Here is a 57,671-nt window from a genome sequence, read left to right on the forward strand (position 1 = left end):
GGAAGCCGTGCTCGACACGCTGGAACAGACCGGCGCAGAGATCACCCGCACCAACAGCGGCATCCGCGTGCGCCGCAATGGCGCCGGCATCAATCCGGTCGACATCACCACACAGCCCTTCCCCGGCTTCCCCACCGATCTGCAGGCGCAGTTCATGGGCCTGATGACCATGGCCAAGGGGCGCTCGCACATCACCGAGACGATTTTCGAGAACCGCTTCATGCACGTGCAGGAGCTGGCGCGCCTGGGCGCGAATATCTCGCTTTCGGGCCAGACCGCGGTAGTGGACGGCGTTTCGGAGCTGCGCGGCGCGCCGGTGATGGCCACCGATCTGCGCGCTTCGGTATCGCTGGTCATCGCTGCCCTTGCGGCACAGGGCCAGACAGAGGTAAACCGCGTCTATCATCTGGATCGCGGCTTTGAGCGGCTGGAAGAAAAACTCTCCGCCTGTGGCGCAGTGATCGAGCGTATTTCAAGCTGAACCTGAGTGGCGCGTTAACATGGATTTTCTCAAGCTCGTAGCGCTCGACGATGTCGATCTCGGCATACTTTCGGCGCACCTGCAGGACGCGGTCGTCAAGGTTGGCGATCTTGCATTCGAGCCGTCGAACCGGCGCTTTGCAGCGGCCTTCAACCGCTTTGTCTGGGAAAACGAGACCAAGCGCAGCTTCCTGAGACAGTCCCCGCATGAGCGCCGCCGCAGCGTTCTTCACTTCGACCGGGTCCAGTCCGTGCGCACGGCAGGGATCGACCGCAACAGGCCGAACGACGTTCTCTCGCTTCTGGCGATCAACTTCGTCCCCACGCAGGAACCGTCGGGGGTGGTCGAACTGATCTTCTCCGGCGATGCCGCGCTGCGCCTTGATGTCGAGTGTATCGAGGCGCGGCTCACCGATCTCGGCGCGGCGTGGGAAACGCCAAGCCGACCAAGCCACGACGTCTGACATGGCTTGTCCGGACTCCGATACGGCACGTCTGATCGATGTCGAACTCGATGAGTCCGTTGGCCGCGGGACTCCCGATGTCGAGCATGAACGGGCGGTCGCGATCTTCGACCTGGTCGAGGAAAACTGCTTCCGGCCCGTCGGCGACAAGAAGGACGGCCCCTACAAGCTGAAACTCTCTCTTGTCGATTCCCGCCTGGTCTTCGCGATCTCCCGTGAAAATGACGAGGCCGTGGTGACCCATATTCTGTCGCTCACCCCCTTCCGGCGCATCGTGAAAGACTATTTCATGATCTGCGAAAGCTATTACGATGCCATTCGCAGCGCCACGCCCAGCCAGATCGAGGCTATCGACATGGGCCGGCGCGGTCTGCACAATGAGGGATCGCAAACCCTGATGGATCGCCTGAAAGACAAGATCGAGGTCGACTTCGACACCGCCCGGCGGCTCTTCACCCTGGTTTGCGTGCTGCATTGGCGGGGCTGAGGCGCGTCATGTGCACCTGCCACGGCAGGGTGCAGTCATGAGCCCCGGCGTCGCGGAGAAACAGCGTGCGCCGCAATCGGTGTTGTTTCTGTGCGGCATGAACGCCATTCGCTCTCCCATGGCCGAGGCGCTGGCGCGGCAAAGCCTGCCAGCCGGCGTGTTTCTGGCGTCTGCCGGCCTTCGCGCCGGCGAGCGCGACCCCTTTGTCGATGCTGTGCTGGACGAGAAGGGCCTTTCGCTGGGCACGCGCCAGCCGCAGTCCATCGAAGAGCTGGCGGACACCAATTTCGATCTGATCATCACCCTGTCGCCCGAGGCGCATCACCGCGCTCTCGACATGACGCGAACCATCGCGGCTGACGTGGAATACTGGCCGACGATGGACCCCACCGTGGTCAGCGGCACACGCGACCAGATCGTCGCCGCCTACCGCGATGTGCGCGACCGTCTGGCCGCATCCATCGCCCAGCGCTTCGAAACGTGAAACAATTCCGACACAAATTCACGTTTGCCGGGGTTTGGCTTGTTCACAAAGGGTGATGAATGGGCTAGGTTCCGCGCCAAATTCCGGTCGTCGGCCGGAAATATCCTAAAAGAGCCGAAGGTAACGGATGCCAAAGGAAGAAGTCCTGGAGTTTCCAGGCGTGGTCACAGAACTGCTGCCCAACGCAATGTTTCGCGTGAAGCTGGAAAATGAACACGAGATCATCGCCCACACTGCTGGACGCATGCGCAAGAACCGCATCCGCGTTCTGACAGGTGACAAGGTGCTCGTCGAGATGACGCCCTACGACCTGACCAAGGGCCGCATCACCTACCGCTTCAAGTAAGCCGTCTGACGCGGTCGGTGACATTGCAATGAGCGCACTGCAGAAACTCGTGCTGGCCTCTGGCTCGCCCCGCCGCGTCGAACTCCTGCAGCAGGCGGGCATCGAGCCGGACCGCCTTGCGCCTGCCGATATCGACGAAACGCCGCTGAAGAGCGAACATCCCCGCTCGCTTGCCCGCCGTCTGGCGCTTGGCAAGGCGGAGAAGGCGCATGAGCGCCTGACGCAGGATGGCGAGGCGGAAGGTCATTACCTGCTGGCCGCAGACACGGTCGTGTCGGTTGGCCGCCGGATCCTGCCCAAGGCCGAAATGGTGGACGAGGCATCCAACTGCCTGCAGCTGCTCTCGGGCCGCGCCCACCGGGTCTACACCGGGCTTTGCCTCATCACGCCGTCGGGAAAGGTGCGCCAGCGCATCGTCGAGACGCGCGTGCGCTTCAAGCGCCTGTCGCATGAGGAGCTGGAAAGCTATCTCGCTTCGGGCGAGTGGCGCGGCAAGGCCGGTGGCTACGCCATTCAGGGGCTCGCAGGCACGTTTGTCGTCAAACTGGTCGGCTCCTACACCAATGTGGTCGGCCTGCCCCTCTATGAAACGGTCAACCTTCTGGTCGCCGAAGGCTACAAGGTACACTTCAACTGGCTGTCCGGACTGGGAGCGCGCTGAGATGGATCAGGACCAGAAAGAAAAGGTCACGCCGCTGCGCCCCAAGCGTCCCTGCCCGGAATGCGGCAAGGAATCGCTGCGCGCGCACTATCCCTTCTGCTCCAAGCGTTGCAAGAACGTCGACCTCAATCGCTGGCTGTCGGGCAGCTATGTCCTTCCGGGTCGCCCGCTCGATCAGGACGACGACGACACCGCCTGAAGTCTCCACGCATAAAAAAGCCCGGTCCAGAGGACCGGGCAAGTGGCAGGCTGCCGGGGGGAACCGGCATGCGGGAGTCAGGCCTGCTTGGGATCAGAAAAACGCTCGAAACTCACGATTTGTGTCCGGCTGCGCCATGAATGGCCGCCATACGCGCCCGCTCGTGAGCGACGGTCTGTAGCCGTTGCGTCACCTGGGCGCGCGGCACACTGAGCGCGGCGGTATCAACGTCACAACGCGTCAGCCCGATATCGGCAAGCTGCCAGTCGGACATTTCCGAGAGCTGACGCGCGGCGCGGCGCGCGCTCAAGAGGCCCGTGAGTTTGGCGCATAGCGATACCGTGAGCGCACGCACCACGCCAGCCGGCTGCGGGACAGCGGTTACGGCGAGAGCATCGGTGTGTGCGCGTGGCATCGAGCAAATCCTTCATATCGGCGGTGACACTGGGAAACGGCTTGCCCTGACAGGGTTTGGCCAGGGGGTTGGCCAAGGGGTTTAGAAGGGATAGGCGGGCCATTTCCGAAGACAGCGCGATAGTGTCAAAGGCTTATTGATTAGTCGAACGAATGTTTCTAATTTTTATCATCAGCTTCAATGATGGATTGATCCATGGCCGCCCCACTCGACCTCGACCAGCTCGCAACCTTCATCGCGATTGCCGATACGGGAAGTTTTACGCGGGCCGCCGAAGAGGTGCACCGCACCCAGTCTGCCGTGTCCATGCAGATGCGCCGGCTGGAAGAGCGGATCGGCAAGACGCTGTTTCAGAAGGATGGCAGAACCAATCGTCTGACGGAGGATGGCGAGCGCCTCCTGGCCTATGCGCGCCGCATGCTGCGGCTGAACCGCGAGACGCTGGCCGCTTTTGACGATGCCAGCCTGGAAGGCCATATCCGCATCGGCACACCCGATGATTACGCCGACCGCTTCCTGCCGGAGATCATGGCGCGCTTTTCGCGTTCCAACCCGCGTGTCGAGCTCTCGGTCGCCTGCGAACCGACATCCAATCTGGTCGAGCACATCCGCAAGGGAACGCTCGACCTGGCGCTTGTCACGCATGATGATTCCAGAGGCGGATCGGAGCCGGTGCGCCGCGAACCGATCCTGTGGGTCAGCTCGGCCAATCACACGGTCCATGAACGCGAGGTTCTGCCCATGGCGTTTGGGCGGCCGAACTGCCTGTGGCGGCGCACGGCCTGCGCAGCCCTCGAAGAGGAGGGCCGCGACTATCGCGTCCTTTTCACCAGCTTCTCGGCAACCGTCATCGCCACGGCGGTTCTGTCGGGGCTCGCCATCTCGGTTCTGCCCGAATGCGCCCTGCGCCCCGGCATGCGCGTTCTGGGAGAGGCCGATGGCTTCAAGGCGCTGCCCGACTGCCATATCGGCCTCATGCGCGGCCACACCGGGCAGGCCGAGATCATCGACGCGCTGGCGCGCCACATCTCCGAGAGCCTGGACAATCTCTCTGTCCCCGCCTTTCTGGAAGAAAACGGCAGCTATGATTTCAACGCTGCGTTCCTGAATTCGCGCAACAAACGCCTGCGCCCCGGCCATTTGCTGAATGGCTGGTGAGGCGGGCGACGGAGCACGGCAGATGGCGCGGGCTTGACCCCGTGGACCCGGAACGTCTCAATCGGAAATTATGGAAAAGATACGCCCAGCCGATTCGCAGAGCAATGTTGCGGAATTCTCCGTCAGTGAGATTTCGGGTGCGCTGAAGCGCACCGTGGAAGACAGGTTCGGGCATGTGCGCGTGCGCGGCGAGGTGTCCGGCTATCGCGGGCCCCATTCATCCGGCCACGCCTATTTCGCACTCAAGGACGACCGCTCCCGGCTTGAAGCCGTGATCTGGCGCGGCGTCTTCTCCAAGCTCAAATTCCTGCCGCAGGAAGGGCTTGAGATCATCGTCACCGGCAAGCTCACCACATATCCGGGCTCGTCGAAATACCAGATCGTCATCGAAAGCGTGGAGCCGGCCGGCGCCGGCGCGCTGATGGCGCTTCTGGAAGAACGCAAGAAGAAGCTCGCCGCAGAAGGGCTCTTCGAGGACAGCCGCAAGAAGCCCATCCCCTTCATGCCGCGTGTCATCGGCGTCGTCACGTCCCCCACGGGCGCGGTGATCCGCGACATCATCCACCGCATCTCCGACCGGTTTCCGGTTCATGTGCTCGTCTGGCCCGTCCGTGTGCAGGGCGAGACCACGGGCGATGAAGTGTCCAACGCGGTGGCCGGCTTCAACGCCCTGCCCGAAGGCGGACCACTGCCGCGCCCCGACCTCGTGATCGTTGCGCGCGGCGGCGGCAGTCTGGAAGACCTGTGGGGCTTCAACGACGAAGCCGTGGTGCGTGCTGTCGCGGCCTCGGACATTCCGGTCATCTCCGCCGTCGGCCATGAAACCGACTGGACGCTGATCGATCTCGTGGCGGACCGCCGCGCGCCCACACCGACGGGCGCCGCCGAGATGGCCGTGCCGGTGAAGGCCGATCTGGAAGCCTCCGTTGCCCGGCTTTCCGCGAGGCTGAAAGGCGCGGTCTCGCGAGAAGGCGACCGCAAGCGGCAGGCGCTGCAGGCGCTGTCACGCGCCCTGCCCTCGCCCGACCAGCTTCTGGCCCTGCCGCGCCGCCGCTTCGATGAGGCCGCTGGCCGGCTCGGCCGCGCGCTCACCGCTGCGACGCAGCGCAAGCGACTGACCTTCAATGGCGTGCGGCTGTCACCAGCCACGCTGGAGCGCCGTCTGAGCGAGGTGCGACGACGCACCGCAGCCTCCGGCGAACGCCTGCCAGGCGTCTTCCTCGCCCTTGTGCGCGCCCAGCGCACGCGCTTCGACCGCGATGCCGCGCGCGTCTCCCCGACGGCGCTCCGGCAGCGCATCGTGCATTGGCGCGACCGCCTTGCACAGGCCGAACGCCGGGCCGACACACAGGTCGCCATGCAGCTCAAACAGGGTCACGCAAGCGCCGATCAGACCATGCGTCTGGCGAAATCCCTGTCGCACGAAGGCGTTCTGGAGCGCGGGTTTGCGCTGGTTCGCGGGCCTGACGACCTTCCCATCAAGCGGGCGCGCAACATCCAGCCCGGCCTTGAGCTCCAGATACAGTTTGCCGACGGGACCACCCGCGCGGTTGCCGCCAGCGACGGCCGCAAGGTCGCAGCCAGCCCGAAGAAACCCAAACCCTCGGACAAAGGTCCGAAGGATCAGGGGAGCCTCTTCTAGTTCGCCCTGCGTTCATTCGGACGCACGGGGAATGCTCTGGTGCGCGGTTGAAAAATCGGTGACGGGTGCTTCTGGCACACCACCTCTTTTACCGCATTGAAACCTTGTCTACCTAGCGTCCCGAGAGAGCAAGGATAATGCAATGAGTACAGCGCTTCTGATTTCCGGCGTCTTGCAGAATTTGGGTATCGCCGCAATTGCCGCGCTGTTTTACGACATCGTTCTGCGTCGCAGCCCCAATGACGCAACGCGCCACGCATTGATCGCCGTGGTGTTTGCCGCCGGTGCGGTGGGCTCCATGTCGCTGCCCGTGCAGGTGGCGCCCGGCCTCATCTTCGATCTGCGCAACTCCTTCGTAATTCTCGCCATGAGCTTCGGCGGCTGGCTCACGCTCGGTCTCACCACCGTTGCAGCCATCGCTTTCCGCCTGTGGATCGGCGGGGCGGGTGCGATCGCCGGCGCGATCGGCATTCTGGTTTGCGCAGGCGCAGGCCTTGCCTTCGCCATGCTCTTCAAGCGCGAGCGCATCAGCCTTCCGACATTCGGCCTTCTCGGCGCGGTCTCCGGCCTGTCGCTGCTCTCCATGTTCGTTCTGCCATACGAGACGGCAATCGCGCTTCTCTCCAATGTCGGCCCGGTCATGCTGCTCATGAACGTGCTCGGCACCATGCTCGTCGGCGGCATTGTCGAGCGCCAACGCCAGCAATATGAGCGCGAGAACACGCTGACGCGCGAAGCATCCACCGACGCACTGACCCGCCTCGCCAACCGGCGCGTGTTCGACATGCGCGGCCCCAACATCATGGATTCCGCCATGCGACGGGGCGAGGCCTGCACATTGATGCTGATCGACATCGATCACTTCAAACAGATCAACGATGTCCACGGCCATGATGTGGGCGACAAAGTGCTCAAGCATCTGGCTGCACTGGTGCGCGCCAATGTGCGCCAGAGCGACCTTGTGGCGCGTTTCGGCGGCGAAGAGATTGCGCTCGTCCTGCCGATGCATGACGCCAATCGCGGTTTCAACCTCGGTGAGCGCCTGCGCAAGGCCGTCGAAGCCACGCCCTATCTGCACGAGGACGGCGCGGAAATCCGGATCAGCGTGAGCATTGGCGTCTACGCCAACAATGGCGAAGATGCTGCCGAGCCCTTTTCAGCCGCATTCAAGCGCGCCGACATGGCGCTCTACCGGGCAAAATCTGCCGGCCGCAACCGCGTTGAAATCGCCATCGCGGCATAGGACCGGAGCCGCTTCACTTCTGACGCGGATTGCGCCAGCGTTGCAGGAGTTCGGCCTCAATGCCCTTGAAGCCGAAATAGAAGAGCACGATCAAAAACCCTTTCGCGAGAATGGAAAGGAACTGCAGGAGACCGCCATCGGCGATCCCCATCAGGCCGTGCCTGAGCAGAAAATCCAGATTGGCCATGGCCACATTGATGAGCTGAAACGAGAGAAACGCCGTCAGGAAGGCGCACAGCGCCATGACCATGAACAGAAACAGCCAGTGATAGCGTGACAGTCGAAACAGATCTCTCATTCGACTTCCCCGAGCGCCCGTAAACTGCCCGGAGCACCGCAACGCGCGGGCCCGAAACCATGCTCCAAGGATAGGCCGCCGGGCCCGATGCGCAAGCCTGCCCGGTTAACGGCGCTCATGCAAAAGGGCGGCGAACAGAAGCTCACCGCCCTTTGCCATTTCATTGGTGTGTCCGCTCAGGCCGTTTTCACGTCCGAGGGATAGCCGGCCGCGTCGAGCGCCTGAATGACGGCGGCATCGGCGCTCTGGCTGTCGATCTGAACCGTCTTCGTTTCCAGGTCGACATTGACCGCTGCATTCGAATCCACGCTCTTGACCGCTTCGGTCACCGCTTTTGCGCAATGCCCGCACGTCATGTCAGGCACATTCAACGTCACCATTTGCTGCTCCTTCAGGTGAAGATCGTCTCGATTCGATGAAGCTAATCCTTCCAGCAACCGGAAGGTCAATCGCCTTTCGCCCTCACGCTTGACCTTCCACCAGATGGAACCTCTACCCTGCAAAGGCCGAAACAGGAGAAGACATCATGATGAACGACTTCATGGGCACGGGAATGATGGGGTTCGGCGGTCTCTGGATGCTGCTGATTGGTGTTCTGGTCATTCTGGCGATCGCCGCGCTGGTCAAGTATCTGATGAAATAGCCAGCGCGGCCATATTAACGGGTCCTGCCCCGGGGCCGCTCAGCTCACGGTAAACTGCCCCATCATGCCGGCGTCCTCGTGTTCGAGAATGTGGCAATGATACATGAAGGGCGTGTCTCTGCTCGCCGGGTGATCGAACCGCACCAGCAGCTCCGTTTCGCCATCGACAAGAACCGTGTCTTTCCAGCCCTGGTCTTCCGGCCCCGGTTCGCGTCCGTTGACGCTGACCACCTGAAACGACACGCCATGGATGTGAAACGGGTGCGTGAGCATGTTCGTGGTCACGATCCAGCGTTCCGTCGCACCGCGTTCCACTTCTTCGTTGATCGCGCCCATCTCGAAGGGGCGGCCATTGATGGAGAAGCCCCCCATCATGCCTCCGCCCATGCCCCCCATGCCCCCCATGCCCCTGCCGCCGCCCATACCCATATCGAGCGAGAAGCGGCGCGTTGCGGCAATTTCTGCCGGGTCATGATCCGGGCGGATGCCGCCGAGATTGTCTGGCAGACGCTTGATCGAGCCTTCAAGACGCTCATCGACAGTGAACGGAAGAACCGGGAACTGCCGCAGCCCCGTGACCCTGTCCACCATGCCAAGCGCGCGTCCCATCATGCCGCCCATGCCTGAATTGGGATCGCCATCGCTCGCAAGCGTCATCGCCCGACCGTCGGAGAAATCGACAAGAATCTCGGCCCGTTCGCCCGGTGACAGGCGCAGGGTCTCCAAAGCCACGGGTACCGGCAGATAGCCGCCATCCGTCGCAACCAGATGCATGGGCCGCCCGTCATCACAGAAGAGCGAATAGATCCGCGCATTCGACGCATTGATCAGCCGCAGGCGGACGATGGATTTCGGCACCACGGCCACCGGATCGAGCTGCCCGTTGATGAGCATCGTGTCGCCTGTCATGCCATGCATGATGTCCATCATGGAGCTTGCATAGGCGAGTTCGCCATCCTGCGTGAAGCGCCGGTCCTGCAAAAGGAGCGTCAGATCATCGACTCCATAGGTGGACGGCAGGCCGCGCTCGTCATCCAGACCATCGGTGACGTGGATTGCGCCGGCAAGCCCGGCATAGACATCACGCGCCGTGCGGCCATGGATATGGGTGTGGAAGAACGCGGTGCAGGGCGACTGGTCGATCTCCATGTCGGGAACCCACTCGCCACCGGGCTCCACGGGCAAATGCGGGCCGCCATCATGCTCTCCGGGTACAAGAAGGCCATGCCAATGCGCACTGACGGGAATGGGCAGCGTGTTGCCCACCCTGGCCTCCAGCGGCCCCTTCTTCATGCGCACGACGGGTCCGAGATAGGACTGGTTGAAGCCGATGGTCGGGGCGCTCAGCCCGCCGCCAAAATCCGTCTGCCCGGTCTGCGCCACCACCTCGAAACGACCGGTCTCAGTCGTGTCGATCAGCGTCGGCATGCGCAAAGGCGCGCGGTCTGCGGCAAGGGCTGCGGCGGGTGGCAATGAGGGTCGCAGCACGATGCCGGCAGCGCCTATCGCAGCCAGCGCGGTTGCACCTGTGAGAAAGTGACGTCGTTTCATCGTGTTCGCTCCTGCGCGGAACGCGCGTTCAGTTCGTCGTGGCCCTCGCGTATCTCATCGGGCCAGGTGCTCTTGATGTAGGACAGCACCGCAACGATCTCCTCATCCGACAGAATGCCATCATAGACCGGCATTGCCGAAACGTAATCGTCGAGATTGGCTGCCGCAGCCACACCGTGTTTCGTTATCGCGAAAAGCAGCGTGTCATTGTGGTGCCAGGTGTGCCCGGTTTCGTCATGCGGCGGCGCGGGCATGGAGCCATCCTGCCCGGGCGTGCGCCAGTCCGCGGTCTCGCCTTCAAGGTCTGCGCCATGGCACGAGGCGCAATTGGCCGCGTAGACGTCCCTGCCGCGCGCAACGAGCTGCCGGTCATCGGGCTTCAGGAGAGCAGCATCCTCCGCCGCCCCCTCCACCAGCACCAGCCAGAGCGCCGCCGATAGAGCGACCGCGAAAGCGACGCCCAGAACGACTAAGACCGAGCCTGCACGCATGCCTGCCTCGCCTGAACGGGAAAACCGGAGCCGCCGCCATCATACGGTGCCTGCGAAGACAGGACCGTCACGGCGACGGTCATGCCTGCTGCCGGAGCGCAATGCGCCCCGGCCCGAATGCCCGGCAAGGTCATTTCTTGCCGGTTTCGAGGAAGACGCCCGGCTGGGTGTCGGCATATCCGTCGAATGTGTAGACCGTGTATTCGGCCTCAGGGTCGTATCCCATGCCAAGCGAGCCCATCGGCATGCCCGGAACGGCGATGCCCTTCACATCCGGCTTCTCGGACATGAGCTTTTCCACCGCCTCGATCGGCACGTGACCTTCGAGCACATATTTGCGCTCGTCGCCGATCACCGCCGTGTGACAGGCCCCCATGGCGTCAGGCACACCAGCCTGTTTCTTGACGTTGGAGAGGTCTTCAAGGTCGGTCACCTTCATCGTGTAGCCGGCCTCTTCCATGGCCTCGACCCACACTTCACAGCAGCCGCACCACGGCGTCTTGTAGACGGTGATGGTCTTGTCGCTCTCTGCCGGGGCGGCATGGGCCGCACCAAGAAGCGTTGAAAGGACAAGTGCGGCGGCAGGCATCTGCTTCAGGATGGCGTTCTTCATTGTGGTTCTCTTTCGAATGATCTCGGGGAGAGCCGCGACAGGAACTGAAATCGTCCAGAGGGCCAGAATGCGCGCCACCGGGGCCGCTCTTGCGCGACCGGGTTCAGGTGGCGGGCTCATGCCCGAAGGCAGCGCAAAGGCGCACACCTTTCTGGAGACCGATATCCTCTCTCGACTGATTGAAATGCGCCGGATGCCGGCGCTGAAAGCGATCAGGCGAGGATGGGCGGTCGAAAGAGACGTAAGGGGACGGGCTGGTGAAGCGTGACGGTCGGCATGCTGGCAAGCGGAGAGACCGTGGCGTGGAACTGCTGCACCTGGAAGGGCGCGATGTAATGGCAATCCATTGCGCAATTCATCTCGAAGGGCATCGCGCCATCGCTGGCCGGCCCGCAGCAATCCATCATCGAAGAATCAGCGGGATGCGCGGCCGTTTCCGTGGCGGCGACCGAATCAGCCGCAAACGCCGTCTGCATTGCGGGAAGCGCGCCCGCAAAGGCAAAAACGATCAGAAGCAGGACGGCCAGAAACCTTCTCATGAAGCGTTATCTATCGCGCCATGGCCGGGAAATCCATAGAAACCGGGCGCCTGCGACACCGAAACCGGGTCTCGAGGCGTTCAATGTTGCGCCACTTCGATACGCATATCCATTGGGCGAAACACGACTGCCGCGGAGGGTAGCGGGCCAACAAACCCCCAAGAGGCTATCCGAAAGCTCACCCCTCCCCGGCGCTGCAGCGACCCGGTAAAAGAGTAAAGGCATCCGACGCCACTCATTTTTAGAACATCGCGATTGACAATCTTCCACTACTGATATCACTTAAGCTAAGTAATTGGATTTATTAAGATATATCGAAAAACTATTCAAACTTGAATTAAGTTTCATTCGAGCGCAGCGAACTGCACGACTCCGGCCCAACAGCCCCATATACCCCGCACTAAAGGCAAGAGCGATGAACGCCAACAAAACCTCCCGATCAACGACCATTGCGAAGCCGAAGAAGCGGAAGTTTTTTCTGTTCGGTCCCGACATTACAGGTGGCGGCAAAGGCCATGGGCTGGAAATTGTCAATGAAGATGCCCTGATCGTTCCTGGCCTCGCTTTTTTTGCCGCGCCGATAGATCGGGTCGAAACCTACAGGAAGTGGTCAGGCTTCGGATATTTCAAGGAAGTACCGCACATTGTTGAGAAAAAGGGGCATCGGCCACCGCGCGATATGGAGGCATATGGCGATTTCTCGCTCATTTCGGAGCGAATGAAACGGATACTAGAGACCGTCGACGAGAAAGCCTTCGCCTTTGCGGAATGTGACCTCACATTAGCGGACGGATCCAAGGGACCGACATACTATCTCTGTGATGTTGTTCGTGAGCTTGATGCACTGGACCTATCTTCTTCCAAATTGAAAGTGGAAGTTAGTGATGATTTTATCCATGGAAAACACTACAGCATTGCCGGAGGCGCCAGCCTTTTCTTCGATGAAGAAAAAATAGGTTCTGCACATGTTTTTGTACAACCCTGTCTTGGAGCAGACCCTATATGTGACAATATTTTGCGCGACGCATGCAAAAATGAAGATCTAAAGGGAATTCGATTCCGCGACGTCTCGACGCTATAATTAACATTCATTTTTAATATTGCTTTTTAGAGATTTCACCGTGACAAAAACAAATTTGCACCAGGAACATCATATTATTGAGCGTCAGGCATTCGGGAAAAGCGGACTGCTTAAGGAGCTTTCAAAACGCAATTTGTTCAACCTCGATAGTCCGCGCAATCTGCTAAACCTGCCGCAATCCAGGGACCTGGCGGCAAAGCTCGGCGTCTCACCGCATCAGGGTGGACCGTTGAAGGCATATTCTGAAGGGCTGGCCGGTCAACTTCAGAGGCTTCAGGGCACCAAAGACTACCGCGCCATGCTCTCCGGCGACAAAGCCGCCGGACAGCGGCTTGCCGGGCGCGTCAACGGGCTGATGGACACGCTGAAAGCGGGGCTGGTCAATGGTGATCTTTACACCAACACGCCGAAGGGTCTGTCGGATGTAGCGACGAACGCGAAGATCAGCTCCTTCTTCGGCGACCTCGACGGCTATACAAGGAAGCACGCGGCGCAGATCGGCAAGCTGGGAAAGTTGCCAGCGCCGGAGGCCAAGTGGGCGGCGGCTCTGAAGTCGAAGAAAGCACTCGAAACGACGGTAGACGCCTTGCAGAAAGCTGGCGTCAAGCTTGGCAAGGGACAGGCGGCCGCTACGCTTGAGGAGCTGGCCGGAGCCGTCGTGGTTTCGGGCAAGCAGAGCCTGCTCTCAGCGACATCTCTGACAACGCTCAAGAATTACTATGCCAGCCTTCCTGTTTACGTCAAAAAGGGCGTCAGGGTCAGCGGGCCGGCTGCCACTGCTTTGGGCATATCCGTGAGTGTCGCCGAGGCGGCGCAGCAGGCAAAAGCCGGCGACACAGCAGGTGCAATCGGCACTTTGGCACGCCTTGCGGGAGCCCTCTATTTCGGCGCGAAAGGCATGGCGCTCGGCGCTGCCGGCGGAATGGCTGCTGGCGGACCACTGGTCTCGGTCATCGGCGGCGTGATCGGCGGTGTGGCAGGCGCTGTGGGCGGCGAGATAGCCGTCCAGGCCATCATGACCGGTGCAACCCAGCTCATAGATAAAGTGGCAGACATTAGCGCCAGCAGGCCTTCGAGAACCTTTGCCAACTTCAACTTGTTCAACATGATCGAAATCATGTCCAACCAGGCCGTTTTCAACGAAATCAGGACAGCCATCAAAAATGGGCCACATAGGCTAAACGCGCTGGCGCAACAGGTTTCCGAGGTCAATGCTCCAAGAGGAGGGCCGCACCGTGGCAGCCCCTCGATTGGCCCCCGGTTGGGCAGTGGGGATGATCGGTGGCATGGCGCCACCTATGACCGCCGTGGCGCTAGCTCTGGTCGGCGCAAGTCCAAGCAAAGAACTGGCAGCATTGGCATTTCTTTTCCAAAAAGCGGCCAGAGTTCTACGGGACGAGCCTCCTACACCGTAGACCACAGTTCAGGAGGCCGGGGCGTAGTTTCAAAACAGGCACGAGACGCGGTTTCGAGAGGAAGGGGCGGGCTTTATCCAGTCGCTCTCGACCTTGATGGCGATGGAGTGCTTGATATCCGACCACTTGAACCAGCCTTGTCGGGAGGCCCCCTGTTCGATGCGAATTGCGATGGAACACCGGATTCGGTTGCCTGGGTCGGACCTTCGGACGGCCTGCTGACGATCGACCTTGGCGCCGATGGCGAACAAGGGCCTGACGGGACCATTGATCAAACCAGAGAACTCGCCTTTGCCCTGTGGAAGACACAGGACGAGATCGCAACGGAGAGCGGAACCAAGAGCAACAGGCCAGTGACCGACCTTGAAGGCTTGCGCTGGGCCTTCGACACCAATGGCGACAATGTTCTGGACCCTCACGATGATCGCTGGAACGAGTTCCGCATCTGGCAGGATCACAATCAAAACGGCGCTAGCGACCCCGGAGAGCTGCGCACGATGGAAGAGGCCCGTGTCGCCTTCATCGAACTGCTGCCATCCAGCAAAGGCTCAAGACTGTTCGCCGACGGTTCGGCCATAACCGGCACGAGCTCTTTCGGGAAAACGGATGGCACAGCCGGCCTCGCTGCCGATGTCGTGCTGAGCTATCGATCGCACTGAATCCCGACTTCCCGACCACACGCCCACCTGAACACCGGAAACGGCGTTCGGGTGGATGTGGTGTGCGAATTTCATGACCTGCAGCAGCGTTGAAAACGTGCCGCAGCCTCTCTCATGCATCCCGTATTTTCAGACGACACCGAGCATGGACAATAACCAGCCCCACGATCCGGGCCTACAAGCACGCACTGTTGCAGCGGAAACCGGGCTGGCGGCACTCAGCCTGATCGCGGGTTTCTATCGAATATCGATTGAGCCTGAGAAACTCTCGCGTGAATTGGCCCTTTCCGGCGAGGCCAACAGCCAGGACATTCAGCGCGCAGCGCGCTTGATCGGCCTGAAAGCTCGCCACGTCGGGCGACTGAATGCGCAGCGCCTCTCCACACTTCCCGCCCCCGCAATAGCCTGTCTTGGCGACAGGGGCTTCGCTGTATTCGGCGGAGTTACAAGAGAAGGAACCTACCGACTCCTCGATCCGGCAAGCCTGGCCGTTCGGGACCTGCCAGCCAATGAATTCCTTGAAGCCGCCAGTGGCGGCATGATTCTTCTGCAAAGGCGCATGGGCGGTCCGGGCACGGATCAGGAAAGTTTCGGCTTTCGCTGGTTCCTGCCATCGATCTGGCGCTATCGACGGCCGATCGTACATGTGCTTCTGGCCAGCCTGTTCGTGCAGATATTCGCCCTGGTCACCCCCCTGTTCTTCCAGGTGGTGGTCGACAAGGTCCTTGCGCATCGCAGCTATTCAACGCTGATTATCCTGGTTACCGGCTTGGTTGTTATCGGTCTCTTCGACGTCGTTCTCCAATATCTGCGCACCTATGCGCTATCGCATACGGCGAATCGGATTGATGTAGAGCTGGGCCGCCGACTGTTTCGTCATCTTCTCAACCTGCCGCTCAGCTATTTCGAGACCCGCGCTGCCGGTCAAACGGTCGCACGGGTGCGCGAACTGGAAACTATTCGCGACTTCCTCACCGGCCAGGCGCTCTTCAGCGGCCTCGACCTCGCTTTTACATTCATCTTCATCGCGGTGCTGTTCGCATATTCGACAACACTTACATGGATCGTGATTGCGTCCATCCCATTTTACATTGGTATCGGGGTTCTCATCCGACCATTTTTGCGGACCCGCATTGACGCAAAATTCGACCGCGGTGCCTATAGCCAGCAATTGCTCGTCGAATCCATCGTTGGCGCACAGACCATCAAGGCGGCGGCGATTGAGCCAACTATCACGGCGCAATGGGAGGAGCGTCTGGCCGCTTACGTAAAGGCGTCCTTTGCGGCGACCATGCTTGCAGCCAAGGGGCAGAACGCCATCCAGTATGTGAGCAAGGTGACAACGGCGGCGCTGCTCCTGTTCGGCGCTCAGGCCGTCATCAACGGCGAAATGACGGTCGGCGCACTCATAGCCTTCAACATGATCTCCGGGCAGGTTGCACAACCCATTCTACGCCTGTCGCAATTGTGGCAAGACTTCCAGCAGGTGCAGATTTCGGTGGCTCGGCTGGCAGATATTCTGAACGCCCCAGCGGAACCACGCCCCTCAAGCACCACCGCGCTACCCAGGCCGAATGGAGCCATAGAACTCAGAAGCGTTCGCTTCCGCTACTCACCCAACGGGCCGGATGTCTTGAAAGATATTAGTCTTGATATCGGTTCAGGAGAGGTGGTCGGCATTGTCGGCCCATCCGGATCAGGAAAATCCACACTGACCAAGCTTATTCAGCGGTTCTACATTCCAACTTGCGGCCAAGTACTGGTTGATGGGCAGGATATCTCCCAGGTCGATCCTGCATGGCTCCGCGCCAACACGGGCGTCGTGCTTCAGGAGAACCTGCTGTTCAACCGCAGCATTCATGACAACATCACTCTGGCCACCCCTTCCATGCCACGCGCAGATGCGATGCGCCTCGCAACGCTGGCCGGGGCCGATGAGTTCATTGCAAAATTGCCAAGCGGTTACGATACAATGATCGAAGAGCGCGGCGCCAACCTTTCGGGCGGGCAGCGCCAGCGTCTGGCCATTGCTCGCGCCCTGGCAACCAATCCGCCAATACTGATACTCGATGAAGCGACAAGCGCACTCGACTATGAGAGCGAGCGCATCATTCTCGCCAATATGCGCGAGATCGTTCGCGGGCGCACCGTTATCATCATAGCCCACCGTCTGGCCACGGTGCGGGGCTGCAATCGCATCATCGCCATGGATAACGGCCGCATCGTTGAAACCGGCACGCACGAAGACCTGTCAGCGCGCAAAGACGGGCTCTACGCGCATCTGTGGCGGCTCCAATCAGGACCGAGCCAAGGGTGAGGATCGTTCAATTGAAAGCTGCGAAGACATCGAAATCAGTCCAGGCGGCCCGCCCAAGGTCTGACTGTGCATTCCTGCCCGCCGCTTTGGAAATTCTGGAAACGCCCGCATCTCCCGTTCGCATCGCATTTCTATGGACCATATGTCTATTGGCAAGCAGCGCACTCCTATGGGCCTATCTTGGAAAAATCGACATTGTGGCAACGGCTCAGGGAAAGGTTCAGCCCGCCGGTCGCGTGAAGACCATCCAATCGCTGGAAAGCGGGAGGGTTAGCAGCGCAATCGCCATCAATGGCGCGCCTGTCAAAAAAGGGGATATCCTGCTCAGGCTCGATGCTGGCGAGGCGCAGTCGGATGAAACTGCACTCATAGGAAATCTAACGTCGCTGGAAGGCGAAATCGCCCGCCGCAAGGCCGTATTACAGGCAATCCGCTCCTGGCGGCTTCATTCCGACCGTAGAGAGGAAGCGGGCACTGTTCCAGATCTGCAATTCCCTCCCTCAGTGCCCCCATCAATCCGGCAACGTGAACGACAGAGTTATCGCGCCGAACTTGATGAGCTTGAAGCCGGACTGAACGTCCTTCGCGCGCAGAGCGAACAAAAGCATGCGGAAATCAGACGCTTGAAGAGGTCTGCCTCCTCACAAAGCGCCTTGATTGAAACGCTTTCAGAGCGGGTCGCAATGCGCTCCAGCCTGTTTCAGGCAAAGGTCGAAACGAAAGCTCACCTGCTTGAAACGCTGCAGGCGCTTCAGGAAGCCGAAGTGGGCCTTGCGACCTTGAAAGGCCAGTGCGAGGAGGCGAAGGCAGCACTCAAGGCGATTGAAAACGAGGCGGACAAGCTCGTGAAGAGCTATGTCAACGACAATGACAAACGCCAGTCTGAAGCGCTCCAGCGGGCGGCGGAATTGAAACAGACATTGCTCAAGGCCGAACGGCGTCGCGCGCTCATGACAATCGTCAGCCCGATTGACGGCACCGTTGAAGCTTCGGCAATCACGACAGTCGGCCAGGTGGTCACCGCCGGCACGGAACTGATGAGAGTTGTACCAGAAGGGGCCCGGCTTGAAGTTGAGGCCTATCTTGCCAATCGGGATGTCGGCTTTGTGGAAGTCGGCCAGGAAGCCATTATCAAGATTGAAGCATTTCCCTTCACGCGCCATGGAACCCTGACGGGACGGGTCACGCACGTTGCCACCGATGCCATCCCTGAACCCGACGCACGGGAAATCGAGAACAGCCCAGCCGCGGAACTGAAGAGCCTGGTGCCACTTGGTAACGTGCAACGCATGCAGAACCTGGTTTTCCCGATCACCGTTGAACTCATGGAGACAACCTTCATGATTGAGGACAGGCTCGCCCCCCTCATGCCCGGCATGATCGCCACGGTGGAAATCAAGACAGGTCAACGGCGCATCCTCGAATATCTCTTCTCGCCGCTTGCCGAGATTGGCGATCAATCCTTCAAGGAACGTTGAAAGGTTCCGCCATGTGGGCGGCTGAACTGACTTGCCTGAAGCGCCCCGTTCGTGGGCCAGCTCCAGCGATATGCAGCATGATTCCGAACGTGGGAGGCGAATCACAACATCTTCTGAAGATGCCCTCCAGAAAAGGAATGCGAACCATCCGCCGAGAGCGTTCGCGCATCACCGCTGGTAGCGGAATGCGTGGTTTCGGGCAATGCTGTGAAATGAAGAGAAATGGTACGGTTGGGTGGATTCGAACCACCGACCTCAGGAGCCACAATCCTGCGCTCTAACCAACTGAGCTACAACCGCACACGTGACCGGTGACCGGCGTTCGCGTCAATACGGGCAATTGATCGCTTTTTCAAGCCAAAAGAACAAAAGAAAAAAAGACCGGGGGGAGGATCCCGGTCTTTTTTCACAAGAGACCGAAGGGAGGAGGTTTCGGTCCCACTCGGCAGCAAGCGGGAGGAGGTGCTTTCTGCCGGACTACTCAGAGCGCTAACGCCTCAGGCGACGCGCAGTTCCTTGACGGCCTTCTCGAACACGTCCTTCATGGGCTTCGCCATGGTTTCAGCAGATTTCTGCGACGTGGTCTGGAAGTCCTTCATCTGGTCGACGGCCACTTCCATGCGCTTGCGCATGAAGTTGCTCTGCATTTCGATCAGCTCGGCGAAGGAGCGTACGCCAGCCAGCGCCTCAAGATGGGCGAGATTGGCTTCCGTGCCCTCGCGCAGCGCGGCAATCGACTTGGAGGTCAGCTCGTTGCCGGCGGTCTTTGCGCTCTCGAAAGTGGCCTCGAAAGCCTTCTGGGTCTCTTCCGCGCTCGACTTCATGCGGGAATAGGCCTCTTTCGTCTGCTCGGCGCTCTTTTCGGCGAAAGCGCGGAACTGCTCGCTCGCCTGCGTCGCATCAAACGTCGGGAATTCAACGGTCCCAGTGTCCTTTTGCGTGGTCTTGGTCATATCCGCGATCCTTTGGTTTTCGTTCATGGTGGCCTCTCCTTGGATGGCGCTCACCGATAATTCATGACCGGTATATAGCATCGATCTTTGTGCGTTGCAACATATTTGCTGCACCGCAACATAACCATCACCATAACCGTCGCTGCAATTAACCAATCGCGGAGAATTCGCAGCATCGGGGCCTTAGAGTTTGTGGACCTCGCGGCCACATGCTTTTATTAATAAGGCGTTAACATCGTTATCGGGATGCCGCGTTCTGCGGTTGAGGATGGCAGCCCGATGCTGTTTGAAACGATGCGGTTCTCCCGGCCAGCGATTCCCGGCCGGGCGCATACAGGATAATTGTTGGCTCGTTTGAATGGCGTCTGTCTCATACTCCTTCGTTGACATTGCGGTGCTGGACCGGGTTCGTGAGCGCTTCGCAGCGGGCGATGCGCTGCTCGTCCTGTCGCGCGCGCTCGACACCGTGATCTGGGCGAACGGCCCCGGCGCGGCCCTGATCGGCTATCGCAACATCGAAGAGGCCATCGGGGCCGAGAGCAATCTTTCGGCGACGACCCGCCGGCAGATCTCCGCCACGCCCGGCTTCCCCCGCATTTCGGGAGAACGCACGGTTGGCACGCGGCTTGGCCGCAGCATGCGCGCGCCGGTCGTCAATCTGGAAGCATCCACGATTTCCCTGCCCGGCGGCGAGCAGGCCATTCTTCTGGCCCTCAAGGCCACATCCATGCGCATGCGCGACGATGCCTTCCGCGCCACGGCGGCGGTTGAGGGTTTCGATGCGGCAGACCAGTTTGCGGCGCTCGTCGATGAGAACGGCCTCGTCGCAGCCTCCTCCAGCGGCTTCCAGAAACTCGGCATCGAGCGCGAGACCCTGCGCGCGCTCGTTGACGAAGTGCGCGACGAGACGGATCGCCTGGTCAAGCGCATGGTCGAAGGCGGCGCGCGCCAGCGCCCCGCCGCCATTGCCAAGCTGACCGACGAGCCGGCATGGCACCTTCTGGTCGTGGTGGACGAACAGAACGCGCCGCTTCAGGAAGCGCCTGCTGCTCCGACCGTGACGACCACGCCCGACGACGCCCCCTCCCCGCTCTTGGAAGAGCCGGTTGCGGATGCTCCGGCGGCGCAGACCACAGCGCATGACGATGCGCCGACAGAGACACTGGCGACCAAAGCGGACGCCGCGTCTGCACCGATTGCGCCCTCTGCCGCGCAGGAAAACAACGTCGCCTCCACCATGGAGATGGTAGAGCCCGAAGCGCAGGAGCCCACAAAGACGCCGCAGCGCGAGCGCCCGAAGGGAACCGTGCGCTTTGCATGGCGCACCGATTCGGAAGGCCGCTTCACCGCCCTGTCCGATGCCTTTGCCGAGGCCATCGGGCCAGCGGCAGCCGACGTGATGGGACGACGCTTCCGCGATGTTTCGAATGCCTTTGGCCTCGATCCCGATGGCCGCATCGCGACCCTTCTGGAGCGCCGCGACACTTGGTCCGGCCGCACCGTCATGTGGCCGCTGGAAGGCACGGACCTGAAAATTCCCGTCGACCTTGCAGCCCTGCCGATCTATGGCCGCGGCCGCGTGTTCGAAGGCTTTCACGGCTTTGGCCTTGCCCGCATGGGCGATGCCGTAACCGATCCCGAGGGCATCGGGCTGGTGCTCATTCCCGGCGCGCCGCTTCCGACCCGTCCTGTGGAGAGTGCCGAAACGCCGCCTGCACCGGAAGCCGAGGAAGAGCCAGTCGTTGAAGCACCCTTTGACGCTGACTTGCACGACGCCCCTGCGGACGAGGCGCAAGAGCCCGCTGATGCGGAAACCGAAGGCGAGCCGGAAGCACCCGTCAAGATCATCAATCTCTCGGAGCACCGCACCGCGCCTGCGAAGGAAAACGGACTTTCGCCGAGCGAAGCAACGGCCTTCCGCGAGATCGGCGCACGTCTGCGCGAAAACAGCGAGCAGACTTCCGATGCCGGCAAGGTCGCGGCATCTGAGACGACAGACGAAGCACCTGTTGAAGACCAGCCCGCCGCCCCCGCCGTAAAAGGCACGGTAACGGAAGACAGCGCGCCGGAAGGAGAAGCGCCGTCACACGAAGCCGAAGAGCCAGCACCCGACGATATCTCTGCAGAAACAAACGAGCCGGTAGCGGAAAGCGCCGCTGAGGACGAAATGCCGGTTGAGGACGTTCACGCGCCTGAACCTGAACTGACGGCAGACGACGGGGCATCGTCTTCGGGCGAAGCCGCGCATCCCGAGACGACCGAAGCAGTGGAAGCAGTCGAAGGAGCCGAAGCCCGGGCGGCGGCAGAAGAAGCGGCGACGCCCGTTTCCACCGCCCCGGTTGTGCCCTCGGCCTTCTTCGAAAAAACCGCCGATGACCGGGAAGAGACCAGCCTTCTGGCCGGTCTCCCGTTGCCGATCCTCATCCATGCCGGCGACACGCTGCACTTTGCCAACCGCGCCTTCTTCGACCTGACCGGCTATGCCGATCTGACCACGCTTGAAGAAAACGGCGGCATTGGAGCCCTTTTCCCCGAGAGCTACGAGGTTTCACACACGCCGGCAGACGCGCAGGCACTCACGCTCAAGACGGCGCAGGGCGTCGAGCACGATGTGCATGCGCATCTGCAATCCGTGCCATGGCGCACGGGCAAGGCCCTTCTGCTCGCCCTGCAACCGGTGGAAGCTGAAACGGCAGAGCCTGCGCAGGAAGCCTTCGCCGCACCGCTTTTGAGTGAAGCTCCGGCGGAGACCGGACAGACTGCTGAATTGCAGATGCATCTGGCCGAAATGCGCGCCATCGTCGACACGGCGACCGACGGCGTTGTCATCATCGACAATGACGGCCATGTGCGCTCCACGAACCAACCGGCCGAAGCGCTGTTCGGCTTCGATGGTGAGGATGTGGCGGGCAAGCCCTTCACGGCCCTCTTTGCCATCGAGAGCCAGAACGCCGTGCGCGCGCATCTAGAAAGCCTTTCCGACAATGGCGTTGCGAGCGTTCTGAACGACGGGCTGGAAGTCATCGGCCGTGAAGCGCAGGGACGCTTCATCCCGCTGTTCATGACCATTGGCCGCCTGCCGCACGAAAGCGGTTTCTGCGCGGTTCTGCGCGACATCACCCAGTGGAAGCGCGCCGCTGAGGAACTGACCCAGGCGCGCGCCGAGGCCGAACGCGCCTCCTCGCAGAAGACCGAGTTTCTTGCCCGCGTCAGCCATGAGATCCGCACGCCGCTCAACGCCATTATCGGCTTTTCCGAGCTGATGATGGACGAGAAATTCGGCCCCATCGGCAATGACCGCTATCGCGACTATCTTCGGGACATCAACCGGTCCGGCAATCACGTGCTCGATCTGGTCAACGATCTGCTGGACATCTCCAAGATCGAGGCCGGCGAACAGGAAATGCACTATGAGGCCGTCTCGCTGAACGACATTCTGGGCGAGACCGTCGCCATGATGCAGCCGCAGGCCAACCGCGAGCGCGTCATCATCCGTTCGAGCTTCGCCTCCAACCTGCCCGATGTGGTGGCCGATCCGCGCAGCGTGCGTCAGATCGCCCTGAACCTGCTCTCCAACGCGGTTCGCTACACCGCTGCCGGCGGCCAGGTGATCGTTTCCACCGCCTACAGCGCGGATGGAGCCGTCGTCATGCGGGTGCGCGACACCGGCATCGGCATGAACCCGGCGGAAGTCGAGGAAGCGCTGAAACCCTTCAAGCAAATCAACAGCTTGAAGCGCAAGCGCGGTGACGGAACCGGGCTCGGCCTGCCGCTGACCCGTGCCATGGTGGAAGCCAACCGCGCCGCCTTTGCGATCCATTCGGTTCCCGGCGAAGGCACGCTTGTCGAGGTTTCGTTTCCGCCGACGCGCGTTCTCGCCGATTAGGCCTGCCCGCCAGGAAAACACGGAAAACATGATAACCGTAGTTTAGAATACTTCTAAACTTATGATATTGCTTGCATTTTCCTTGACGGTTGCGAAAATTTTTACGACAAGCCTCCTCGCTGGATGGTCAAACCCGGCACTTTCCATGGGACCTTGAACCCCACAGGCTAGGAGACAGAAATGCTGACCAAGAAATTACTCGCAGCCCGCGCAGGTCTCGCCGCGCTTGTTGCTACCGGATCGCTCGCCGCCACGCTTCCTGCCGCACAGGCCGAAGGCACGGTGAACATCTATTCCTACCGCCAGCCCTTCCTCATTCAGCCGCTGCTCGACGCCTTCACCGAGAAGACCGGCATCGACACCGAAGTCCTGTTCCTCAACAAGGGGCTTGAAGACCGCATCGCAGCCGAGGGTTCCAACTCCCCCGCCGACGTGATCCTCACCGTGGATATCGGCCGCCTGATGAACGCCAAGGAAAAGGGCATCACCCAGTCCGTGGAGGACGAGACGGTGAATTCCGAAATTCCCTCCGAGTTCCGCGATCCGGAAGGCAACTGGTTCGGCGTCACCACGCGCGGCCGCGTGATTTATGCTTCCAAGGACCGCGTCGAGCAGGACACGATCACCTATGAAGAGCTCGCCGATCCCAAGTGGAAGGGCAAGATCTGCATGCGCAGTGGCCAGCACAACTACAACATCGCGCTGTTCGCCTCGATGATCGCCCACCACGGCGAGGAGAAGGCCGAAGAGTGGATGAAGGGCCTGAAGGCCAATCTGGCCCGCAAGCCGAACGGCAATGATCGCGGACAGGCGCAGGCCATCTTTGCCGGCGAGTGCGATCTCGGCATCGGCAACACCTACTATGTCGGCATCATGATGAACAACGACAAGGAGCCGGAGCAGAAGGAATGGGCCGATTCGCTCAAGGTCCTGTTCCCCAATTCCGGTGACCGCGGCACGCATGTGAACATTTCCGGCATGGCCATGGCCAAGCACGCACCGAACCGCGAGCAGGCTCTTGAGCTGATGCGCTTCCTGGGCAGCGCCGAGGCACAGGCGATCTACGCCGAGACCAACTATGAATATCCGGTCCTGCCGGGCGCGGAAGTCTCTGAAACGGTCCAGTCTTTCGGCGAAATCAAGCCGGATAGCCTGCCGCTCGCAGAGATCGCCAAGCACCGCAAGGCAGCCTCCGAGATGGTCGACCGCGTCGGCCTCGACGATGGCCCGGCCAGCTGATCTTTTCATGAACCGCAAAGCCGGGCCTTGTTCGAGGCCCGGCTTTTTGCTTTCTGCCGGAACGAGTAGCATATTCGAGTTCCGGTACACGGCGTCATGACATCCTATCACACACCGACAGCCCCGCTTCGCGAACGCCGCTTTCCCCGCATCCGGGGCGAGCGACACGGCTTTGCGCTTGCCGGCAGCGTTGTCATCGCGCTTGCCGTTCTCCTGCCGATCGCCACGATCCTCTATGTGGCTCTGACCGGCTCCGGCGAGGCGTGGCCGCATCTTCTGCGCTATGTGCTTCCCCAGTCGCTCGGCACCACGCTTGCGCTGCTCGGTCTCGTGGCGCTTGGCACATCCGTCATCGGCGTCGGGTCCGCATGGCTGGTGGTCGGCTATGATTTTCCACTGCGCCGGCTTCTTGCCTGGGCGCTGGTCCTGCCGCTCGCCGTTCCCACCTATCTGGCGGCCTACGCCTTCGGCGAGTTCTTCCATTATGTCGGCCCGCTGCAGACGGCCGTGCGCAGCATTTTCGGCTTCACCAGCGCGCGCGATTACTGGTTTCCCGACATCCGCTCCACCTGGGGCGCGGCGCTGGTGGTGACCTCCGTCACCTTTCCCTACGTCTATCTGACAGCCCGCGTCGTGTTCCTCATGCAGGGGCGCAACATCGCCGATGTGGCGCGCACGCTCGGCGCGCGGCCCTCGCGCGTGTTCTTCCGCGTTCTCCTGCCAGTGGCGCGCCCCGCCATCATCGCCGGCCTGGCTCTGGTCATGATGGAAACGCTGAACGATATCGGCGCGGTGGAATATCTGGGTGTGCGCACGCTCACCCTCTCCGTCTATTCCACCTGGCTCAACCGGGGCAGCCTGGAGGGGGCAGCCCAGATTGCGGCTGTCATGCTGATCATCGTCTTTCTGCTTCTGACGGCAGAGCAGTGGGCGCGGCGCAAACAGCGCTTCCACAGCGCCCGCGCCACACAGATGCATGTGCGCCCGCCGCGTGTTCCGCTCGCCGGCGCACGGGGCTGGCTGGCAACCTTCGCGCTGTCGCTTCCCATCCTGTCCGGCTTCGGCGTGCCGCTCTTCATTTTCGGCGGTTATGTCTCCCGCCGCCTCTACCAGTTCGCCGAACCGCAGATCCTTCAGGCTTTCCTCACCAGCGTTGCGGTTGCAGGCGTGACGGCCCTCCTCACGGTCTTCATCGCGCTTCTTCTGCTCAATGCGATGCGCCTCTCCCGCTCGGGCTACACGATGGTTCTGGTGCGTCTTGCCTCCGTCGGCTACGCCCTGCCGGGCACGATCCTCGGTCTCGGCCTGCTCCTCTCTCTCGCCGCCATCGACAACACGGTCGACGGCGTTGTGCGCAGCTATACCGGTCTTTCGACCGGGCTCCTGCTCACCGGCACCGCCGCCTCCATCGTGATTGCCTGCACGATCCGCTTTCTGGCGCTCGCCGAAAGCGCGATCCGATCCGGCCTTGAAAAGCTGCCGCCCAATCTGGATCAGGCTGCCCGCAGCCTTGGCAAGACGGCAAACCAGAGCGCCTTCACCGTGCTCCTGCCGCTCCTGAAGCCGGCCATCCTGACCGCCGCCATTCTTGTCTTTGTCGACACGGTGAAGGAGCTTTCGGCGACCATCCTGCTGCGGCCCTTCGGCTTTCACACGCTGGCCACCCATGTTTATGAAAACGCCTCGCGCGGCGCGGTGGAAGATGGCGCGGTGGCCGCGCTGCTGATCATCGCAACGGCAATCGTTCCGGTCATTCTTCTGTCCGGCCCGCTCATGCGCGACCGCAACGCCTGACCGCAAAAAATCACGAAACACAGGCCAAAAAAAAGCGCCCGAAAGGGCGCTTGAAGGATCTTGTATGCTGTCAAAAACGGGGCTTGGCGAACATCTGTCTAACAGTCGGACCCTGTGTCCGGCTCGTCAAGTTAGCCGACACTATCGCGGCTATCTCTTAACAGAACCTTACCTGGTTACCGACAAGTTTACGCTTCTGTACCACCTGTGAATTCTCGGTAAATATCGGCTTTACCGATCCTTAACCATACGCCCCGCCCTTCAGCTGCGAAGAGCGGGAATATCCCGGTAGAGATCGAGCGCCTCGGGATTGGCGAGCGCCTCCTTGTTCTTCACCTCGCGGCCATGCACGATGTCCCGCACCGCGAGCTCGGTGATCTTGCCCGACTTGGTGCGCGGAATGTCGCTCACGGCCACGATGCGCGCCGGCACGTGGCGCGGGCTTGCGCCGGTCCGGATCTTGGTGCGGATCGTCTTTTCCAGCGCCGCGTCCAGCTCCACGCCCTCTGCCAGCCGGACGAACAGCACGACGCGCACATCGTCTTCCCAGTCCTGGCCGATGCAGATCGCCTCGAGGATTTCGGGCAGCTGCTCCACCTGATTGTAGATCTCCGCCGTGCCGATGCGCACGCCGCCCGGATTGAGCGTTGCGTCGGAACGGCCATGGATCACGATGCCGCCATGCTCCGTCCACTCGGCGAAGTCGCCATGGCACCACACATTGTCGAACCGGTCGAAATAGGCTGCGTGGTATTTCTCATCCTTCGGATCGTTCCAGAAACCGAGGGGCATGGCCGGAAAGGCGCGCGTGCAGACAAGCTCGCCCTTGCCTTCGACAAGCGGCTTGCCCTCGTCGTCCCAGACCTCGACAGCCATGCCAAGGCCGGCTGCCTGGATCTCGCCAACCCAGACCGGGAGCGTCGGCACGCCGAGCACAAAACAGGACACGATGTCCGTGCCGCCGGAGATCGACGCCAGATGCACGTCCTTCTTGATCCCCTCATAGACGAAGGAGAAGTTCTCCGGCGCCAGCGGCGAGCCGGTCGAGGAGACCGTGCGAACGGTGGACAGGTCGTGGCTTTCCATCGGCTTCAGATCCGCCTTGCGGACCGCATCGATGAACTTGGCCGACGTGCCGAAATAGGTCATGCCCTCGGCATCGGCATAGTCGAACAGGACATTGCCATCGGGATGGAAGGGCGAGCCGTCATAGAGCAGAAGCGTGACTTCCGACGCCAGGCCGCTCATCAGCCAGTTCCACATCATCCAGCCGCAGGTGGTGAAGTAGAAAAGCCGGTCGCCCGGCGCCAGCCCGGCATGAAGACGATGCTCTTTCATGTGCTGAAGCAGCGTGCCGCCAGCCGAATGCACGATGCATTTGGGAATGCCCGTCGTGCCCGACGAAAACAGGATGTAGAGCGGATGCGAGAAGGGCAGACGCTCGAATGAAACCGGCGCAGCCTCATAGGCTGCAATCGCATCGCTGAACGCGTCCGCCCGGTCGATTTCTGCGGCGGCTTCCGTAGCGTTGCCCAGATAGTCCACGATCAGCGCCTGCTTCACGCTCGGCAGCTTTTCGAGCACGGCAGCCGTCTTTTCCGACACGTCGAACGATTTGCCGCCATACCAGTAGCCATCCGGCGCGATGAAGATCGTCGGCTCGATCTGGCCGAACCGGTCGAGAACGCCCTGCGCACCGAAATCGGGAGAGCAGGAAGACCACACCGCCCCCAGAGAGCTTGCCGCCAGCATGGCTGCCAGCGTCTCGGGCATATTCGGCATCATCGCCGCAACACGGTCTCCGGCTTTCAGGCCGCGATCCCGGAAGAGCTGCTGGAGCTTTGAGACCAGATTGCGCAGCTCGTCCCAGGAGAGACGGCGCTCATCCTTGTCTTCGCCGCGAAACACCACCGCATCACCGTCACCGCTCTTGCGCAGGAGATTTTCGGCAAAGTTCAGCGTCGCGTCGGGAAAGAAGGAAGCCCCCGGCATCCGGTCGCCATCGACCAGTACGCGCTCGCCCCTGTCGCCGATCACGCCGCAGAAATCCCACAGCAGCGACCAGAACCCCTCACGATCCTCGACCGACCAGGCATGCAGGGCCGCATAGTCGGGCAGGCGCTTTCCGGTCAGCGCTTCGGCGCGCTCCGCGAAAGCCGTAATCGGAGCTTCCTTCGTGCGGGTTTCGGATGGCGTCCAAAGCGGCTCGGCTGCACTCATGCTTTCCTCCTAAAGGCCTTTTCGGCAATCGCACCCCTTATGCATTTCCGCTCGTCCTGCGGCAATGGTCTCGTTTGAAACAGCGAGGCGACCCGACCGTTTCCTTCCGTTTGCGGCATAAACCGGCAGAAAGCGGTGCAATATCCGGCAGACGCGCGACAAATCCTTGAATTGCCATACGCCATGTTTAAACCCGTAAGGAGTTGTGAGGTCGCGGTTTGTCGGCCTGATTGCGTCGTGCTTGACGCCAACCTGTGATAACAGCGTTTTGCACTGGCATCGGGCGTTTCAAACCGGTGCGCAAAGCGCCAGGGATGAGGTTCCATGCCCTCGCCGGCAGTAAAGAAAAGCATTTGGGCACTGGCCATTGCCGCTCTGATCGCGGTGGTGGTGATCCTGTGCCTGCCAATCCTGGCCTCAACCCAGATCGTCCGCGACAGCGTCGCCCAGCAGGTGAGCGCGTGGAGTGGATACCGCGTGCGGCTCGACGATGCGCCTGAAATCCGCGTCTGGCCCTCCTTCAAGGCCGTTCTGAACGATGTCGTCCTGTCCAACTGGAATGGCGACGGGCAACCCGCCGTCATGGAAGCAGATCGGGTCGAGATCGACCTTTCGGCGCTGGCCGCCCTGCGCGGCGAAGTGGTGTTCACCAAGATCCGCCTCGTGCGCCCCGTGGTGCGGCTCGATGAGAGTGGCGGCGTCATGCGCATTCCGGCCATTCCGAAGTGGGGCAAGCTTGCTCAATCGGTCGAGGCAACGCGCGGCCTGATCCAGGCAAATCCCGCAGAGCCCGACACAAGCGCCCTGCCGAACGACAGTTTCGCAACGGTGGAAATCGTGGACGGGCGCGTCATCGTGCTCAACGGTGTCAATCGCCCGCCGGTCTTGAGCAGCGTCACGGGAACGCTCAACTGGCCAGCCCTCGACCGCTCCGCAACGCTCTCCGCCAAGGGCATCTGGCATGGCGAGAGCATCGCCGTGGAAGCCTCCAGCGAAGAACCGCTGATCATGCTCGCCGGCGGCAAGACCAATGTTTCCCTCTCGGTCAACAGCGCCCCGCTGACGCTCTCCTTCAAGGGACAGGCGGACATTGTCGGCAACGCCTTCCTGCATGGCACGCTGGAAAGCGCGGCCCCTTCCCTGCAGCGCGTTCTCGAATGGACGCTGCTCGAGGACTGGCCCGGCAGCACCATCAAGGCAGCCAAACTGAAAAGCACCATTACCGGCGACGCCACGCGGGTGAAGTTCGAGAATGCCGAATTCAATCTCGGCGACAGCAGCGCCCGGGGTGTGTTCGACATCGCCTTCACCGACCCGCACCCCACCGTTTCCGGCACGCTGGCTTTCAATGCGCTGGATCTGGGCGTGCTTCTGAACACGCTGGCGCCGGAGCCAGACACAGCCGCCCCACCGGCCGCCCCACCGGCCGCTCCGTGGGCGCGTGACCTGAACTTTGACCTGCGCCTTTCGGCAAATGAAGCCACGGCAGGTTCCGTCTCGATGACCGATATTGCCGCCACCGCGCAGGTTCGCGACGGGCTGGTGAGCCTCGACATTTCCGACGCCACCGCCTTTGGCGGCATGCTGCAGCTCGGCATTCGCCTCGACAGGGTGGAAGGCCACGATCAGGCAGAGCTTCGCATCACGGCGGAAAACCTCAATGGCGGGGCAATGGCCGAGAAGCTGCACCTCACCAGCTTCATGCCCCGGGCCCCCGGCTCCTTCTCCGTTTTCCTGAAAGGGAAAGGCGAGACGCTGGATGAAATCCTTGAGACCTCCGACGGCTCCATTTCAGCCAGTTTCGGCGAAGGCACCGTGCCCGGTCTCAACCTGGAATCCTTCCGTGAGCACAATGACAAGGGCTCCTTCTTCCCGCTGACCGAGATCGCCGATGGCGAACTGGCCATCGACGGGGCGGAACTCAAGGCAACCCTTGCCGGCGGCATCGCATGGATCGACACCGCCGAGGCGAAGCTGGAAACGGGCGAGACCATCACGCTGGGCGGGCTCATTCCCTTTGCCGGTCGCGGCATCGCCCTTTCCGGCAGCATCTTGCCGCCCGAAAGCGACAAGCCGGTTGATGAGAACGGCGAAGAGGCTTCCGAGGAAAGTGATCCCCGCGAGACCTTCTTCATCGGCGGCTCGTGGAACGCCCCGTTCATCGCACCGTTTCTGATCGAGTAGATCGCAGAGCGAGCAGGCGCAAGCACTACACGTAGCGAGCGGGATAGCCTCCCGCTCGACTGGTCATCTCACATGAAAGAGACAGGCCCGCTTCATGCGGACGGCCCCGGCGTATGCCTAGAGCAATTCCAGGAAAAGTGGGAACCGGTTTTCCGTCCGGAATTGCACGAAAACAATGAATTAGAGCGTTTTCACGATTCAGCGAAAAGCGGAAACGCTCTAGGCTGTGATGCGCGCGGCGGCCTGTTCGTCGCGGCGGCGCTGCACTTCCTGCCGCTTGGTGATGACGGAGGCGATGATCACGCCGGTCGCCACAATGCCGATCAGGATGGTGCAGACCGCATTGATTTCAGGCGTCACGCCCAGCCTGACCTGGCTATAGATCTTCATTGGCAGCGTGGTCGCACCCGGACCGGAGGTGAAGCTTGCGATCACCAGATCGTCGAGCGACAGGGTGAACGCCAGCATCCAGCCGGAAACCACAGCCGGCATGATGACCGGCAGCGTGACCTGAAAGAACGCCTTGAGCGGCGTCGCGCCGAGATCGAGCGCGGCCTCTTCCAGAGACTGGTCGAAGCTCATCAGCCGCGACTGCACCACCACCGCCACGAAACACATGGAAAAGGTGATATGCGCGATGGTGACGGTGAAGAACCCACGGTCGAAATTGATCGCCACGAAGAGCAGCAGCAGCGACAGGCCGGTGATGACTTCGGGCATCACCAGCGGCGCGAACACCATGCCCGAGAAAAGCAGCCGCCCGCGAAAGCGCGTGTAGCGGGTGAGCGCGATGGCCCCCATCGTGCCGAGCACGGTCGCGACCGTGGCCGAAAGGAAGGCGACACGCGCCGTCACCCATGCCGCGTCCATCAGGCCGCGATTGGAAAACAGCTCCACATACCATTTGGTCGAGAAGCCGGACCAGACGGTGACAAGCCGCGACTCGTTGAACGAATAGACCACCAGAAGCACGATCGGCAGGTACAGAAAGGCAAAGCCCAGCACCAGCGACACGATGTTGAAACGTCCCCAGCTTCCAGCCATCTCTACCTCCCCGCCTCACGCGAGCGCGCCTGCGACCGCTGGAACAGCATGATCGGCACGATCAGGATCAGAAGCAGGATCACCGCCACCGCCGACGATACGGGCCAGTCGCGATTGTTGAAGAACTCGGTCCACAGCGTCTTGCCGATCATCAGCGTCTGCGAACCGCCCAGAAGATCGGGAATGACGAACTCGCCCACCGCCGGAATGAACACCAGCATGCAGCCGGCAACGACGCCCGGCAGCGAGAGCGGGAACGTCACCTTCCAGAACGCCGATGTGCGCGAGCAGCCAAGGTCACGCGCAGCCTCGATCAGCGATTCGTCCATTTTCTCCAGCGTCGAATAGAGCGGCAGCACCATGAACGGCAGGTAGGAATAGACGATGCCGATATAGATGGCGGTCGTGGTGTTGAGGATGATCAGGGGCTCGTCGATCAGGCCGGTGAACATCAGGAACTGGTTGAGCAGCCCCTCGGGCTTCAAAATGCCGATCCACGCATAGACGCGGATCAGGAAGCTGGTCCAGAACGGCAGGATCACCAGCATCAGAAGCGTCGGGCGGATCGCGGCCGGCGCGCGCGCCATGCCGTAGGCAATGGGATAGCCCACGGCCAGCGTGATCAGCGTCGAGACGCCGGCGATCCAGATGCTCGACAGATAGGCGTTCGTGTAGAGCGGATCGTCCAGCAGCCAGAAATAGTTGCCGAAGGACAGCGTGCGGATCTTCTCGATCAACCCCGAAATGCCGTCCGCCAGATCGAAGGCCGGCATATAGGGCGGCATGGAGAGCGCCGGTTCCGACAGCGAGATCTTGAAGACAATCAGGAACGGCGCAAGGAAGAAGACGAGCAGCCACAGATAGGGAACGGCAATGACCAGACGGGCCGCGATGGCGGAGAGGAAACGAGCCATCGCCGCCTACCGTGTCAGCACCACACCGGCATCCGCCGGGAAGGACACCCAAGCCCGGTCATGCCAGGTCAGAACGTCTTCCACCGCACGCCGCCGGTTGATGCTGCTGGCCTTGACGATGCGCCCGTCATCGAGCTTCACATGGTGGATGGTCATGTCGCCGAGATAGGCGATGTCCCAGACCTCGCCTTCCACCGCGTTCACCGCGCCATCCGGGCGATTGCGCGAAATGTCGATCTTTTCGGGCCTGACGGCGAACCAGACGGTCGCCCCCTGTTCGGCGCCCGCCCCGTTCATGACGGAAAGTTCGAAGCCGGATGCGTCGGCGATCCGTACCTTCTCCCGGTCGGCCGCCGTCACCGTTCCCTCGAACATGTTGATCGAGCCGACGAAGTCGGCGACGAAGCGCGAATTCGGCGCTTCATAGATTTCAGCCGGCGTCGCCACCTGGATAACCTTGCCCTTGTCCATCACCGCGATGCGGTCGGCCATGGTCATCGCCTCTTCCTGATCGTGCGTGACGACCATGAAGGTGAGGCCGAGATCATATTGCAGATCGATCAGCTCGAACTGGGTTTCCTCGCGCAGCTTCTTGTCGAGCGCGCCCAGCGGCTCGTCCAGAAGCAGAAGCTTTGGCCGTTTCGCAAGCGAGCGGGCAAGCGCCACGCGCTGCCGCTGACCGCCGGAAAGCTGATGCGGCTTGCGCTTGGCGAAGGGCTCCAGCTTGACCAGTTTGAGCATCGCGGCCACGCGGTCGGCGATCTCGTCCGCCGGCATCCGGTCCTGCTTCAGGCCGAAGGCGATGTTCTTCTCCACCGTCATGTGGGGGAACAGCGCATAGGACTGGAACATCATGTTGACGGGCCGCTTGTGCGGCGGAATGCCGGAAAGGTCCTGCCCGTCGAGGAGGATGCGGCCCGAAGTGGGCTGCTCGAACCCCGCAAGCATGCGCAGGAGCGTGGTCTTGCCACACCCCGACGCGCCCAGGAGCGCGAAGAACTCGCGCTCATAGGTGTTTAGCGACAGGTCATCGACCGCCGTGAAGTCACCGAACGTCTTGGTCACGTTCTCGAAAGAGATATAGGGCTTCGCCTGGGGGTCGGCCCAGGGCGCGAAGCTGCGACGTGTGCTGCCGAGCGACTTCATCGGCGGTCCCCTGCCCTGTAGCGCCTTACTGGCCGGTCACAACCTTGGTCCACATGCGCGTGACCTGACGCTGCGTGCGCATGTCGTAGGGCAGCGGTGCCTTGAGCTTGGCCATGGTCGCCTCATCCGGATAGACAGCCGGATCGCCGACCACCTCTTCGTCCATTTCCGCCTGGGCAGCCTTGTTGCCATTGGCGTAGACGACGTAATTGGAAGCCTTGGCGATCACGTCGGGACGCATGATGTAGTTGAGGAATTCATGCGCCTCGTCGACATGCTTGGCATCGGCGGGAATGGCCATCTGGTCGAACCACAGCATCGCGCCCTCTTTCGGGATCGCATAGCCGACCTCGACGCCCTGATCGGCCTCCGCCGCACGGTCGCGCGCCTGGAACACATCACCCGAATAGCCAAGCGCCAGGCAGATGTCGCCATTGGCCAGACCGTTGATGTATTCCGACGAATGGAACTTGCGCACAAAGGGGCGAACCGCCATCAGCAGTTCCTCGGCCTTTGCGAGTTCTTCAGCCGAAGGTGTGTTCGGCTCAAGACCCAGATAGATCAGTGCGGAGCGCACGACCTCACTGGCGGAATCGAGCATGTAGATGCCGCAATCCTTGAACTTCGCCGCCAGTTCCGGCGTGAACATCACATCCCAGGTGTCGATCTTGGAAGTGCCGAGGATTTCTTCGGCCTTGCCGACATTGTAGCCGACGCCGGTGGTGCCCCACATGTAGTTGATGGAGTATTCGTTGCCCGGATCGTAGACCGCAACCTGCTCGTTGATCATGTCCCACATGTTGGAGAGGTTGGGCAGCTTGTCCTTGTCGAGCTTCTGGAACACGCCGGCGCTGATCTGGCGTCCGAGGAACTCGCCCGACGGCACCACAACGTCATAGCCCGAACCGCCAGCCAGCAGCTTGGTCTCAAGAATTTCGTTGGAATCATAGACGTCGTAGACGACCTTGATGCCCGTTTCCTTGGTGAAATCCTCAAGGATGGAATCGTCGATATAGTCCGACCAGTTGTAGACATTGACGACGCGGTCCTGCGCGCCGGCAGCCGTGGAAACGGCAATCGCGGCGAGTGAGACGCAGGAAGCAAGAAGGGTCTTACGAAGCATGAAATCTCTCCCTTGGGGACTGTGTTTGCCGCGGTTCAAATCACCGCCGGCACCCGCATATTTGGGTTCAACCCTATTGTCGTTTCCAAAATGCGACAAGCGGGATTTTTCTGTTTCAGCTCAAAGATAAGTGGTGCGTTCGAGGGGCGTGATCTCGCTCCAGAAGGCGATGATTTCCGCCCGCTTCAAATCACGATAGACCTTCGCCAGAAGCGGCCCCAGCGCGCGCTCCATGAAGCCGCTTCTGGAGGCGAGCTGCAGCGCGTCATCCATGTCGTCGGGCAGCTCACGGCCAAGATCCGCCGTCTCGTCATAGGCGCTTCCCTCGACCGGCGGCGGCGGCTTCGCGCCGCTCTCCATGCCCTCCATCATGCCCTGAATGATGGCGGCCATCACCAGATAGGGATTGGCGTCCGCCCCGGAGATGCGATGCTCCACCCGGCGGTTCTCTTCATTGGAAACCGGAATGCGCAGCGCCACCGAGCGGTTGTTCTCCGCCCACACCGCATGGGTCGGCGCGTAGGAGCCGGGCGTGATGCGACGGAACCCGTTCCACGTGTTGATGTAGAGAATGAGCGATTCCGGCATGGTGTCGATGAGCCCCGCCACCGCCGAAAGCAGCCGCGCCTGCCCCTCATCCCCCGCAAACACGTTTCGCCCCTCACCATCCAGCATGGAGGTGTGCACATGCATGCCATTGCCCGCATAATCGATGAAGGGCTTGGCCATGAAGGTGGCCGTCAGCCCGTGCGCACGTGCGCAGCCCATCACGATCCGCCGCAGGAGGATCACATCGTCAGCGGCCCGGAGCGGATCGGAGCGATGCTTGAGATTGACCTCGAACTGGCCGGGCGCCGCCTCCTTGATGATCGTGTCGATGGGCAGGTTCTGCGCGTCCGCCGCATCGCGGATCATGTCGAACAGCGCGGCGTTCTCGGCGAGATCGTCGAGCCCGTACATGCGCAGACGATCCGGCCCCTCGCCCGCCCCAAGCGGCGTCGACATGCCGGCGGCATCCTGCTTCTCGGGGTCGAGCAGATAAAATTCGAGCTCGAAGGCCGCCACGGGGAAGAAGCCGCGCGCATTGGCCTCGGCCACCTTGTGTTTCAGCACCTGGCGCGAATCCGCCATGAAAGGCTCACCCTCGGGGGTGAATGTCTGCAGGAGCACCTGCGCCGTCTTGCGCCTCGCCCATGGCACGATGGAAAGCGATCCGCGCGTTGCGCGGCAGTAGCCGTCCTTGTCGCCGGTTTCGATGTGCAGGCCCGTCTCTTCCACCTCGCGTCCCCAGACATCGAGCCCGTGCAGCGACATGGGAAAGTTCACGCCCTCCTGAAACGCCTTCTTGAGGCTGTCGCCGGGCGCCCACTTGCCGCGAATGACGCCATTGGGATCGACAATCAGGAATTCCACGGCCTCAAGGTCGGGATGCTCCTCCACGAAGGCGCGATATTCGGCCTCGTGCTCGGGCGAAATGAAATCCCCCATCGCCTCCGCTCCGTCTGTTGAAATTCCTCCCCCGGACGCTGGCGCTACGGGAGAACTGTGCTTACGGTCGTGGTCGGTGACGCTTTCGGGACGATTCAAGATTGACCTGCATCTTCGTTGCGGATGACGAAGCGTGCGCCGCAAATTTGGGCCTTGTCAATGGCGGGAGAGCGCCGGTCGGCACGCTTGCAGGGCATCTGATCGAGGGGAGAAGGCAATGAAAGCAGCATGGTATGAGCGCAATGGCGCAGCCCGCGACGTGCTCGAACTGGGTGACATGCCCACGCCCACGCCCGGTCCCAGCGAAGTGCGCGTGCGGCTTGCCACCTCCGGCGTGAACCCGTCGGACGTGAAGGCGCGGCGCGGCCGGCCGCTCAATGCCGAACGCATCATTCCCCACAGCGATGGCGCTGGCGAGATCGACGCCGTCGGCCCCGGCGTGGACCATGGCCGCGTCGGCCAGCGCGTCTGGATCTGGAATGGCCAGTGGCGACGCCCCTTCGGCACCGCCGCCGAGATGATCACGCTGCCGGAAGCGCAGGCCGTGCCGCTTCCAGCCAATGTGGATTTCGCCGCCGGCGCATGTCTCGGCATTCCCGCCCTAACCGCCATTCATGCCGTCAATCTGTTCGGCGATGTGCGTGGCAAGACGCTGATCGTCATCGGCGCCGGCGCTTCGGTCGGCCATTATGTCACCCAGATCGCCAAGGCGCGCGGCGCGCGTGTCATCGCCACCGCCTCCGCCTCCCGCGCCGCCCATGCACGCGCCGCCGGCGCGGACTTCGTGATCGATTACAAGGCCAAGGACGTGGCCGCCACCGTGAAGGGCCTCACCGCCGGCAAGGGCGCGGACGGCCTGATCGACATGGATCTCTATTCCACCACCTCGATCATCTCCAATGGCGCGCTCGCGCCGCACGGCAAGATCGTGTGCTACGGCTCCAGCATGCAGGGCGACATCCCGGTTTCCTTCCCGACCCTGTTATGGAACAGCCTCACCCTGCAGGTCTTCGTGGTCTACGAACTACTTTCCAAAGACCGGGAAACAGCCATCGCCCAGCTCACCACGATGCTTGAAAAGAACAGCCTGAAACACGCGATCGGCGAACGCTTCGCCCTGCGCGACATCGTTGCAGCCCACGAAGCGGTGGAACGCGGCGACATCATTGGCAATGTGATCCTGGACATCGCCTGACACGCATCGCGCTCTACTGAAAATCGAAAGCGCTCAGCCCCGTCACCATCTCGTCGAGGCCCAGCGGCCGCGTGACCGGTGGTTCGGCGCGGGCGAGACAGCCGGCCCGCTCGCACAGGCGGCACGCTGGCCCCACCGGCGTGAGCGCATGGGTGGGCGCAGCTCCCGCCTTGCCCGGCGCGCCCGGCAGCGCATCGCCATAGACCACGCCTTCACGAAAGCCGAGATCGCACCCGAGCAGAAGCGCCGTGCGGCGCGGGCGCTCCGCAAACGAGCCCTGCGGCCCTTCCAGCGTGCGCGCCATCGTCAGAAATTCCGCGCCGTCGGGCATCTCCACCGCCTCGACGAGGATCTGGCCCGGCTGGGCAAAGGCAGCGTGAACGGCAAGCTTTGGACAGCCGCCGCCGAAACGCGCCTGCGGAAAGCCCTGCGCGCCTGCCTTGCGGAAGCGGTTTCCCGCATGATCCACTTCGAGCATGAAGAACGGCACACCCGATGCGCCCGGGCGGGCCAGCGTGGTGAGCCGGTTGGCCGCCTGTTCGAACGAAACCCCGAAACGCGATTTCAACACGTCCACATCGTAGCGCGCGCGCTCGGCTGCCGACAGAAACGCCTGATAGGGCATCATCAGCGCATGCGCCGCATAGCGCCCGAGTTCGAACCGGGCCAGCCGGCGCGCCTCATTGCTTGAGAGCTTGAGCGCCTCGATCTCCGCCGCAATCGCCACCGACATACGCAGAAGACACGCCTCCATGGCGATCTCGCGCAGCTGATCGGCCGGCGAAAGCCGCTCCGAGATGAAGAGACGCTGCGAATGCCGGTCATAGCGCCGCCGCCAGTTCGGCATGGTCGCCACCGGCAGCACCCGCACCACGATGCCGTGCTCCTGTTTCAGCCAGCCCCGGATCGCGCCGGAAAGATCATCCCCCGGCCCCATAAGCCCCATCTGCCCCATGAGCTTGTGAAAGCTCTCCGCCTCCTCCTCGATGGCCGGAAAATGGTTGCCATGCCGCTCAAAGGTCTCGCGCACCTCGTCCATCGGCAGACGCGTTGCCGAAATGGCGGTGGTGCGCCCTTCCCGCGCCAGCATTTCGGAGAGGTCGGACATGCGGTCGGCCTGTTCGCGATAGGCGCGGTAGAGCTTGACCAGCGCCGCAGCCGCATTGGGGGCGGCTTCCGCCACATCCACAAGCTCCTGCTCGCCCGGCAGCTCGCCCACCAGAAGCGGATCGGAAAACACTTCGCGCAGCGCGGCAAGCGACAGGCCGGCCTCGCCCTGCAACTCGTCGGGATCGACCTTGTAGACCGAGGCCAGCTTGAGAATGAGCGACACGGTGAGCGGCCGCTGGTTGCGCTCGATCAGGTTCAGATAGGAGGGCGAAATGCCCAGCCCCTCGGCCATGGCCGTCTGGGTCAGCCCCTTGGCGGTGCGCACCCGCCTGATACGGGCTCCGGCGAATATCTTCTGATTGGCCATGGTCGGCCCCCTTGTTTTCTGCGTCCCCGGCGAGGCGCGACCGTTCCGGCATGGATCCCCGGGTCAAGCCCGAGGATGACGAAGCGGGACCGCTATGAAGCCAACCAACGCCGACGGTGGATCATGCGAACCATAGTCGACTGGATCAACGCCTATGCCTGTGCCTGTGTGCACATCCACTCCTGCACCCGTGTCCGCGTCTGAGCCGCCCCCTCACCATCGTCATCCTTGGGCTTGACCCAAGGATCCATGCCTGAACGGCAACCACTTTACACGCCTTTACAAAACGACCCCGCAAACTCGCCCTTACATCCTTTACAAATTTACACGCTAGCCCTGTCAAAATCCAGACATGCTGACACGAAAATATCCCACAAAACCCGGTTTTCTCTCCGCTTTCGCTGCGGCGCAATGTAAATCCTGTAACGAAAGCGGGGCACAGAAGCATCACGCCAGACAGCCCCTACCGCGAAACAGATCCTGTACGGAGGCAATAATGACGGATTTTTACAACCTTGTTCCCAGCGCTGCGGAAGGTCGCTTCGATGGCATCGAACGCCCCTACACGCCGCAGGATGTGCAGCGGCTGCGCGGCTCGGTTACCGTCCGTCACACGCTGGCCGAGGAAGGCGCAAAGCGCCTCTGGAAGCTCATCCACGAAGAGGACTTCGTCAACGCGCTCGGCGCGCTCTCGGGCAACCAGGCCATGCAGATGGTCCGCGCCGGTCTGAAGGCGATCTACCTCTCCGGCTGGCAGGTCGCCGCCGACGCCAACACCGCTTCGGCCATGTATCCGGACCAGTCGCTCTACCCGGCCAATGCCGGCCCGGAGCTCGCCAAGCGCATCAACCGCACGCTTCAGCGCGCTGACCAGATCGAGACTGCGGAAGGCAATGGCCTTTCGGTCGACACATGGTTCGCTCCGATCGTGGCGGATGCGGAAGCCGGCTTCGGCGGCCCGCTCAACGCCTTCGAGCTGATGAAGGCCTATATCGAGGCGGGCGCTGCCGGCGTCCACTTCGAGGACCAGCTCGCATCGGAAAAGAAGTGCGGCCATCTGGGCGGCAAGGTTCTGATCCCCACGGCGCAGCATATCCGCAATCTGGATGCCGCGCGTCTTGCAGCCGACGTCATGGGCGTGCCGAGCCTGGTCATCGCCCGCACGGATGCGGAGGCCGCCAAGCTGCTCACCTCCGATATCGACGAGCGCGACCAGCCCTTCGTCGATTACGAGGCAGGCCGCACGGTCGAGGGCTTCTACCGGGTGAAGAACGGGCTTGACGCCTGCATTGCCCGCGCTGTCGCCTATGCGCCGCACACGGATCTGATCTGGTGCGAAACGTCTAAGCCGGATCTGGAGCAGGCGCGTAAATTCGCCGAGGGCGTGCACAAGGCGCATCCGGGCAAGCTGCTCGCCTACAACTGCTCGCCGTCCTTCAACTGGAAGAAGAACCTGGACGACGCCACCATCGCCAAGTTCCAGCGCGAGCTGGGCGCCATGGGCTACAAGTTCCAGTTCATCACGCTGGCCGGGTTCCATCAGCTCAACTTCGGCATGTTCGAGCTGGCCCGCGGCTACAAGGACCGGCAGATGGCGGCCTATTCGGAGCTGCAGGAAGCGGAGTTCGCCGCAGAGGCAAACGGCTACACGGCCACAAAGCACCAGCGCGAAGTCGGCACCGGCTATTTCGACGCCGTGTCCATGGCCATCACTGGCGGCCAGTCTTCGACCACCGCCATGAAGGAATCCACCGAATCTGACCAGTTCCGCCCAGCAGCGGAATAACACCAACGGCAAATCGCCGGGAAAGGAGAACGGAAATGACACCGAACACCCGCGTCAAGGAACGTGCAGAAGAGCAGGCAAGCGCCATGTCTTCCGACCAGCAGGCCATCATCCGCATGGTGGCGAACGACCTGCACCGCCTCAACCAGTCGGTCATGAAAGCGGTCGATTCCGGTGTGTCCGTCGAACTGGTCCGCTCGGCGCGTCATCATGGTGGAGAAGGCAACTGGGGAGATCTGTTGGTGCCTGTCATCGTCACCAACCGTCTGGCTGGCTCCTGACACCAGCCTGATTGATCTCCCGTCAAGCGCCCGCGCACTGTCTCCTGCGCGGGCGTTTTTCTTGAACAGAAAACGGTCATTCGATCTTGCGATCAAACAATACAAATATCTGAAATCCCAATCTAATTTCCAGTTCTTTCTTGAAACAAACTGGTTTTACCAACAAGAAACAGGCACATAACAATTCTGACTTATTTGTAACTTGACATTTCAACCGCGGTGACATTCATTCCCGTCATATTTCAACCGGGCATTGAATTTCTTATTCTAACCGTGGGCGAAGACATGATGGCAGACAGACCTGTAACCGATCAGCCGACCATCGATGCATGCGAGGCGGTCTCCAACAGCTGCGTTGCAGATCTGTCCCAGGCACTGGTTGTCGCCTCATCCCCGGTGAACAGGATTGTGCTCTCGCGCATCGCGCAGCGTGCCTATCTGAAGGCCAATGCGCTCGAACCCGCCGAGGCAACGCGCATCCTGTCTGCCCCGACACCGCTCTCCCGGCCCGGCGTGGTGATTGTCGACATCGACGCGCAGACACGCGCCACCAGCGAACTGTTCACCCATCTGGAAAGCCACCGCCGCGCCTCCCCGCGCGGCCTGCCGCTCGTGATCACCATTGTCGCCTCGCGCCACAAGGACACGCTGGCCGAATCACCCGTGGACGCCCGGGTCGTGCGCCCGGTCACGCCGGAGGCATTGCAGCCGGTCATCGACCGTCTTGTTGCGGGTGTGCAATCCTGACGCGGGGCCTTCCCTTCCCTTCACGCCCACGTCTATACTCACGCATCCAACCAACGATCCCTGGTGTTTGATGCCTGACAGGAAAAAGCTAACCCGCCGCAACGGTCGAGGTAACTCCGTTCGTGCGCCCGCATTTCTGAAGAACCTTCGCGGTGTGAAGGACTGGAAGCAGGTTTCCGCCTGGCTGGAATGGCGCGGCATCGAAGACATCGAGTGCATCACGCCCGATCAGGCCGGTGTTGCGCGCGGCAAGATGATGCCGTCGAAGAAGTTCACGTCCAACACCTCACTGGCGCTGCCTTCGGCTGTCTTCATGACAACGATCTCCGGCGAATATCCCGAAGATGGCGGTGACTTCGTCTACCCGGAGGATGACGGCGACCTGAAGCTTCTGCCCGATCTCTCCACGCTCTCTTCCGTTCCGTGGGAAAGCGACCCGACGGCGCAGGTCATCTGCGACCTCGTCCATCAGGATGGGCGCGATGTCGCCTTCAGCCCGCGCAACGTTTTGAAGCGCGTCGTCGCCGAATATGCGAAGCATGGGCTCAAGCCCATCGTCGCGCCGGAAATCGAGTTCTATCTGGTCGACAAGAATCCCGACCCGGACTACCCGCTCACGCCCCCGGTCGGCCGCTCCGGTCGCCCCATTGGCGGCGGTCAGGGCTATTCCATCGCCGGCGTGAACGAGTTCGACGAACTGATCGACGACATCTACCACTTCTCCGAGGCGCAGGGCCTGGAGATCGACACGCTGATCCACGAGGAAGGCGCCGGCCAGCTCGAGATCAACCTGCGTCATGGCGACCCGATCGAGCTTGCCGATCAGGTGTTCATGTTCAAGCGCACCATTCGCGAAGCGGCGCTCAAGCACGACACCTACGCCACTTTCATGGCCAAGCCGATCCAGAACCAGCCCGGCTCCGCCATGCATATTCACCAGTCGGTGGTGTCGCTCGAGACCGGTCACAACGTCTTCTCCGACGAGAATGGCGAAGAGACGGAAATGTTCCGCCACTTCATCGGTGGGCTGCAGCGGCACATTCCCAATGCGCTCATCATGCTTGCGCCCTATGTGAACTCCTATCGCCGCCTGACGCAGGGAACGGCGGTGCCCGTCAACACGCGCTGGGGCTATGACAACCGCACCACCGCCTTCCGTGTGCCGCGCTCCGACCCGGCGGCGCGCCGCGTGGAAAACCGCATCCCCTCGTCCGACGCCAATCCCTATCTGGCGCTGGCTGCCTCGCTTGCCTGTGGTCTCGTCGGCATTCTGGAAAAGAGCACGCCCGATGCGCCGGCCGGCAAGGCGGTCAACCAGGATGAGATCGAGCTGCCACGTGGCCTTCTGGAAGCTGTCGCCCTGTTCGAGGACGACGAGCCACTGAAGGAAATGCTGGGCGCGCCCTTCGTCTCGACCTTTGCCGCCATCAAGCGGGCCGAGTTTGAGACCTTCATGAAGGTCATCAGCCCCTGGGAACGGGAATATCTGCTTCTGAACGTCTAGAGCGTCTCCGCTTTTCGTTGAACCGCGAAAACGCCCTGAATTATTGATTTTGCGCAATTCCGGACGGAAAGAGGGGTGCGTCCATGCCCTATCAGTCGCCCATATCGCCCGGCTTCTCCTGGTATGAAGCAACCGTCGGCGAGCGCCCGCAATACCCGTCGCTCGATGGCGACCGACGGGCCGATGTCGCCATTGTCGGCGGCGGCTTCACCGGCCTGTCGGCGGCCGCCCATCTGGCGAAGGCGGGCGTCAATGTGGTTCTGATCGAGGCGCACCGCTTTGGCGATGGCGCGTCCGGGCGCAATGGCGGCCAGCTCGGCACCGGCCAGCGCGCCTGGGCCGAGGAGCTGGAGGCCGAGCTTGGCTTCACCCGCGCCAAAGCCCTGTTTGATCTGGCCGAGGAAGCCAAGGCCCACCTCATCGATTTCGCCGCCGCCAACCGCATCGAGATCGACTATCGTCCGGGCCAGATTTCAGCCGTCCACAAGCCCCGCTATCTGGACGAATACCGCCGGCATGCCGACATCATGCGTGACCGGTTCGACTATCCGCATATCACCTACATGGATGCGACCGAGACCGCCGAGCGGCTTGGCTCCACACGCTATTTCGGCGGCATTCGCGACACCGGCACCGGTCATATCCATCCGCTGAAACTCGTGGTCGGCACGGCGCGTGTGGCCCGTGAGGCGGGCGCGCATCTCTTTGAAGGCACGCCTGCGCTGAATATCAGCTCCGATGCCGGCGGTGTGCGCATCGAAACGCCTTCGGGAACCATCACCGCCGAGAAGTGCCTCATCGCCACAAACGCCTATGGCGGCAATCTGGAGCCGGAGAGTGCGGCCCATGTCATGCCCATCGGCTCCTTCATCGGCGCAACACCGCCGCTTGGCGATGACAGTCCCGTGCTGCCCGGCGGCGAGTCGGTCGACGATTCCCGTTTCGTGGTGCGCTATTTCCGGCGCGAGCCGAATGGCAGCCTGCTTTTCGGCGGACGCGAGATCTACGCGCCCGGCGAAGACAAGGCGATCCACCACCACATCCGCCGCCAGATTGCCGAACTCTATCCCGCGCTCAAGGATGTCGAACTCACCCATGCATGGGGTGGTTATGTAGGGATAACCATGCCCAGACGCCCCTTTGTGCGCGAGGTCATGCCCAATGTGATCTCAGCCGCCGGCTGGTCCGGCCATGGCGTGATGCTGTCGAACTTCGCCGGCAAGCTCTATGCGGAAACCGTCTGCGGAAACCGCGACCGGCTGCGCCTGTTCGAAGAACTGAAGATCCCGCCCTTCCCCGGCGGCCGCCATCTGCGCCCGTTCCTGATGTTCCTGGCACTCAACTGGTACGCCCTGCGCGACCGGATTTGAGGGCGAAAAGACACGCTGCATTGACGTTGTGCGTGGTTCGACAAGCTCACCATGAGGGTGGGGCGCGGCTGCAAGAACTATCTGCAACCCCGCGGAGCCAGATTTTCCTACAGGGTCACACATCCCTCATGGTGAGCTTGTCGAACCACGCAAAACGCTCCTGCCACAAAATCGGACACGACCGAAATCATCAGGTGAACCGAACCGCTTCAGCCCTGTCTCACAGCGGCCAGAAGAACAGGATTGCCGGCACGGAAACCGCGATAATGAGGATTTCCAGCGGCAGACCCATGCGCCAGTAATCGCCGAAGCGATAGCCACCCGGCCCCATGATGATGGTGTTGTTCTTGTGGCCGATGGGCGTCAGGAACGCACAGGAAGCGGCCACCGCCACGCCCATCAGGAAGGGATCGGGCGAGACGTTGAGCCCCTGCGCAACGGAAAGGCCGACCGGCGCTGCAATCAGCGCTGTCGCCACATTGTTCAGGAAGTCGGACAGCGTCATGGTGACAACCATCAGGATCGCCAGGATCGCCCATGCCGGCAGCGAGCCGGTCAGCGAGAGAATGGAATCCGCAATCAGCTTCGTACCACCGGACTCCTCAAGCGCCAGCCCGAGCGGAATGAGCGAGGCCAGAAGCACGATCACCGGCCATTCCACCGATTCATAGACTTCGCGCGCGCCGACCACATTGAACAGCGCATAGATGGCGACCGCGCCCGCAAGCGCGATGGCGAGCGGCACGAACCCCATCACCGAAATGGCCACGGCAATCGCAAACACGGCCACGGCGAACAGCGCCTTGCCGCGCTGGATCACGTTATGGCTCTTTTCCGCCAGCGGCAGAACGCCCAGCCAGTCGGCGGCGTCGGCAACGCGGCTTTCCGGCCCAAGAAGCAGGACCACGTCGCCCGCCCGGATCGGCAGCTTGCGCACCCGCTCGCGAAACCGCCTGCCCTGCCGCGACACGCCCAGAAGCGTCACGCCGCGGCGGTAAAGCAGCCGCAGGTCAAGCGCCGTGCGCCCGACCATGCGGGCATTGTCCGGCACAATGGCCTCGACCAGAACCAGAGACTTGCCGCGAATGCCGCCATGCTCTTCCGAGCCCGGCGTATCGAGTTCCGCAGCGCCGATGAACGCCTCGATGGATTTCGGATCGCCCTCGAGAATGAGCTGATCGCTCTTGCGAAGCTCTTCGCCAGCGGAAAAACCGGGCAGACGCTTGCCGCGCCGCACCAGTCCGAGCACGGTCACATCGTGCTCATCGGCCAGCGGATAGAGATCGCTCACCGGCCCGTCGATGAATTTGGATTTCTCCTTCACACCCGCTTCCACGACGAAGAGGCCCGCCTCGCCGTCATCTCCGGCAACCGCCTGCCCGGTTTCGGGGATCAGCCGCCAGCCAACCAGCGTCACGAAGGCGATGCCAACCACGGCGCAGACGAGGCCTACCGGTGAAAAGTCGAACATGGAGAAGGATTCGCCAAGCGCGCGCCCGCGAAACTCGGCGATGACGATGTTGGGCGGCGTGCCGATCAGCGTGATCATGCCGCCCAGAATGGTCGCGAAGGAAAGCGACATCAGCGATCGGGAAACAGGCCGCTTCGCCTTCTTCGCAGCCTCGATGTCGAGGGTCATCAGCATGACCAGCGCGGCGACATTGTTGATCACCGCCGAAAGGCCGGCGCCGATCACCGACATGAAACCGATATGGGTTGAGAGAGAGCGTCCCGAAGACAGGACGAAACGCGCGATCAACTCCACCGCGCCCGCATTCATCATGGCGCGCGAGACGATCAGCACCAGCGCAATGATGACGACGGCCTCATGGCCGAAACCGATGAAGGCGTCATGCGCATCAACGACGCCGGCGGCCACCGCGATGATCAGCGCGGCAAAGGCAACAAGGTCATAGCGAATACGACCCCAGACAAGAAAGGCAAACACAACACCCAGCAGACAGAAGAGAAAGATCTGCTCGTAGGTCATGCGCTTGCCCTTTTCATGCCGACCGCCGGACAATCGCCGACGGTCTGAAATTGTTCTGTCCGGTTATAGGTAATTCCGTGCTCCAAGTCAGGTTCCCGGAGAAACGGAATTCCTAAAACCGTCCACAGGCAGCGCTGCGTCAGATGCAGCGGCCGCCGTCCACTTCCAGCGCAACGCCGGTGATGAACTCGGCTTCCGACGAAGCCAGCCAGAGCGCTGCATTGGCGATGTCGAGCGGCGTGGAAAGCCGGCCAAGCGGGATGGAAGAGCGGAACTGCGCGCGCTTCTCGGGCGTGTCTTCGCCCATGAACTGGCCGAGCATGCCGGTTTCGCCGGCCACCGGGCACAGGCAGTTCACGCGGATGTTCTTCGGCGCAAGCTCAACGGCCATCGACTTGGTCGCGGTGATCGCCCAGCCCTTCGATGCGTTGTACCAGGTGAGACCCGGACGCGGGCGCAGGCCTGCCGTCGAAGCGGTGGTGATGATCGAGCCGCCGCCGAGCTTCTCCATGACCGGCACAACGGCCAGCGTGGAATGATAGATCGCCTTCATGTTCACTGCGCCGATGAGATCGAACGTCTCTTCGTCAACTTCCATGAGGGAGGTGTTGCGGTGCGTGTAGCCGGCATTGTTGATCATGATGTCCAGACGGCCATGCGCCTGCATGGCGGCGTCCACCATCGCGTCCACATCGGCTTTCATGGAAACGTCTGCGGTAACCGGCAGCGCTGCTTCACCAATCTCTGCGGCAACCCGCTCTGCGCCCTTCGCGTTCAGGTCGGCAACGATGACCTTCGCGCCTTCTTCGGCGAAACGCTTCGCCATGCCTTCACCGAAACCGGATGCTGCGCCGGTGATGATGGCAACCTTGCCTTCAAGTCGAGCCATTTCGAAAATTCCTGTAATTGTTAGCCGTGGTTGAAAACGATTGTCTTGGTCGCGGACATGTCGAACAGGGCTTCAAAACCCTTCTCGCGTCCGTGGCCGGATTTCTTGAAGCCGCCGAAGGGCAGCTCCACGCCGCCGCCTGCGCCATAGCCGTTCACGAAAACTTGGCCGGCGCGCACGCGCTTGGCGACCCGGTGCTGGCGCGCGCCATCGCGCGTCCACACACCGGCCACCAGACCGAACTCCGTGTCATTGGCGAGCCGGATGGCGTCTGCCTCGTCCTCGAACGGGAACAGCGAAAGCACCGGTCCAAAAACCTCTTCCTGAGCGAGCGCTGCCTGCGGATCGACCGCGCCGAACAGTGCGGGCGGCTGATAGTAACCGCCCTCGGGCGCGTCCGGGTGCACCGTGCCCTGTGCGAGCAGCGGAATGCCGGCTTCCTGCGCTGCGGCAATAAAGCCGGCAACCTTGTCGCGCTGCGCCACATTGACGAGCGGCCCGATGTCGAGATCCGCATCATGCGGGCCCGCAACCAGCTTGGAGAAGCGCTCGGCCAGCGCCGTCGCCACCTGCTCGTAGATCGGCTTCTCGATCAGAACGCGGCTGCCGGCAGAGCAGGTCTGCCCGCCATTCTGGATGATGGCGTTCACCAGAACGGGAAGCGCTGCCTCGATATCCGCATCGGCGAACACGATCTGCGGGGACTTGCCGCCCAGCTCCATCGTCACGCCGCGATTGTTCACCGCCGCTGCCTGCTGGATCGCGGTGCCGGTGATCGGCGAACCGGTGAAGGTCACGTAATCGACCAGCGGATGCGAGGAAAGAGCCGCACCAGCGCTGCGGCCATAACCGGTGACGACGTTGAACACGCCAGCCGGGAAGCCGGCCTCAAGCGCCAGCTCGGCCATGCGCAGCGTCGTCAGCGAAGCGTCTTCCGCCGGCTTCACCACCAGCGTGTTGCCCATGGCCAGCGCCGCGCCGATGACGCGCGCCAGAATCTGCATCGGGTAGTTCCAGGGCGTGATACCCGCCACCACGCCATGCGGCTCGCGCAGCGTCAGCGCCGTGTAGCCATCGAGAAACGGGATCGTGTCGCCGTGGATCTTGTCAGCCGCGCCGCCATAGAACTCGAAATAGCGCATTGTGGCCGTCACGTCCGCCGTGCCCTGACGGATCGGCTTGCCGGTGTCGCGCGATTCGAGCGCAGCCAGCTCCTCGCCATTCTTCTCCACCAGATGGAAAAGACGCGTCAGGCAGCGCCCGCGCTCCACGGCCGGCATGCGGCTCCACGGGCCTTCGTCAAACGCCTTGCGCGCCGACTTCACCGCCAGCTCCACATCGGCTTCGGTGGAAGCCGGGATCGAAGCGAAGACTGCGCCGTCGGACGGGCTGCGAACGTCGATGCGTTCTCCCGAGAGCGAATCGACCGAACGCCCGTCGATGAACTGCATGAAAGCGCGGCCCTCAGCCACGCTGCGCGAAAAATGGGTTCCCATCCCTGCCGCTCCGGTTTGTAATGTCTGTATGCGAGCCTGTGCTCGCGAAGGAAACATGGGAAAACCCGCCATGCGATGCTGTGTCAAGGCACAAATGGGCGCACCGGCTTGGCTCAGCCCGACAGACGCGCTGCCGCGCAATCGCATCTGGCTTTTTTAAATCGATTAGACTATAGCAACGGCAACTTGGTATGAGGCTAGGGCAATTCCAGGAAAAGCGGAAACCGGTTTTCCGTCCGGAATTGCGCAAGAACAATCAATGAGAGCGTTTTCGCGGTTCAACGAAAAGCGGAAACGCGCGAGCGGAGAAACCATGACCAGCCAGACAATTCCGGTCGAGCCTTTCGATCTCGTGGTGTTCGGGGCCACGGGCGATCTCTCCGAACGAAAGCTGCTTCCGGCGCTCTATCAGCGTCAGCGGGCAGGTCAGTTCACCGACCCCACGCGCATCATCGGTTCATCCCGCTCGAAACTGTCCGACGAGGACTTCCGCACCTTCGCCGAAAAGGCCATCCGCGAGCATGTCGCCAAGAGCGATATCGAGCCGCAGGAGCTGACGCATTTTCTGGCCCGCCTGTCTTACGTGCCGGCGGACGCGAAATCGGGCGACGGCTTTGCCGACCTGAAGACCGAGATCGGCGACAGCGACAGTGTGCGCGCCTTCTACATGGCCGTCGCACCCAGCCTGTTCGATGACATTGTCGGCCAGATCGACAAGCACGGCCTGTCCACTGACACGGCCCGCGTGATCGTCGAAAAGCCCATCGGCCGCTCGCTCGCCTCCGCCCATGAGCTGAACGACGCCGTGGCGCGCGTGTTCGACGAGCACAACGTCTTCCGCATCGACCACTATCTCGGCAAGGAGACGGTGCAGAACCTCATGGCGCTGCGCTTTGCCAATGCGCTCTATGAGCCGCTCTGGAACTCCGCCCATATCGACCATGTGCAGATCACCGTGGCCGAGACCGTGGGGCTTGAAGGGCGCGCGGGCTATTACGACAAGGCCGGCGCGCTGCGTGACATGGTCCAGAACCACATGCTCCAGCTTCTCTGCCTCGTGGCGATGGAAGCGCCGGCCTCCATGGAAGCCGACACGGTGCGCGACGAGAAACTGAAGGTCCTGCGCGCCCTGAAGCCGATCACCTCCAATGCCGCAGAGAGCGTGACCGTGCGCGGGCAATACCGCGCCGGCGCGTCCAATGGCGGCGCGGTGAAGGGCTACACGGAAGAACTTGAAAGCGGCGAGAGCAACACCGAGACCTTCGTCGCCATCAAGGCGGAGATCGAAAACTGGCGCTGGGCCGGCGTGCCCTTCTACCTGCGCACCGGCAAGCGGCTCGCCACCCGCGTTTCGGAAATCGTGATCCAGTTCAAGCCGATCCCCCATTCCATCTTCGAAGATGGCACGGGCAAGGTGTTTGCCAACCAGCTCGTCATCCGCCTGCAGCCGGATGAAGGCGTGAAGCAGTGGATGATGATCAAGGACCCCGGCCCCGGCGGCATGCGCCTGCGCCATGTGCCGCTCGACATGAGCTTTGCCGAATCATTCAATGTCCGCAATCCGGACGCCTATGAGCGCCTCATCATGGATGTCATCCGCGGCAACCAGACGCTGTTCATGCGCCGCGACGAGGTCGAGGCCGCATGGCGCTGGATCGACCCCATCCTCGCCGCCTGGGAAGACAACCAGCAGCCCGCACAGGGCTACACCGCCGGCACCTGGGGGCCTTCCTCTTCCATCGCGCTGATCGAGCGCGACGGACGCACCTGGCATGAGAGTGTCTGAGCATGGCGAATTGCGAGTGGCATGAATTCGCCTCCTCCGAGGCGCTGGCCAGGAACCTGTCGGAGACGGTTGCCAAAAAACTGGCCTTGGCCGTGAAGGAGCGGGGCCACGCGGCGATTGCCGTTTCCGGCGGTCGCACGCCCGCGCAGTTCTTCGATCAGCTGTCGCGATGCGATATCCCGTGGGACAAGGTCACCGTCACGCTGGTGGACGAACGTTTCGTGCCGGCCGATTCACCGCGCTCCAACGCCCGTCTGGTCGCCCGGCATCTCCTGCAGAACAAGGCTGCCCGCGCCGCCTTTGTCGGCCTCTACCAGCCAGCCGACGAGATGGAAGAGGCCGCCAGCCAGTCGGCAAAGGCGATTGCCGCACTGCCCCGACCGCTCGACGTGGTCGTGCTCGGCATGGGCAATGACCGGCACACCGCCTCCTTCTTCCCCGATGCGCCGACCATCGAAGCGCTTCTTGAGCCAACGGAAGGGCCGGACGTTTTACCGGTCGCGTCGAAGGCGGCGGGCGAACCCCGCCTGACGCTTTCCATGAACCGGCTCGCAGGCGCACGCTTCCTCGCCGTCCACATCGAGGGCGCCGACAAAAAGGAAACGCTGGAAGCAGCGCTCTCCGTTCCACCCGGCCCGGCATCCCCCATCGGCGCGGTGCTGGCCGAGACGAAAGAACCCGCCCACATCTTCTGGGCTCCCGCAGGCCAGGCGTAAAACGCCGGCCCGCCGCGCCCCGCGCTCCTTCCGCGTGGGGCCAACTGCAAGACAGGACGCCATGCCATGACCGCAAGACCCGAAATCGAAGCCGTCACAGCCCGCATCCGCGAGCGCTCACGCGCCAGCCGCGAAGCCTATCTGGAACGCGTCGACCACGCTGCCGGACAGGCCGTTCATCGCGGCGTCCTTTCCTGCGGCAACCTCGCCCACGGCTTTGCCGCCTGTGGCCCCGCAGACAAGGCGGCCCTTTCCGGCGACCGGGTGCCCAATATCGGCATCATCACCGCCTATAACGACATGCTCTCGGCGCATCAGCCCTTCGAGCCATTTCCCAACATGATCAAGGACGCCGCGCGTGAAGCCGGCGGCGTGGCGCAGGTTGCCGGCGGCGTGCCCGCCATGTGCGATGGCGTCACCCAGGGCCAGCCCGGCATGGAACTGTCGCTCTTTTCGCGCGATGTCATCGCCATGTCGGCTGCCGTCGGCCTGTCGCACAACATGTTTGACGCGGCCGTCTATCTCGGTGTCTGCGACAAGATCGTGCCGGGTCTGGTCATCGCCGCCCTCACCTTCGGCCACCTGCCTGCGATCTTCATTCCCGCCGGACCCATGACCTCCGGCCTGCCCAATGACGAGAAGGCCCGCATCCGTCAGCTCTACGCCGAAGGCAAGGTGGACCGTGCGGCGCTGCTGGAAGCCGAGTCCAAATCCTATCACGGCCCCGGCACCTGCACCTTCTACGGCACGGCCAATTCGAACCAGATGCTGATGGAGATCATGGGCCTGCACACGCCGGGTTCCTCCTTCGTCAATCCCAACACGCCGCTGCGCGATGCCCTGACGAAGGAAGCCGCAAAGCGCGCGCTCGCCATCACCGCACTCGGCAACGAGTTCACGCCCGTTGGCCGCATGATCGATGAGCGCTCCATCGTCAACGGTGTGGTCGGCCTCAACGCCACGGGCGGCTCGACCAACCACACCATGCATCTGGTCGCCATGGCGGCAGCGGCAGGCATCCGGCTCACCTGGGACGACATAGCCGAGATTTCGGACCACGTGCCGCTCGTTGCCCGCGTCTATCCCAACGGGCTTGCCGACGTGAACCATTTCCACGCCGCAGGCGGCATGGGCTACATGATCCGCGAACTGCTCGACGACGGCTATCTGCACGAGGATGTGCGCACCATCTGGGGTGAGGGTCTGCGCCCCTACACGGTCGAGGCCAAGCTCGCCGACAATGGTTCGGTCGTGCGCCTCTCCGCACCCGCCACCAGCGGCAACGACAAGGTGCTCACCACCGCCGCCAAACCCTTCCAGCAGACCGGTGGCATCCGGGTTCTGTCGGGCAATCTCGGCAAGTCGATCATCAAGGTTTCCGCCGTCAAGCCGGAGCACCGCGTGATCGAGGCCCCGGCGCTGGTCTTCCATTCGCAGGAAGAAATGCAGACGGCCTTCAAGGAAGGCAGGCTCGACCGCGATTTCATCGCCGTCATCCGCTTCCAGGGCCCCAAGGCAAACGGCATGCCGGAACTGCACAAGCTCACGCCGGCGCTCGGCGTGCTTCAGGATCGCGGACACCGCATCGCGCTGGTCACCGACGGGCGCATGTCGGGTGCATCCGGCAAGGTGCCGGCGGCCATCCACGTCACGCCCGAAGCGCTCGATGGCGGCATGATCGGCAAGCTGCGCGATGGCGACCCGATGCGCCTCGACGCAGACAAGGGCACGCTTGAAGCACTGGTCGACGCCGAAGAGTTCGCCGCACGCGAAAGCGCCGCACCCGACCTCTCGGGCAACCAGTACGGCATGGGCCGCGAGCTCTTTGCCGGCTTCCGGCAGCTCGCCGGCCGTGCCGATCAGGGTGCAGCCGTATTCTGAGCTGGAACAAACTGCGGTAGCCGTGCATTCTTCCTCTGATCGGAGGGAGTGTGAACGGCTACTGGTTCCTCTTCAGGCGGCTCACGCGAGCCCTGTGGTTTCTGCCGGCGCTGTTCTGCGTCTCGGCGGTCATCGTCATTGTACTTGCCTATCTTTCGGCAGACCTGCTGCCCGAAAGTCTGGATGAAAGCGCCCTTCCCATAACCGTTTCGGGAGAAGCGCTGCGCAACATTCTGGGCATCGTCGCTTCCAGCATGCTGGCGGTCGCCGTCTTCGCGCTTTCAACGCTGGTCAACCTGCTCACCAGCGCCGCGCAGACAGGCTCGCCCCGCGCCGTGCCGCTTTTCTCCGGCAATCGCGCCGCCCGCACCACCATCTCCGTTTTCATCGGCGCGTTTCTCTTTTCCATCATCGGCATAATCGGTCTGTCGAGCGGCATCTACACGCTTGGCGGACGGCTTATCCTCTTCGCCGCCACCGTCATCGTGGTCTTTGCCGTTGTCTGGGCGCTGATCCGCTGGGTGCGCGAAATCTCGGTTGTCGGACGCGTCGTGGAGATGACCAGCCGGCTTGAAGAGACAACACGGGAAGCTCTCACCCGCCTTGGCCGCGAGGGGCGCTATGGCTGCACCGCCGCCACGCTTTCCTCCAGTCCGTCAGGGCGAACCGTAAGCGCCGGGGCGGTCGGCTTCGTCCAGCATTTCGACCCGCATGCGCTGCAGGAACTGGCGGAGGCCAGCGATCTCACAATCCATGTTCTCGTCCGCCCCGGCGATTATGTGGACCACGCCACCGCGCTTGCCGTCGTCAGCGGCGAGGCGGACGATGCCTGCCTTGAAGCGGTCCATGACGACTTCATCATCGGTGAGGAGCGCACCTTCGATTCCGATCCGGGATTCGGCTTCCTCGTTCTGGCCGATGTCGCCCGCCGGGCGCTTTCCCCCGGCGTCAACGACCCTTCCACCGCCGTTCACGTGCTCACCGTGCAGACCCGGCTTCTGGCCGACTGGGTTCTGGCAGACGAGGAAGCGAAAAGCGGAGATGGCGAACCGCCCTACCCGAACGTGACGTTCGCGCCCGTGGAACCGTCAGCTCTTCTCGATGCCGCCTTCCGGCCCATTTCCTACGAAGCCGCCTCCGGCGCACCCGATGTCGGACTGGCGCTGTTGCGCGGTCTGTCTTCGCTCGCGCGTGTCGCGCCGGGAGCCTTCCGCGATGCCGCCACGGCGCTGGCCGCAGACTTCACCGCCCGCGCGACCTCATGCGCCTCCCACGCGCCCGATGTCGCTGCACTGCGCAAAGCTGCTGCCGAGATTGGTGGCGTGGTTTCGGACGCCGAGCGCCCTCGCCCTTCGACAAGCTCAGGGTGAGTCTCCCTAGCGGACCAAACAGAGAGCATCGCGCCCAGCATTCAAAATGCGAAACGGCGTGTGCGTCTCAAGCTGAAAGCAACTGGACCACTGCAGTAGCCCTCATCCTGAGCTTGTCGAAGGGCGGGGGCGCTCGGCTCCAGCGTCACGCCTCCGACACCACCCGCCCCTCAATAACCAGCGCGGCGCTCTTCCGATGGCGGGCGGCCAAATTGCTGGCGATAGCTTTGCGCGAAATAGGAATGCGAGGTGAAACCCGTCGCAATCGCCACATCGAGGATCGGCATGTTTGTCTGCCGCAGGAGTTCACGCGCCCGCTCCAGCCTGAGCCGCATGTAATAGCGCCCCGGCGTCATCCCCAGATGCCGCAGGAAAAGCCGTTCGACCTGGCGCACGGAAAGGTTTGCGGCTCCCGCCAGCTGCACGGCAGAATAGGGCTCATCCAGATTGTCGGCCATCAGCTCGACGATTTTCTTCAGCTTCTCCGACTTGCCCGTCAGGTCGCGCTCCGGTCCCGTGCGCTGCCGGTCGCCGGCAGAGCGAATGCGCTCGTGCTGGAACTGGTTGGCCACATCATTGGCAAGATCCGCGCCAAGGTCCGTGCGCACGATTTCCAGCATCAAATCAATCGAAGTCGTCACGCCCGCGCAGGTGTAGCGGCGGCGGTCGATCTCATAGACATTGCCCGTGCATTCGATGTCGGGAAAGCGCTCCATGAAGGAGGCCCGGTTCTCCCAGTGGATCGTGCAGCGATGACCGGCAAGCTGCCCGGCCTCGGCAAGCAGATAGGAGCCCGCCGCCAGAGCCCCCAGCGCAGCACCGCGCCGGCCAAGGCTGCGCAATGCGGCAAGCACCATGCTCTTGCCGGGAAACTCGGTGGTGAGACCCACGCAGACAAAGAGAATATCGACCGGTGGCAGGTCGGCGACCGCATAATCGATCTTGATCGGCAGCCCGTTGGACGCCATCACCGCCTCGCCATCAGCCGAAACGGTCACCCAGCTATAGACGTCACGCCCGAGCAGGCGGTTGGCCGAGCGCACCGTGTCGATGGCCGCCGCCAGAGAAAACATCGAAAACTTGTCGACCAGCAAAAATGCGAAATGCCGTCGGTCCTGCCTCGCCTCGCCCATGGGCAATTGTTCTAAAACAGGCTTGTCTGGCAGGAGAGGCATGGCAGATGGTCCCGATCAGAAAGAGGCTAGAAAGCCGGTGGTTCAAGCCCCGCGGTGCGGAATGCGGAAGTGAGCGTGTTGGCCATCAGCATGGCGATGGTCATCGGCCCCACGCCGCCCGGCACCGGGGTGATCGCGCCGGCGCGCTCCTTTGCTTCGGCAAAGGCCACATCGCCCACGAGCCGCGTCTTGCCCTCGCCCTTTTCCGGCGCGGGAATGCGGTTGATGCCCACATCGATCACGGTTGCACCGGGCTTCACCCAGTCGCCCCGAACCATTTCCGGCCGTCCCACTGCGGCAACGAGAATGTCGGCCGTCGCGGCCAGCGCCGGCAGATCCTTCGTGCGGCTGTGCGCAACGGTCACCGTGGCGTTGGCGGCCAGAAGCAGGTTCGCCATCGGCTTGCCCACAATGTTGGAGCGCCCGATCACCACTGCCGAGAGGCCGGAGAGGTCCCTGCCGCGCACCCGCTCAAGCATCAGCATCGCGCCCGCCGGCGTGCAGGGCACGAAGGCGCTGTCCAGCGCACCGGTTCCAAGCCTGCCGACATTGATGAAATGAAAACCGTCGACATCCTTGTCCGGGTCGATGGTCTGGATGATGCGCGCTTCATCGATGTGCCCGGGCAGCGGCAGCTGCACCAGAATGCCGTGGATCGCCGGATCGGCGTTGAGTTCCTCGACCAGCGCCACCAGCGCGTCTTCCGACGTTTCTGCCGGCAGCGAATGCTGAACCGAATGGAAGCCGCATTCCTTGGCGCGGCGCGACTTGGACGCCACATAGACCTGGCTTGCCGGATCCTCGCCGACGATCACCACCGCCAACCCCGGCGTCACGCCGTGTTCGGCGAGCGTCGCAGTCTGCGTCTTGACCTTCGCAACCACATCTTCTGCGATCGCTTTTCCGTCGATGATATCGGCCATGTCTTTCCCCGGTCAGGCGTCAGTGCGTGCGGCCTCCCGGTCCACGCCAAGGCGCTCGCATCGGGATCGCACTCCAGCCCGCATAATGGGGAAAACGCAGAACCGCAATCCCGGCTTCGCGTCGTTTGACGACGTTATTGGGAAAGAAGGCGAATTTGTCTGGAACGCGCCCGCCGTTCGACAGCGTCAGGCAAGACCGCCTGACGCCGGAAACGTCTAGTACCGGAACCGGTTTGCCCGGCGCGCCGTCAGCGCATCGACCTCGCGGCGCACGGCTTTCAGGCGATGGTGGATTTCGCTGAAGCGGTCTTCGCCATCGTCTTCTTCATGAAACGGCTCGCCAGCACTCTGCGGACCTGCCGCAAATCCAGCCTGCGCCATCGGCGGCACCTGCTGCCAGACGGGATAGGCCGGCATCATCGGCATGTTG

At 62.2% G+C, this 57,671-nt stretch carries 49 protein-coding genes and 1 tRNA gene (2 of these 50 running past the window's edge); 28 read left to right on the forward strand and 22 right to left on the reverse strand.

The annotated features are described in order from the left end of the window. The 7 genes from murA to yacG form a co-directional block, all read left to right on the forward strand. Positions 1-481, forward strand: partial view of a UDP-N-acetylglucosamine 1-carboxyvinyltransferase gene (gene murA, locus AC4PTT_RS16925; RefSeq protein WP_492161717.1) — the 3' portion only. It extends 809 nt beyond the left edge of the window; 481 of the gene's 1,290 nt are visible here — the last part of the coding sequence; its start codon lies off the left edge, out of view; the stop codon is at positions 479-481. A gap of 19 nt (positions 482-500) precedes the next feature. Then, positions 501-944 (forward strand): DUF2948 family protein, encoded by a 444-nt coding sequence (locus tag AC4PTT_RS16930; RefSeq protein WP_206544652.1) that lies wholly within the window; start codon positions 501-503, stop codon positions 942-944. Position 945: 1 nt separating this feature from the next. Then, positions 946-1,431, forward strand: coding sequence for a UPF0262 family protein (locus AC4PTT_RS16935; protein WP_113154253.1), 486 nt, complete (start codon positions 946-948; stop codon positions 1,429-1,431). A gap of 37 nt (positions 1,432-1,468) precedes the next feature. Next, positions 1,469-1,915: an arsenate-mycothiol transferase ArsC gene (locus tag AC4PTT_RS16940; protein ID WP_206544651.1), complete on the forward strand. Its 447-nt coding sequence runs from the start codon at positions 1,469-1,471 to the stop codon at positions 1,913-1,915. A gap of 127 nt (positions 1,916-2,042) precedes the next feature. Continuing rightward, the gene (infA, locus tag AC4PTT_RS16945; protein ID WP_006200926.1) at positions 2,043-2,261 is read left to right on the forward strand and encodes a translation initiation factor IF-1; all 219 of its coding nucleotides are present in this window, start codon (positions 2,043-2,045) and stop codon (positions 2,259-2,261) included. A 28-nt stretch (positions 2,262-2,289) separates the two neighbouring features. Then, entirely contained in the window at positions 2,290-2,922 is a 633-nt protein-coding gene (locus AC4PTT_RS16950) for a Maf-like protein (protein WP_113154251.1), read from the forward strand. A 1-nt stretch (position 2,923) separates the two neighbouring features. Further along, a complete protein-coding gene (yacG, locus tag AC4PTT_RS16955) occupies positions 2,924-3,121 on the forward strand; it encodes a DNA gyrase inhibitor YacG (protein ID WP_113154250.1) in 198 nt (65 codons plus the stop codon). A gap of 112 nt (positions 3,122-3,233) precedes the next feature. On the opposite strand, the gene AC4PTT_RS16960 is transcribed toward yacG, so the two are convergent. Beyond that, the gene (locus tag AC4PTT_RS16960) at positions 3,234-3,536 is read right to left on the reverse strand and encodes a DUF1127 domain-containing protein (RefSeq protein ID WP_206547000.1); all 303 of its coding nucleotides are present in this window, start codon (positions 3,534-3,536) and stop codon (positions 3,234-3,236) included. A 195-nt stretch (positions 3,537-3,731) separates the two neighbouring features. Between AC4PTT_RS16960 and AC4PTT_RS16965 the strand changes: the two genes are divergently transcribed. From AC4PTT_RS16965 to AC4PTT_RS16975, 3 genes are all read left to right on the forward strand, one after another. Beyond that, on the forward strand, positions 3,732-4,694 hold the full coding sequence (locus AC4PTT_RS16965) for a LysR substrate-binding domain-containing protein (protein WP_113154248.1): 963 nt from the start codon (positions 3,732-3,734) through the stop codon (positions 4,692-4,694). 70 nt (positions 4,695-4,764) lie between these two features. Beyond that, positions 4,765-6,336 carry an exodeoxyribonuclease VII large subunit gene (xseA, locus tag AC4PTT_RS16970; protein WP_492161718.1) on the forward strand — a complete coding sequence of 524 codons (1,572 nt, stop codon included), beginning with the start codon at positions 4,765-4,767 and terminating at the stop codon, positions 6,334-6,336. Between the two features lie 142 nt (positions 6,337-6,478). Further along, positions 6,479-7,579, forward strand: coding sequence for a GGDEF domain-containing protein (locus AC4PTT_RS16975; RefSeq protein ID WP_113154246.1), 1,101 nt, complete (start codon positions 6,479-6,481; stop codon positions 7,577-7,579). Positions 7,580-7,592: 13 nt separating this feature from the next. On the opposite strand, the gene AC4PTT_RS16980 is transcribed toward AC4PTT_RS16975, so the two are convergent. The 6 genes from AC4PTT_RS16980 to AC4PTT_RS17005 form a co-directional block, all read right to left on the reverse strand. Further along, positions 7,593-7,877, reverse strand: coding sequence for a hypothetical protein (locus AC4PTT_RS16980; RefSeq protein ID WP_113154245.1), 285 nt, complete (start codon positions 7,875-7,877; stop codon positions 7,593-7,595). Positions 7,878-8,053: 176 nt separating this feature from the next. Next, on the reverse strand, positions 8,054-8,326 hold the full coding sequence (locus tag AC4PTT_RS16985; RefSeq protein WP_222473803.1) for a heavy-metal-associated domain-containing protein: 273 nt from the start codon (positions 8,324-8,326) through the stop codon (positions 8,054-8,056). Between the two features lie 233 nt (positions 8,327-8,559). After that, positions 8,560-10,071, reverse strand: coding sequence for a multicopper oxidase family protein (locus AC4PTT_RS16990; RefSeq protein ID WP_492161719.1), 1,512 nt, complete (start codon positions 10,069-10,071; stop codon positions 8,560-8,562). After that, entirely contained in the window at positions 10,068-10,562 is a 495-nt protein-coding gene (locus tag AC4PTT_RS16995; protein WP_492161720.1) for a c-type cytochrome, read from the reverse strand. The genes AC4PTT_RS16990 and AC4PTT_RS16995 overlap by 4 nt, the downstream gene beginning before the upstream one ends. A gap of 130 nt (positions 10,563-10,692) precedes the next feature. Further along, on the reverse strand, positions 10,693-11,175 hold the full coding sequence (locus tag AC4PTT_RS17000) for a DUF411 domain-containing protein (protein ID WP_206993889.1): 483 nt from the start codon (positions 11,173-11,175) through the stop codon (positions 10,693-10,695). Between the two features lie 212 nt (positions 11,176-11,387). Then, positions 11,388-11,714: a hypothetical protein gene (locus tag AC4PTT_RS17005; RefSeq protein WP_206544645.1), complete on the reverse strand. Its 327-nt coding sequence runs from the start codon at positions 11,712-11,714 to the stop codon at positions 11,388-11,390. A gap of 415 nt (positions 11,715-12,129) precedes the next feature. Here AC4PTT_RS17005 and AC4PTT_RS17010 point away from each other — a divergent pair, with 415 nt between their 5' ends. The 4 genes from AC4PTT_RS17010 (at position 12,130) to AC4PTT_RS17025 (ending at position 18,664) form a co-directional block, all read left to right on the forward strand. After that, positions 12,130-12,795, forward strand: a complete 666-nt coding sequence (locus AC4PTT_RS17010; RefSeq protein WP_492161721.1) for an imm11 family protein — start codon at positions 12,130-12,132, stop codon at positions 12,793-12,795. A 40-nt stretch (positions 12,796-12,835) separates the two neighbouring features. Further along, positions 12,836-14,869, forward strand: coding sequence for an SPM autocatalytic domain-containing protein (locus tag AC4PTT_RS17015; RefSeq protein ID WP_492161722.1), 2,034 nt, complete (start codon positions 12,836-12,838; stop codon positions 14,867-14,869). Positions 14,870-15,014: 145 nt separating this feature from the next. Then, the gene (locus AC4PTT_RS17020; protein WP_492161723.1) at positions 15,015-17,186 is read left to right on the forward strand and encodes a type I secretion system permease/ATPase; all 2,172 of its coding nucleotides are present in this window, start codon (positions 15,015-15,017) and stop codon (positions 17,184-17,186) included. An 11-nt stretch (positions 17,187-17,197) separates the two neighbouring features. After that, positions 17,198-18,664 carry an HlyD family type I secretion periplasmic adaptor subunit gene (locus AC4PTT_RS17025; protein ID WP_475080777.1) on the forward strand — a complete coding sequence of 489 codons (1,467 nt, stop codon included), beginning with the start codon at positions 17,198-17,200 and terminating at the stop codon, positions 18,662-18,664. Between the two features lie 223 nt (positions 18,665-18,887). Here AC4PTT_RS17025 and AC4PTT_RS17030 read toward each other — a convergent pair. Both AC4PTT_RS17030 and AC4PTT_RS17035 read right to left on the reverse strand, forming a co-directional pair. After that, positions 18,888-18,964: transfer RNA gene (locus AC4PTT_RS17030), tRNA-His, on the reverse strand. A 197-nt stretch (positions 18,965-19,161) separates the two neighbouring features. Further along, complete coding sequence (locus tag AC4PTT_RS17035; protein ID WP_113156180.1) at positions 19,162-19,617, reverse strand: phasin; 456 nt, start codon at positions 19,615-19,617, stop codon at positions 19,162-19,164. A 358-nt stretch (positions 19,618-19,975) separates the two neighbouring features. Here AC4PTT_RS17035 and AC4PTT_RS17040 point away from each other — a divergent pair, with 358 nt between their 5' ends. The 3 genes from AC4PTT_RS17040 to AC4PTT_RS17050 all read left to right on the forward strand — a co-directional run bounded on the left by AC4PTT_RS17040 (position 19,976) and on the right by AC4PTT_RS17050 (position 26,536). Then, positions 19,976-23,503 (forward strand): histidine kinase dimerization/phospho-acceptor domain-containing protein, encoded by a 3,528-nt coding sequence (locus AC4PTT_RS17040; protein ID WP_492161724.1) that lies wholly within the window; start codon positions 19,976-19,978, stop codon positions 23,501-23,503. 180 nt (positions 23,504-23,683) lie between these two features. Then, positions 23,684-24,742, forward strand: coding sequence for a Fe(3+) ABC transporter substrate-binding protein (locus tag AC4PTT_RS17045; protein WP_206544643.1), 1,059 nt, complete (start codon positions 23,684-23,686; stop codon positions 24,740-24,742). A 96-nt stretch (positions 24,743-24,838) separates the two neighbouring features. Continuing rightward, positions 24,839-26,536 (forward strand): ABC transporter permease, encoded by a 1,698-nt coding sequence (locus AC4PTT_RS17050; RefSeq protein ID WP_206544642.1) that lies wholly within the window; start codon positions 24,839-24,841, stop codon positions 26,534-26,536. A gap of 261 nt (positions 26,537-26,797) precedes the next feature. Here AC4PTT_RS17050 and AC4PTT_RS17055 read toward each other — a convergent pair whose 3' ends face one another. After that, positions 26,798-28,756, reverse strand: coding sequence for an acetoacetate--CoA ligase (locus AC4PTT_RS17055; protein WP_492161725.1), 1,959 nt, complete (start codon positions 28,754-28,756; stop codon positions 26,798-26,800). A 324-nt stretch (positions 28,757-29,080) separates the two neighbouring features. Between AC4PTT_RS17055 and AC4PTT_RS17060 the strand changes: the two genes are divergently transcribed. Continuing rightward, the gene (locus AC4PTT_RS17060; RefSeq protein ID WP_492161726.1) at positions 29,081-30,940 is read left to right on the forward strand and encodes an AsmA family protein; all 1,860 of its coding nucleotides are present in this window, start codon (positions 29,081-29,083) and stop codon (positions 30,938-30,940) included. Positions 30,941-31,159: 219 nt separating this feature from the next. On the opposite strand, the gene AC4PTT_RS17065 is transcribed toward AC4PTT_RS17060, so the two are convergent. The 5 genes from AC4PTT_RS17065 to AC4PTT_RS17085 form a co-directional block, all read right to left on the reverse strand. After that, positions 31,160-31,984 (reverse strand): ABC transporter permease, encoded by an 825-nt coding sequence (locus AC4PTT_RS17065; protein ID WP_113154234.1) that lies wholly within the window; start codon positions 31,982-31,984, stop codon positions 31,160-31,162. A 2-nt stretch (positions 31,985-31,986) separates the two neighbouring features. Continuing rightward, positions 31,987-32,898 (reverse strand): ABC transporter permease subunit, encoded by a 912-nt coding sequence (locus AC4PTT_RS17070; RefSeq protein ID WP_113154233.1) that lies wholly within the window; start codon positions 32,896-32,898, stop codon positions 31,987-31,989. 6 nt (positions 32,899-32,904) lie between these two features. Continuing rightward, a complete protein-coding gene (locus AC4PTT_RS17075) occupies positions 32,905-34,044 on the reverse strand; it encodes an ABC transporter ATP-binding protein (RefSeq protein WP_113154232.1) in 1,140 nt (379 codons plus the stop codon). Between the two features lie 25 nt (positions 34,045-34,069). After that, the gene (locus AC4PTT_RS17080; RefSeq protein ID WP_113154231.1) at positions 34,070-35,167 is read right to left on the reverse strand and encodes a polyamine ABC transporter substrate-binding protein; all 1,098 of its coding nucleotides are present in this window, start codon (positions 35,165-35,167) and stop codon (positions 34,070-34,072) included. 120 nt (positions 35,168-35,287) lie between these two features. Further along, on the reverse strand, positions 35,288-36,655 hold the full coding sequence (locus tag AC4PTT_RS17085; RefSeq protein ID WP_222512253.1) for a glutamine synthetase family protein: 1,368 nt from the start codon (positions 36,653-36,655) through the stop codon (positions 35,288-35,290). Between the two features lie 217 nt (positions 36,656-36,872). On the opposite strand from AC4PTT_RS17085, the gene AC4PTT_RS17090 reads away from it, so the two are divergent. Further along, positions 36,873-37,850 (forward strand): NADPH:quinone reductase, encoded by a 978-nt coding sequence (locus AC4PTT_RS17090; protein WP_492161727.1) that lies wholly within the window; start codon positions 36,873-36,875, stop codon positions 37,848-37,850. Between the two features lie 13 nt (positions 37,851-37,863). Here AC4PTT_RS17090 and AC4PTT_RS17095 read toward each other — a convergent pair whose 3' ends face one another. Further along, positions 37,864-39,327, reverse strand: coding sequence for a helix-turn-helix domain-containing protein (locus AC4PTT_RS17095; RefSeq protein WP_475080744.1), 1,464 nt, complete (start codon positions 39,325-39,327; stop codon positions 37,864-37,866). 496 nt (positions 39,328-39,823) lie between these two features. Here AC4PTT_RS17095 and aceA point away from each other — a divergent pair, with 496 nt between their 5' ends. The 5 genes from aceA (at position 39,824) to AC4PTT_RS17120 (ending at position 45,015) form a co-directional block, all read left to right on the forward strand. Further along, complete coding sequence (gene aceA / locus AC4PTT_RS17100) at positions 39,824-41,113, forward strand: isocitrate lyase (RefSeq protein WP_113154227.1); 1,290 nt, start codon at positions 39,824-39,826, stop codon at positions 41,111-41,113. A 35-nt stretch (positions 41,114-41,148) separates the two neighbouring features. Continuing rightward, positions 41,149-41,394, forward strand: coding sequence for an SMc00767 family acetate metabolism repressor (locus AC4PTT_RS17105; RefSeq protein ID WP_113154226.1), 246 nt, complete (start codon positions 41,149-41,151; stop codon positions 41,392-41,394). A gap of 288 nt (positions 41,395-41,682) precedes the next feature. Further along, positions 41,683-42,141 carry an ANTAR domain-containing protein gene (locus AC4PTT_RS17110; protein WP_210344126.1) on the forward strand — a complete coding sequence of 153 codons (459 nt, stop codon included), beginning with the start codon at positions 41,683-41,685 and terminating at the stop codon, positions 42,139-42,141. A 70-nt stretch (positions 42,142-42,211) separates the two neighbouring features. Further along, a complete protein-coding gene (locus AC4PTT_RS17115; protein WP_113154224.1) occupies positions 42,212-43,645 on the forward strand; it encodes a glutamine synthetase family protein in 1,434 nt (477 codons plus the stop codon). 83 nt (positions 43,646-43,728) lie between these two features. Then, entirely contained in the window at positions 43,729-45,015 is a 1,287-nt protein-coding gene (locus tag AC4PTT_RS17120) for an NAD(P)/FAD-dependent oxidoreductase (RefSeq protein ID WP_492161728.1), read from the forward strand. Positions 45,016-45,235: 220 nt separating this feature from the next. Here the strand turns inward: AC4PTT_RS17120 and AC4PTT_RS17125 are convergent, their stop codons facing one another. The 3 genes from AC4PTT_RS17125 to AC4PTT_RS17135 form a co-directional block, all read right to left on the reverse strand. Continuing rightward, positions 45,236-47,005 carry an SLC13 family permease gene (locus tag AC4PTT_RS17125; RefSeq protein ID WP_206554767.1) on the reverse strand — a complete coding sequence of 590 codons (1,770 nt, stop codon included), beginning with the start codon at positions 47,003-47,005 and terminating at the stop codon, positions 45,236-45,238. A gap of 139 nt (positions 47,006-47,144) precedes the next feature. Then, on the reverse strand, positions 47,145-47,894 hold the full coding sequence (locus tag AC4PTT_RS17130; RefSeq protein ID WP_113154221.1) for an SDR family oxidoreductase: 750 nt from the start codon (positions 47,892-47,894) through the stop codon (positions 47,145-47,147). Between the two features lie 20 nt (positions 47,895-47,914). Continuing rightward, positions 47,915-49,390, reverse strand: a complete 1,476-nt coding sequence (locus AC4PTT_RS17135) for an aldehyde dehydrogenase family protein (RefSeq protein WP_492161729.1) — start codon at positions 49,388-49,390, stop codon at positions 47,915-47,917. A 313-nt stretch (positions 49,391-49,703) separates the two neighbouring features. On the opposite strand from AC4PTT_RS17135, the gene zwf reads away from it, so the two are divergent. The 4 genes from zwf (at position 49,704) to AC4PTT_RS17155 (ending at position 55,143) form a co-directional block, all read left to right on the forward strand. Continuing rightward, a complete protein-coding gene (gene zwf, locus AC4PTT_RS17140; RefSeq protein ID WP_113156179.1) occupies positions 49,704-51,176 on the forward strand; it encodes a glucose-6-phosphate dehydrogenase in 1,473 nt (490 codons plus the stop codon). Positions 51,177-51,178: 2 nt separating this feature from the next. Next, the gene (gene pgl / locus AC4PTT_RS17145; protein ID WP_206544632.1) at positions 51,179-51,892 is read left to right on the forward strand and encodes a 6-phosphogluconolactonase; all 714 of its coding nucleotides are present in this window, start codon (positions 51,179-51,181) and stop codon (positions 51,890-51,892) included. Positions 51,893-51,958: 66 nt separating this feature from the next. Next, positions 51,959-53,773 (forward strand): phosphogluconate dehydratase, encoded by a 1,815-nt coding sequence (gene edd, locus AC4PTT_RS17150; RefSeq protein WP_283800148.1) that lies wholly within the window; start codon positions 51,959-51,961, stop codon positions 53,771-53,773. A 50-nt stretch (positions 53,774-53,823) separates the two neighbouring features. After that, on the forward strand, positions 53,824-55,143 hold the full coding sequence (locus tag AC4PTT_RS17155) for a DUF2254 domain-containing protein (RefSeq protein ID WP_492161730.1): 1,320 nt from the start codon (positions 53,824-53,826) through the stop codon (positions 55,141-55,143). Positions 55,144-55,313: 170 nt separating this feature from the next. Here the strand turns inward: AC4PTT_RS17155 and AC4PTT_RS17160 are convergent, their stop codons facing one another. The 3 genes from AC4PTT_RS17160 to AC4PTT_RS17170 all read right to left on the reverse strand — a co-directional run. Continuing rightward, positions 55,314-56,276 carry a GlxA family transcriptional regulator gene (locus AC4PTT_RS17160; RefSeq protein WP_492161731.1) on the reverse strand — a complete coding sequence of 321 codons (963 nt, stop codon included), beginning with the start codon at positions 56,274-56,276 and terminating at the stop codon, positions 55,314-55,316. A gap of 68 nt (positions 56,277-56,344) precedes the next feature. Then, the gene (gene folD, locus AC4PTT_RS17165; RefSeq protein WP_113154215.1) at positions 56,345-57,241 is read right to left on the reverse strand and encodes a bifunctional methylenetetrahydrofolate dehydrogenase/methenyltetrahydrofolate cyclohydrolase FolD; all 897 of its coding nucleotides are present in this window, start codon (positions 57,239-57,241) and stop codon (positions 56,345-56,347) included. 216 nt (positions 57,242-57,457) lie between these two features. Then, positions 57,458-57,671, reverse strand: the final stretch of a protein-coding gene (locus AC4PTT_RS17170) for a GNVR domain-containing protein (RefSeq protein ID WP_492161732.1). It continues 2,396 nt past the right edge of the window; only the last 214 of its 2,610 coding nucleotides appear in the window; the start codon falls outside the window, past its right edge — the gene reads right to left on this strand; it ends in the stop codon at positions 57,458-57,460.

This window comes from Nitratireductor sp. WH36-1 (assembly GCF_058725515.1).

Bases quoted from the DNA above. Each gene is read 5' to 3' on its own strand.
- AC4PTT_RS16930 (WP_206544652.1), top strand. From the start codon at position 501: ATGGATTTTCTCAAGCTCGTAGCGCTCGACGATGTCGATCTCGGCATA.
- AC4PTT_RS16935 (WP_113154253.1), top strand. From the start codon at position 946: ATGGCTTGTCCGGACTCCGATACGGCACGTCTGATCGATGTCGAACTC.
- AC4PTT_RS16940 (WP_206544651.1), top strand. From the start codon at position 1,469: ATGAGCCCCGGCGTCGCGGAGAAACAGCGTGCGCCGCAATCGGTGTTG.
- infA (WP_006200926.1), top strand. From the start codon at position 2,043: ATGCCAAAGGAAGAAGTCCTGGAGTTTCCAGGCGTGGTCACAGAACTG.
- AC4PTT_RS16950 (WP_113154251.1), top strand. From the start codon at position 2,290: ATGAGCGCACTGCAGAAACTCGTGCTGGCCTCTGGCTCGCCCCGCCGC.
- yacG (WP_113154250.1), top strand. From the start codon at position 2,924: ATGGATCAGGACCAGAAAGAAAAGGTCACGCCGCTGCGCCCCAAGCGT.
- AC4PTT_RS16960 (WP_206547000.1), bottom strand. From the start codon at position 3,536: ATGCCACGCGCACACACCGATGCTCTCGCCGTAACCGCTGTCCCGCAG.
- AC4PTT_RS16965 (WP_113154248.1), top strand. From the start codon at position 3,732: ATGGCCGCCCCACTCGACCTCGACCAGCTCGCAACCTTCATCGCGATT.
- xseA (WP_492161718.1), top strand. From the start codon at position 4,765: ATGGAAAAGATACGCCCAGCCGATTCGCAGAGCAATGTTGCGGAATTC.
- AC4PTT_RS16975 (WP_113154246.1), top strand. From the start codon at position 6,479: ATGAGTACAGCGCTTCTGATTTCCGGCGTCTTGCAGAATTTGGGTATC.
- AC4PTT_RS16980 (WP_113154245.1), bottom strand. From the start codon at position 7,877: ATGAGAGATCTGTTTCGACTGTCACGCTATCACTGGCTGTTTCTGTTC.
- AC4PTT_RS16990 (WP_492161719.1), bottom strand. From the start codon at position 10,071: ATGAAACGACGTCACTTTCTCACAGGTGCAACCGCGCTGGCTGCGATA.
- AC4PTT_RS16995 (WP_492161720.1), bottom strand. From the start codon at position 10,562: ATGCGTGCAGGCTCGGTCTTAGTCGTTCTGGGCGTCGCTTTCGCGGTC.
- AC4PTT_RS17000 (WP_206993889.1), bottom strand. From the start codon at position 11,175: ATGAAGAACGCCATCCTGAAGCAGATGCCTGCCGCCGCACTTGTCCTT.
- AC4PTT_RS17005 (WP_206544645.1), bottom strand. From the start codon at position 11,714: ATGAGAAGGTTTCTGGCCGTCCTGCTTCTGATCGTTTTTGCCTTTGCG.
- AC4PTT_RS17010 (WP_492161721.1), top strand. From the start codon at position 12,130: ATGAACGCCAACAAAACCTCCCGATCAACGACCATTGCGAAGCCGAAG.
- AC4PTT_RS17020 (WP_492161723.1), top strand. From the start codon at position 15,015: ATGGACAATAACCAGCCCCACGATCCGGGCCTACAAGCACGCACTGTT.
- AC4PTT_RS17035 (WP_113156180.1), bottom strand. From the start codon at position 19,617: ATGACCAAGACCACGCAAAAGGACACTGGGACCGTTGAATTCCCGACG.
- AC4PTT_RS17040 (WP_492161724.1), top strand. From the start codon at position 19,976: ATGGCGTCTGTCTCATACTCCTTCGTTGACATTGCGGTGCTGGACCGG.
- AC4PTT_RS17045 (WP_206544643.1), top strand. From the start codon at position 23,684: ATGCTGACCAAGAAATTACTCGCAGCCCGCGCAGGTCTCGCCGCGCTT.
- AC4PTT_RS17050 (WP_206544642.1), top strand. From the start codon at position 24,839: ATGACATCCTATCACACACCGACAGCCCCGCTTCGCGAACGCCGCTTT.
- AC4PTT_RS17055 (WP_492161725.1), bottom strand. From the start codon at position 28,756: ATGAGTGCAGCCGAGCCGCTTTGGACGCCATCCGAAACCCGCACGAAG.
- AC4PTT_RS17060 (WP_492161726.1), top strand. From the start codon at position 29,081: ATGCCCTCGCCGGCAGTAAAGAAAAGCATTTGGGCACTGGCCATTGCC.
- AC4PTT_RS17065 (WP_113154234.1), bottom strand. From the start codon at position 31,984: ATGGCTGGAAGCTGGGGACGTTTCAACATCGTGTCGCTGGTGCTGGGC.
- AC4PTT_RS17070 (WP_113154233.1), bottom strand. From the start codon at position 32,898: ATGGCTCGTTTCCTCTCCGCCATCGCGGCCCGTCTGGTCATTGCCGTT.
- AC4PTT_RS17075 (WP_113154232.1), bottom strand. From the start codon at position 34,044: ATGAAGTCGCTCGGCAGCACACGTCGCAGCTTCGCGCCCTGGGCCGAC.
- AC4PTT_RS17080 (WP_113154231.1), bottom strand. From the start codon at position 35,167: ATGCTTCGTAAGACCCTTCTTGCTTCCTGCGTCTCACTCGCCGCGATT.
- AC4PTT_RS17085 (WP_222512253.1), bottom strand. From the start codon at position 36,655: ATGGGGGATTTCATTTCGCCCGAGCACGAGGCCGAATATCGCGCCTTC.
- AC4PTT_RS17090 (WP_492161727.1), top strand. From the start codon at position 36,873: ATGAAAGCAGCATGGTATGAGCGCAATGGCGCAGCCCGCGACGTGCTC.
- AC4PTT_RS17095 (WP_475080744.1), bottom strand. From the start codon at position 39,327: ATGGCCAATCAGAAGATATTCGCCGGAGCCCGTATCAGGCGGGTGCGC.
- aceA (WP_113154227.1), top strand. From the start codon at position 39,824: ATGACGGATTTTTACAACCTTGTTCCCAGCGCTGCGGAAGGTCGCTTC.
- AC4PTT_RS17105 (WP_113154226.1), top strand. From the start codon at position 41,149: ATGACACCGAACACCCGCGTCAAGGAACGTGCAGAAGAGCAGGCAAGC.
- AC4PTT_RS17110 (WP_210344126.1), top strand. From the start codon at position 41,683: ATGGCAGACAGACCTGTAACCGATCAGCCGACCATCGATGCATGCGAG.
- AC4PTT_RS17115 (WP_113154224.1), top strand. From the start codon at position 42,212: ATGCCTGACAGGAAAAAGCTAACCCGCCGCAACGGTCGAGGTAACTCC.
- AC4PTT_RS17120 (WP_492161728.1), top strand. From the start codon at position 43,729: ATGCCCTATCAGTCGCCCATATCGCCCGGCTTCTCCTGGTATGAAGCA.
- AC4PTT_RS17125 (WP_206554767.1), bottom strand. From the start codon at position 47,005: ATGACCTACGAGCAGATCTTTCTCTTCTGTCTGCTGGGTGTTGTGTTT.
- AC4PTT_RS17130 (WP_113154221.1), bottom strand. From the start codon at position 47,894: ATGGCTCGACTTGAAGGCAAGGTTGCCATCATCACCGGCGCAGCATCC.
- AC4PTT_RS17135 (WP_492161729.1), bottom strand. From the start codon at position 49,390: ATGGGAACCCATTTTTCGCGCAGCGTGGCTGAGGGCCGCGCTTTCATG.
- zwf (WP_113156179.1), top strand. From the start codon at position 49,704: ATGACCAGCCAGACAATTCCGGTCGAGCCTTTCGATCTCGTGGTGTTC.
- pgl (WP_206544632.1), top strand. From the start codon at position 51,179: ATGGCGAATTGCGAGTGGCATGAATTCGCCTCCTCCGAGGCGCTGGCC.
- edd (WP_283800148.1), top strand. From the start codon at position 51,959: ATGACCGCAAGACCCGAAATCGAAGCCGTCACAGCCCGCATCCGCGAG.
- AC4PTT_RS17160 (WP_492161731.1), bottom strand. From the start codon at position 56,276: ATGGGCGAGGCGAGGCAGGACCGACGGCATTTCGCATTTTTGCTGGTC.
- folD (WP_113154215.1), bottom strand. From the start codon at position 57,241: ATGGCCGATATCATCGACGGAAAAGCGATCGCAGAAGATGTGGTTGCG.